This is a genomic window from Tritonibacter mobilis, assembly GCF_001681715.1.
GTDB lineage: Bacteria > Pseudomonadota > Alphaproteobacteria > Rhodobacterales > Rhodobacteraceae > Epibacterium > Epibacterium mobile.
Genome location: NZ_LNWY01000006.1, coordinates 1 through 57,671, shown reverse-complemented (window position 1 = coordinate 57,671; position 57,671 = coordinate 1). Strand labels below are relative to the sequence as shown.

The 57,671-nt window shown below is 59.0% G+C and carries 44 protein-coding genes and 1 tRNA gene; 25 read left to right on the top strand and 20 right to left on the bottom strand.

Annotated elements, in window-relative coordinates; genetic code table 11:
• Nucleotides 1-46 precede the first annotated feature (46 nt).
• From UB90_RS07195 to UB90_RS07160, 8 genes are all read left to right on the top strand, one after another.
• Nucleotides 47-1,513: a hypothetical protein gene (locus tag UB90_RS07195; RefSeq protein WP_065324271.1), complete on the top strand. Its 1,467-nt coding sequence runs from the start codon at nucleotides 47-49 to the stop codon at nucleotides 1,511-1,513.
• A 191-nt stretch (nucleotides 1,514-1,704) separates the two neighbouring features.
• The gene (locus tag UB90_RS07190) at nucleotides 1,705-8,151 is read left to right on the top strand and encodes a type I polyketide synthase (RefSeq protein ID WP_065324270.1); all 6,447 of its coding nucleotides are present in this window, start codon (nucleotides 1,705-1,707) and stop codon (nucleotides 8,149-8,151) included.
• A 3-nt stretch (nucleotides 8,152-8,154) separates the two neighbouring features.
• Nucleotides 8,155-9,177, top strand: a complete 1,023-nt coding sequence (locus UB90_RS07185) for a glycosyltransferase family 2 protein (RefSeq protein ID WP_065324269.1) — start codon at nucleotides 8,155-8,157, stop codon at nucleotides 9,175-9,177.
• Nucleotides 9,174-13,739, top strand: a complete 4,566-nt coding sequence (locus UB90_RS07180) for a MupA/Atu3671 family FMN-dependent luciferase-like monooxygenase (RefSeq protein ID WP_065324268.1) — start codon at nucleotides 9,174-9,176, stop codon at nucleotides 13,737-13,739. The genes UB90_RS07185 and UB90_RS07180 overlap by 4 nt, the downstream gene beginning before the upstream one ends.
• On the top strand, nucleotides 13,736-14,446 hold the full coding sequence (locus UB90_RS07175) for a 4'-phosphopantetheinyl transferase family protein (protein ID WP_065324267.1): 711 nt from the start codon (nucleotides 13,736-13,738) through the stop codon (nucleotides 14,444-14,446). The genes UB90_RS07180 and UB90_RS07175 overlap by 4 nt, the downstream gene beginning before the upstream one ends.
• Nucleotides 14,443-15,408: a hypothetical protein gene (locus tag UB90_RS07170; protein WP_065324266.1), complete on the top strand. Its 966-nt coding sequence runs from the start codon at nucleotides 14,443-14,445 to the stop codon at nucleotides 15,406-15,408. The genes UB90_RS07175 and UB90_RS07170 overlap by 4 nt, the downstream gene beginning before the upstream one ends.
• Nucleotides 15,405-17,942, top strand: coding sequence for a hypothetical protein (locus UB90_RS07165; RefSeq protein WP_065324265.1), 2,538 nt, complete (start codon nucleotides 15,405-15,407; stop codon nucleotides 17,940-17,942). The genes UB90_RS07170 and UB90_RS07165 overlap by 4 nt, the downstream gene beginning before the upstream one ends.
• Nucleotides 17,939-18,781, top strand: coding sequence for a glycosyltransferase family 2 protein (locus UB90_RS07160; RefSeq protein WP_065324264.1), 843 nt, complete (start codon nucleotides 17,939-17,941; stop codon nucleotides 18,779-18,781). Before UB90_RS07165 ends, UB90_RS07160 begins: the two co-directional genes overlap by 4 nt.
• 11 nt (nucleotides 18,782-18,792) lie before the next feature.
• Here UB90_RS07160 and UB90_RS07155 read toward each other — a convergent pair whose 3' ends face one another.
• Nucleotides 18,793-20,007 carry a glycosyltransferase family 4 protein gene (locus UB90_RS07155; protein WP_065331922.1) on the bottom strand — a complete coding sequence of 405 codons (1,215 nt, stop codon included), beginning with the start codon at nucleotides 20,005-20,007 and terminating at the stop codon, nucleotides 18,793-18,795.
• A gap of 209 nt (nucleotides 20,008-20,216) precedes the next feature.
• Here UB90_RS07155 and UB90_RS07150 point away from each other — a divergent pair, with 209 nt between their 5' ends.
• Entirely contained in the window at nucleotides 20,217-21,569 is a 1,353-nt protein-coding gene (locus tag UB90_RS07150) for an oligosaccharide flippase family protein (protein WP_009177559.1), read from the top strand.
• A gap of 75 nt (nucleotides 21,570-21,644) precedes the next feature.
• Here UB90_RS07150 and UB90_RS07145 read toward each other — a convergent pair whose 3' ends face one another.
• From UB90_RS07145 to UB90_RS07130, 4 genes are all read right to left on the bottom strand, one after another.
• Complete coding sequence (locus tag UB90_RS07145) at nucleotides 21,645-22,919, bottom strand: Wzz/FepE/Etk N-terminal domain-containing protein (protein ID WP_065324262.1); 1,275 nt, start codon at nucleotides 22,917-22,919, stop codon at nucleotides 21,645-21,647.
• A 34-nt stretch (nucleotides 22,920-22,953) separates the two neighbouring features.
• The gene (locus UB90_RS07140; RefSeq protein ID WP_227512230.1) at nucleotides 22,954-23,766 is read right to left on the bottom strand and encodes a CpsD/CapB family tyrosine-protein kinase; all 813 of its coding nucleotides are present in this window, start codon (nucleotides 23,764-23,766) and stop codon (nucleotides 22,954-22,956) included.
• A 463-nt stretch (nucleotides 23,767-24,229) separates the two neighbouring features.
• The gene (locus UB90_RS07135) at nucleotides 24,230-24,943 is read right to left on the bottom strand and encodes a sugar transferase (protein ID WP_065324260.1); all 714 of its coding nucleotides are present in this window, start codon (nucleotides 24,941-24,943) and stop codon (nucleotides 24,230-24,232) included.
• Nucleotides 24,944-25,315: 372 nt separating this feature from the next.
• The gene (locus tag UB90_RS07130) at nucleotides 25,316-26,344 is read right to left on the bottom strand and encodes an AraC family transcriptional regulator (RefSeq protein WP_009178118.1); all 1,029 of its coding nucleotides are present in this window, start codon (nucleotides 26,342-26,344) and stop codon (nucleotides 25,316-25,318) included.
• Nucleotides 26,345-26,804: 460 nt separating this feature from the next.
• On the opposite strand from UB90_RS07130, the gene UB90_RS07125 reads away from it, so the two are divergent.
• The gene (locus tag UB90_RS07125; RefSeq protein WP_065324259.1) at nucleotides 26,805-27,611 is read left to right on the top strand and encodes a 2-dehydro-3-deoxygalactonokinase; all 807 of its coding nucleotides are present in this window, start codon (nucleotides 26,805-26,807) and stop codon (nucleotides 27,609-27,611) included.
• A gap of 28 nt (nucleotides 27,612-27,639) precedes the next feature.
• Here UB90_RS07125 and UB90_RS07120 read toward each other — a convergent pair whose 3' ends face one another.
• Together UB90_RS07120 and UB90_RS07115 are read right to left on the bottom strand one after the other, a co-directional pair.
• On the bottom strand, nucleotides 27,640-28,440 hold the full coding sequence (locus UB90_RS07120) for a TIGR03084 family metal-binding protein (protein WP_065324258.1): 801 nt from the start codon (nucleotides 28,438-28,440) through the stop codon (nucleotides 27,640-27,642).
• 124 nt (nucleotides 28,441-28,564) lie between these two features.
• Entirely contained in the window at nucleotides 28,565-29,686 is a 1,122-nt protein-coding gene (locus UB90_RS07115; RefSeq protein WP_065324257.1) for a THUMP domain-containing class I SAM-dependent RNA methyltransferase, read from the bottom strand.
• A 273-nt stretch (nucleotides 29,687-29,959) separates the two neighbouring features.
• Between UB90_RS07115 and UB90_RS07110 the strand changes: the two genes are divergently transcribed.
• The 9 genes from UB90_RS07110 (at nucleotide 29,960) to UB90_RS07070 (ending at nucleotide 38,124) form a co-directional block, all read left to right on the top strand.
• Nucleotides 29,960-31,693 carry an ABC transporter substrate-binding protein gene (locus UB90_RS07110; protein ID WP_065324256.1) on the top strand — a complete coding sequence of 578 codons (1,734 nt, stop codon included), beginning with the start codon at nucleotides 29,960-29,962 and terminating at the stop codon, nucleotides 31,691-31,693.
• Nucleotides 31,694-31,888: 195 nt separating this feature from the next.
• The gene (locus tag UB90_RS07105) at nucleotides 31,889-32,965 is read left to right on the top strand and encodes an ABC transporter ATP-binding protein (RefSeq protein WP_065324255.1); all 1,077 of its coding nucleotides are present in this window, start codon (nucleotides 31,889-31,891) and stop codon (nucleotides 32,963-32,965) included.
• A 9-nt stretch (nucleotides 32,966-32,974) separates the two neighbouring features.
• Nucleotides 32,975-34,048: an ABC transporter ATP-binding protein gene (locus UB90_RS07100; RefSeq protein ID WP_065324254.1), complete on the top strand. Its 1,074-nt coding sequence runs from the start codon at nucleotides 32,975-32,977 to the stop codon at nucleotides 34,046-34,048.
• Between the two features lie 6 nt (nucleotides 34,049-34,054).
• Nucleotides 34,055-34,918, top strand: a complete 864-nt coding sequence (locus UB90_RS07095; protein WP_005619837.1) for a carbohydrate ABC transporter permease — start codon at nucleotides 34,055-34,057, stop codon at nucleotides 34,916-34,918.
• Between the two features lie 14 nt (nucleotides 34,919-34,932).
• Complete coding sequence (locus UB90_RS07090) at nucleotides 34,933-35,730, top strand: carbohydrate ABC transporter permease (RefSeq protein WP_009178005.1); 798 nt, start codon at nucleotides 34,933-34,935, stop codon at nucleotides 35,728-35,730.
• 1 nt (nucleotide 35,731) lies between these two features.
• A complete protein-coding gene (locus tag UB90_RS07085) occupies nucleotides 35,732-36,010 on the top strand; it encodes a DUF2160 domain-containing protein (protein ID WP_065320991.1) in 279 nt (92 codons plus the stop codon).
• A 358-nt stretch (nucleotides 36,011-36,368) separates the two neighbouring features.
• Entirely contained in the window at nucleotides 36,369-36,764 is a 396-nt protein-coding gene (locus UB90_RS07080; protein WP_005619846.1) for a BlaI/MecI/CopY family transcriptional regulator, read from the top strand.
• Complete coding sequence (locus UB90_RS07075) at nucleotides 36,754-37,896, top strand: M56 family metallopeptidase (RefSeq protein ID WP_065324253.1); 1,143 nt, start codon at nucleotides 36,754-36,756, stop codon at nucleotides 37,894-37,896. Before UB90_RS07080 ends, UB90_RS07075 begins: the two co-directional genes overlap by 11 nt.
• Before the next feature lie 138 nt (nucleotides 37,897-38,034).
• Nucleotides 38,035-38,124 (top strand) — tRNA-Ser (locus tag UB90_RS07070).
• 376 nt (nucleotides 38,125-38,500) lie between these two features.
• Here UB90_RS07070 and UB90_RS07065 read toward each other — a convergent pair.
• The 7 genes from UB90_RS07065 to UB90_RS07035 are packed head-to-tail and all read right to left on the bottom strand — an operon-like array spanning nucleotide 38,501 to nucleotide 43,934.
• On the bottom strand, nucleotides 38,501-39,400 hold the full coding sequence (locus UB90_RS07065) for a lysophospholipid acyltransferase family protein (RefSeq protein ID WP_204161345.1): 900 nt from the start codon (nucleotides 39,398-39,400) through the stop codon (nucleotides 38,501-38,503).
• A 37-nt stretch (nucleotides 39,401-39,437) separates the two neighbouring features.
• Nucleotides 39,438-39,707 carry an HPr family phosphocarrier protein gene (locus UB90_RS07060; RefSeq protein ID WP_005619863.1) on the bottom strand — a complete coding sequence of 90 codons (270 nt, stop codon included), beginning with the start codon at nucleotides 39,705-39,707 and terminating at the stop codon, nucleotides 39,438-39,440.
• Between the two features lie 3 nt (nucleotides 39,708-39,710).
• On the bottom strand, nucleotides 39,711-40,115 hold the full coding sequence (locus UB90_RS07055) for a PTS sugar transporter subunit IIA (RefSeq protein WP_009177872.1): 405 nt from the start codon (nucleotides 40,113-40,115) through the stop codon (nucleotides 39,711-39,713).
• Between the two features lie 10 nt (nucleotides 40,116-40,125).
• Nucleotides 40,126-41,028: an RNase adapter RapZ gene (gene rapZ / locus UB90_RS07050; protein WP_065324251.1), complete on the bottom strand. Its 903-nt coding sequence runs from the start codon at nucleotides 41,026-41,028 to the stop codon at nucleotides 40,126-40,128.
• Nucleotides 40,997-41,455, bottom strand: a complete 459-nt coding sequence (locus tag UB90_RS07045) for an HPr kinase/phosphorylase (protein WP_065324250.1) — start codon at nucleotides 41,453-41,455, stop codon at nucleotides 40,997-40,999. The genes rapZ and UB90_RS07045 overlap by 32 nt, the downstream gene beginning before the upstream one ends.
• Before the next feature lie 4 nt (nucleotides 41,456-41,459).
• Nucleotides 41,460-43,193 carry a sensor histidine kinase gene (locus tag UB90_RS07040; RefSeq protein WP_065324249.1) on the bottom strand — a complete coding sequence of 578 codons (1,734 nt, stop codon included), beginning with the start codon at nucleotides 43,191-43,193 and terminating at the stop codon, nucleotides 41,460-41,462.
• 39 nt (nucleotides 43,194-43,232) lie between these two features.
• Nucleotides 43,233-43,934, bottom strand: a complete 702-nt coding sequence (locus UB90_RS07035) for a response regulator transcription factor (protein WP_009177577.1) — start codon at nucleotides 43,932-43,934, stop codon at nucleotides 43,233-43,235.
• 398 nt (nucleotides 43,935-44,332) lie between these two features.
• Between UB90_RS07035 and UB90_RS07030 the strand changes: the two genes are divergently transcribed.
• Nucleotides 44,333-45,931, top strand: coding sequence for a phosphoenolpyruvate carboxykinase (locus UB90_RS07030; RefSeq protein ID WP_065331921.1), 1,599 nt, complete (start codon nucleotides 44,333-44,335; stop codon nucleotides 45,929-45,931).
• A 92-nt stretch (nucleotides 45,932-46,023) separates the two neighbouring features.
• On the opposite strand, the gene UB90_RS07025 is transcribed toward UB90_RS07030, so the two are convergent.
• Together UB90_RS07025 and UB90_RS07020 are read right to left on the bottom strand one after the other, a co-directional pair.
• Nucleotides 46,024-46,707, bottom strand: coding sequence for an SGNH/GDSL hydrolase family protein (locus UB90_RS07025; RefSeq protein ID WP_065324247.1), 684 nt, complete (start codon nucleotides 46,705-46,707; stop codon nucleotides 46,024-46,026).
• Nucleotides 46,708-46,823: 116 nt separating this feature from the next.
• On the bottom strand, nucleotides 46,824-48,521 hold the full coding sequence (locus tag UB90_RS07020) for an acyl-CoA dehydrogenase family protein (protein WP_065331920.1): 1,698 nt from the start codon (nucleotides 48,519-48,521) through the stop codon (nucleotides 46,824-46,826).
• 148 nt (nucleotides 48,522-48,669) lie between these two features.
• On the opposite strand from UB90_RS07020, the gene UB90_RS07015 reads away from it, so the two are divergent.
• Both UB90_RS07015 and UB90_RS07010 read left to right on the top strand, forming a co-directional pair.
• Nucleotides 48,670-49,437: a sulfite exporter TauE/SafE family protein gene (locus UB90_RS07015; protein WP_009178247.1), complete on the top strand. Its 768-nt coding sequence runs from the start codon at nucleotides 48,670-48,672 to the stop codon at nucleotides 49,435-49,437.
• A 4-nt stretch (nucleotides 49,438-49,441) separates the two neighbouring features.
• A complete protein-coding gene (locus UB90_RS07010; RefSeq protein WP_065324245.1) occupies nucleotides 49,442-50,356 on the top strand; it encodes a cation diffusion facilitator family transporter in 915 nt (304 codons plus the stop codon).
• A gap of 45 nt (nucleotides 50,357-50,401) precedes the next feature.
• Here UB90_RS07010 and UB90_RS07005 read toward each other — a convergent pair whose 3' ends face one another.
• From UB90_RS07005 to UB90_RS06990, 4 genes are all read right to left on the bottom strand, one after another.
• Nucleotides 50,402-50,947, bottom strand: coding sequence for an NADPH-dependent FMN reductase (locus UB90_RS07005; protein WP_065324492.1), 546 nt, complete (start codon nucleotides 50,945-50,947; stop codon nucleotides 50,402-50,404).
• A 170-nt stretch (nucleotides 50,948-51,117) separates the two neighbouring features.
• The gene (locus UB90_RS07000) at nucleotides 51,118-51,783 is read right to left on the bottom strand and encodes an OmpA family protein (RefSeq protein WP_005619881.1); all 666 of its coding nucleotides are present in this window, start codon (nucleotides 51,781-51,783) and stop codon (nucleotides 51,118-51,120) included.
• A gap of 169 nt (nucleotides 51,784-51,952) precedes the next feature.
• Nucleotides 51,953-52,642, bottom strand: a complete 690-nt coding sequence (locus UB90_RS06995; protein ID WP_065324491.1) for a helix-turn-helix transcriptional regulator — start codon at nucleotides 52,640-52,642, stop codon at nucleotides 51,953-51,955.
• Nucleotides 52,643-52,972: 330 nt separating this feature from the next.
• A complete protein-coding gene (locus tag UB90_RS06990; protein WP_065324244.1) occupies nucleotides 52,973-53,824 on the bottom strand; it encodes a methylated-DNA--[protein]-cysteine S-methyltransferase in 852 nt (283 codons plus the stop codon).
• Between the two features lie 199 nt (nucleotides 53,825-54,023).
• On the opposite strand from UB90_RS06990, the gene nth reads away from it, so the two are divergent.
• From nth to UB90_RS06975, 3 genes are all read left to right on the top strand, one after another.
• Nucleotides 54,024-54,668 (top strand): endonuclease III, encoded by a 645-nt coding sequence (nth, locus tag UB90_RS06985; protein ID WP_005622967.1) that lies wholly within the window; start codon nucleotides 54,024-54,026, stop codon nucleotides 54,666-54,668.
• Complete coding sequence (locus UB90_RS06980) at nucleotides 54,665-55,657, top strand: adenosine kinase (RefSeq protein WP_065324243.1); 993 nt, start codon at nucleotides 54,665-54,667, stop codon at nucleotides 55,655-55,657. Before nth ends, UB90_RS06980 begins: the two co-directional genes overlap by 4 nt.
• Before the next feature lie 349 nt (nucleotides 55,658-56,006).
• Nucleotides 56,007-57,671: PDC sensor domain-containing protein (locus UB90_RS06975; RefSeq protein WP_065331919.1), on the top strand; the 1,665-nt coding region annotated here is incomplete at its 3' end.

The window sequence follows — 57,671 nt, the reverse complement described above, 5'->3', positions numbered from 1 at the left end:
GCGTATACCGTAGTAGTGAATTTGGGTCGAAGTGAGGCGAGCTCTGGTGCCTAACGCGATTGCGAACTTGATGTTGCTGGTGTGGCCGGTGGCGGCGCTGGTATTCTTTCAGCGGCTGCCCTTGCGGCGTGCGATCTTGCTCTGCCTCATCGGAGGGTATCTGATCCTGCCTCCGGTGGCCGCATTCGATCTGCCACTGGTGCCCGATCTCGACAAATTCTCGATCAGTTCCATCATGGCCTTGGTCGGATGTCTCTTTGTGGCGAAGGTTCCTGTTCCGATCCTGCCACGTCCGTTGATCCTGCGCATTTTGATGATCATCTTCGTCCTCAGCGCGATCCCGACGGTCCTTACAAATACAGACCGTGTTTTGTTCGAGACCGTCCCAAACGCCGCACCGATCATCTTCTATCACTCCGAACTTCCCGGTTTGCGTTGGCGCGATATGGGCTCAGTGGTGATCGGGCAAGTTATTGTTTTAATACCATTCGTCATCGCACGCCGGCATCTTTCCACGCCTGACGCTCATCGGGATTTGCTGCTGGCGTTCTGTATTGCGGGTCTGTTTTACTCCATCCCTTCGCTCATCGAAATCCGTCTCAGCCCGCAGATGAACGTCTGGATCTACGGCTTTTTCCAACACGACTTCGCCCAGATGATCCGCCAAGGGGGCTATCGGCCCATTGTGTTCCTGCCGCATGCGCTATGGCTTGCGCTCTTTATGTTCAGCGCCATGATCGCCGCAGTATCTCTGGCCCGCGTCGCAAAAGAGAACAACCGCATCCGCTTGTGCCTCGCGGCGTTTTATCTCTTCGGCATGCTGGTCCTATGCAAAAGCATGGCGTCGCTCTCTTATGGGTTGGCTTTTACACCAATCGTCGCGCTGGCCTCCTACCGTTTGCAGGTTAAATTGGCCTTGGTTATTGCGTTGATCGGCTGCGTCTACCCGATGCTACGAAACGCGCATGTCATTCCGCTCGACGCGATTCTGACACAAGTAGAGGATTTCAGTCCGGAGCGGGCACAATCGCTGGGCTACCGATTTGATAATGAGGAGGTATTGTTAGAACGCGCCGCCGAAAAACCAGTTTTCGGCTGGGGGGCTTGGGGTAGAAACCTGATCCGGGATCCACAAGATGGTCGTATCCTGTCCATCCCTGATGGGCGGTGGATTATCACCTTCGGCAGTTTTGGATGGGTTGGCTACCTTGCTGAGATGGGGCTGTTGGCAGGCACGCTTGCGTTGCTATACTTGGCACTGCGCAGGATGCCAGAGGGGGAAATTTCTCCTTATGTTTCTTGTATATCGCTCATATTGGGCGCAACAATGATCGACATGTTGCTAAACGACACGCTGGTCCCAATTACTTGGATGTGTGCGGGGGCAATTCTGGGGTACGCGGAGCGTCAGCTCTACCCTCGGGATTTTGAGCCACGCAAAGCTTTGTTCGAAGGTCGGCAAGCACTCGATATGCCGCTGAGCAAAGAGCGTTCTCATCCGGTGATGGACTAGCGCTGCGCCATATAATCCACAGCGCAGATCCTCAGTTTGACCACAATCACACCTCAGCGCTGCCCAAGATGTTTCGTAATTCATACATACAAAAGCCAACGCAGAACCGCCACATTACCTAAGCGAATATCATTGAGCGCCGCACACTTATGGGCACGACCGCCGACGCAACGTGAGACAGGGCGATATAGATGGATAAGATGACAAAACTCGATCACCACAGCCCCGACGATATCGCAGTGGTCGGCATGTCTGTCACTTTACCCGGTGCGGCTTCAATTCACGAGTATTGGACCAATCTGCGTGATGGCATCGAGTCGATTGAGGTCGTTGACGAAGACAGCCTGCTTGCTGCTGGCGAACGCGCCGAGACCTTGCGCGATCCCAACTACGTGCCCTCTTCCGCCCGGCTACAAGGATTTGATGAGTTTGACGCGGAGTTCTTTGGATTTTCGCCCAAAGAGGCCGCGATCCTCGACCCGCAACATCGCAAGTTCCTCGAGGTCGCATGGGGCGCGATGGAGGATGCCGGTCACACACCCGAAAGCCTGAAAGGCCAGGTCGGTGTCTATGCGGGCTGCGGCATGGGCAGCTATTTTTACTTCAACATCTGCTCGAACCCGGATCTGGTCGATGACGTGGGCATGTTCCTCTTGCGCCATACCGGCAACGACAAGGATTTTCTGACCACGCGCGTCAGCCATGTCTTTGATCTCAAGGGACCATCGGTCAACGTGCAGACCGCCTGCTCCACCTCGCTCGTGGCGATCCACTACGCCGCCGAGGCATTGCGCAAGGGCGAATGCGATATGGCGCTGGCCGGTGGTGTAACAATCGAACTGCCGCAGGGGCGCGGCTACCTCTACAAGGAAAACGAAATCCTGTCGCCCGACGGCCACTGCCACGCCTTTGACCACCGCGCGCAGGGCACCGTGTTCGGTTCTGGCGCGGGGGCCGTGGCGCTCCGGCGTCTCAGCGATGCGGTGGCCGATGGCGACCACATCTGGGCCGTCATCAAAGGTTCAGCGATCAACAACGACGGCGCGGCCAAGGCGGGATATCTGGCCCCTTCGGTGGATGGGCAATCCGCGGCGGTGCGCAAGGCGCTGACGGCTGCACGGGTGAACCCTGAAACCATCGATTACGTCGAATGCCACGGCACCGGCACCTATATCGGCGATCCCATTGAGGTTGCCGCCCTCACCGATGCCTACCGCGATGGCACCGATGCAAAGGGCTATTGCCGGATCGGATCGGTCAAAACCAACATCGGCCATCTGGACACGGCAGCCGGCGTGGCCGGGTTTGTGAAAACCGCCCTCGCGCTGGAGAACAAATCGCTGCCGCCTTCGCTGGGGTATGAAAAACCCAATCCGACCATCGACTTTGAAACCTCGCCCTTCCGAGTGAACGATACGATGTGCCCGTGGATTTCGCACAAGGGCCCCCGGCGCGCTGCTGTGAATGCCCTTGGCGTCGGCGGTACCAATGCCCATGCGATCCTCGAAGAGGCCCCGGTGCGTGCGCCTTCCGAGGAAAGCGATTTCCCGTTTCAGGTGCTTTGTATTTCCGGCCAGACCAAGGCCGCACTGGAGGCAAACACGCAGAACCTCACGACCTACCTGCGCGCCCACCCCGATGTGGAGCTGGCGGATGTGGCCTACACCCTCAAGGAAGGCCGCCGCGGCTTTGCCAAACGTCGCGTGGTGGTGGCCGAAACCGCGACGGACGCCGCCGACATGCTGGAAGCCGCGAACCCGCGTGAGGTCTTCACCCACGACCATCTCGGTGCGCATCCCGAGGTGGTGTTTATGTTCCCCGGCGGGGGGGCACAATTTGCGGGCATGGCGCGCGACCTCTATGAGACGGAGCCGGTGTTTGCCGACTGGATGGATCAGGGGCTGGACCATCTGGAAAAGAGCCTCGATTTCGACATCCGCGCCCTGTGGTTGCCGGACCCCGGCGCGGAGGCAGGCGCTGATGCGGCGCTGCTGAAACCCTCGGTACAATTGCCGCTCATCATGATCGTGGAATATGCGCTGGCGCAGCTCTGGATCAGCTGGGGCGTCCGGCCTGCGGCCATGGTGGGCCATTCCATGGGGGAAAACACTGCCGCCTGTCTGGCCGGTGTCATGAGTTTTGAGGATTGCATCGACCTGGTGCAACTGCGGGGGCGGCTGTTTGACACGGTTGAGCCGGGCGGCATGTTGTCGATCTCGCTGCCGCTCTCTGAGGTCGAGACGCTTGTGGGTGCGGATCTCGACATCGCTAGCGTCAACGCGCCGGAACTAACCGCTGTATCCGGTCCGGATGATCGCTTGGATGCGCTGGCCGAGACGCTGCGCGCCCGCGATGTGGAGTTCCAGCGTATTCCCATCGACATCGCCGCCCATAGCCGCATGCTGGAGCCGATTCTCGCGGCCTATGGCGATTTCCTGCGCCGTCTCGATCTGCAACCGCCAAACCTGCCGGTGATGTCCAACCGCACCGGCCAGCCGCTGACGCCGGAACAGGCGACCAGCGCCGACTACTGGGTTGAACAACTGCGCAATACCGTGCGTTTTGCCGATTGCATCGAAACGCTCGCAACCACCAAAGGCCGCGTCTACCTGGAGGTCGGTCCCGGCAAGGCCCTCAGCGCCTTGGCTCAAATGTCGCCTCAGGTCGCGTCCGGTCAGGTGCTCAGCTCTCTGCGTCACCCGGAGCAGGATATCGCGGATGATGCCTATTTCTTTGGCATCATCGGCCGTCTCTGGGCCTGCGGGGTCGAGGCCGACTGGCCTCAGATCTGGGGCGATGCCCGCCGCAACCGCCTGAGCCTGCCCACCTACGCGTTCCAGCGTAGCCGCTACTTCATCGAACCCGGAAAATCAGTGCAAGCGCCCGAGATTGCCTTGCCCGCACGGCACGCGGACATTGCCGATTGGGGCTACCGCCCGGTTTGGCGACCCCGTCTGGCCGATTGCGCGCTGGATGTAGAAAACGAACTCACGCTGGAGCCGCACACCTGGCTAATCTTTGAAGACACCGCCGGACAGGCCGCCGCCTGCGCCGAGACTCTTCTTGCCGCCGGTCATCGGGTGGCCCGCGTGCGGGCTGGGGATACCTATGCGCAGCTTGCGCCCGATGTCTATCAACTGGCCCCGGAAGAAGGCCGGTTCGGTACCGAGGCCCTTCTGGCGGATCTGGCCGAGGCGGATCTTCTGCCGCAGCGGATCGCGCATTTCTGGCTGGTCACCGACACCGAGGATTACCGCCCCGGCTCCTCCTTCTTTGATCGCAATATCGAAATGGGGCTGATGTCGCTTACCGCCTTAGGACAAGCGCTGGCGCAGGCAGAGCTGCCGCATCCGGTGCATCTGAGCGTGCTGACCACCGGTGCCGCGCAGGTACGTGGCGAGCCCCTGCCCTATCCGGAAAAAGCAATGATCTCCGGCCCCGCGGGTGTGATCCCGCGCGAGATCCCCGGTGTCACCGTCGCAACCTGTGACATTGAGCTGCCGCAAACCCCTGCGGGCCTTTCTGCCCTCATATCCGGCACAAAACCCGCCCCAATCACCTCGCGCCTGCTCGAAGAGCTGCTGGCCGCACCCGGCAACCACGCCGCTGCTTGGCGTGGCGAAAAACGTCTGGAGCTTGACTATCGCCCGGTGCCCCTCGCGGCACCAACGGCAAGCGACCTGCCGCTGCAAACCGGGGGGCACTATCTCGTCACTGGCGGCTACGGCGGCATCGGGCTGACGATCGCGGAGCACCTGATGCAGACGTATGAAGCGCGCATCACGCTCCTGTCCCGTGACGCCCTGCCACCGCGTGCCGAATGGGACCGCTACCTGCGCCGCCACAGCCCGGCTGACCGGATCGCAACCCGCATTCGCGCCGTTCAAAAACTGGAGGCGACCGGACGCGGCGAAGTGCTCACGCTCAGCGCCGATGTCTGCAACCTCCAGGACATGCGCAACGCGGCAGAGGCCGCACGCGCCGCATTTGGCCCCATCACCGGGCTGTTCCACGGCGCAGGCTACATTGCCGACGCCCCCCTTCTGGCCAAGACAGATCGCCAAATCGCCGAGGTACTCGCGCCCAAAGTGAACGGCCTGCGTGTGCTGGATCAGGTCTTCCCGGATGGCACCCTCGACCTGATGGTGCTGTTTTCCTCCTCCTCCACCGTGACGCGCCCTGCCGGGCAGGTGGATTACGTGGCCGCCAACGAATACCTCAACGCTTGGGCGAAATCCCGTCAGGGCGGGCAAACCCGCGTGATGGCCCTCGACTGGGGGATCTGGGCGGATGCCGGCATGGCAGCGGACGCTATGGCCGCTCGGCGCGGCAGCGCTGCCCCCTCGGAACCACTGCCGTCAGAGGCCGCGCTTTGGCAGACACAAGGCTTTGATCGCTCCGGCGCGCCGGTGTTCCGCAGTCGTTTTGACGCGCGCAGCGACTGGCTGCTGGATGATCACCGCACCCATGATGGCACCGCCCTGATCCCCGGCACCGGCAATATCGAGTTCATTGCCGAAGGGCTGGATGCGCTCGGCAGCACCGCGCCCTACGAAATCCGGGACCTCTATTTCCTGCAACCCTTTGTGGTCGAGGATCATATGCCGCGCGAGGCGGTGATGCATCTAAGGCCCGGTGCAGCAGGCTATGAGGTGCAAATCCACGCGGAAACGACAGAGGGATATGCACGCACGGCACAGGCTGAGGTGGTCACGCTGGACCACAGTACCGCCGCCCCCCTGGATCTGAATGCAATCTCCGCGCGCTGCACGCCGCAAGAGGCAGATGTCGCGGGCGCACGCATCAGGTCCCCGCAAGAAGCCAACCTGCGGTTTGGTCCGCGCTGGCATGTGCTGCAATCAGTGGCGCTTGGTCGGGACGAAGGGCTCGCCCAACTGTCCTTGCCTGATGTTGCAGCAAGTGACGGCGCGTTGTTGCATCCGGGGCTTATGGATCTTGCCACCGGCTGGGCCATCGAACTTGCGCCGGGGTACGAGTCCAGCACGCTCTGGGTGCCGGTCTCCTACGGCACGATCAGGGTGCTCGCCCCATTGACCAAGGACATCTACAGCCATGTGCGGCTTGCGGACGGGCAGGCCGAGCAGGGCGCGGTGCTGTTTGACATCACCCTGTCCGACCCGGCAGGGACCGTTTTGGTGGAAATCTCGCATTTCCGCATGCAGCAACTGAGCGGCGGCTTCAACCTTCTGCCCACCCGCACCGACACCACAGCCGCCGCGCTTGGCCTGACCCCTGATGCGGAGACGCAGCCCCTGTCGCCGGACGAGCGGCGCCTGCTCGCCAATCTGGAGAATGGCATCCACACCAGCGAGGGCGGCATCGCGCTGGAACGCGCGCTCGCTGCGAGTCTGCCACAGGTTGTTGTCTCCTCGCTGGACTTGGACGCCTTGCGCCAGCAGGCGGACACCAGCGGGCAAACAGCTCCCGAAGGTGAAGGGCAGAGCTTTGACCGCCCCGATCTGGATACCGACTATGTTGCGCCCCGCACGGCAACCGAAGAGGCCCTCGCCGGTCATTTCGCCACACTGCTGGGCTTATCGCAGATCGGTGTAGAGGACAGTTTCTTTGATCTGGGCGGTCATTCTCTGATCGCCGTGCGGCTCTTTGCGCAGATCAAACGCAGCTTCGGGGTCGAATTGCCAATGTCCGTGTTATTTGATGCCCCGACCGTCGCCGCGCTGGCGGCCCGGGTCGAGGCTGAGACCGGGCCGCTGGAGGCCCAGGGCAATGCCGCGGACGACCAAGAGGCCGCACCGCAGAGCTTCAGCCACCTCGTGCGCCTTGCCCCCGGCAAGGACAGCCAAGCCGCACCGATGTTCATCGTGGCGGGCATGTTTGGCAACGTGTTGAACCTGCGGCATCTGGCACGGATCCTTGGCGAGGATCGTCCGGTCTATGGGCTACAGGCGCGTGGCCTGATCGGCACGGATGAACCGCACGAGCGGATCGAGGACGCCGCCCGCGACTATATCGCCGAGATGCGACAGGTGCAGCCCGAAGGGCCCTATCTGATCGGTGGGTTTTCTGGCGGCGGCATCACCGCATATGAAATTGCCCAGCAGCTCAAGGCCTCTGGCGAGGCGGTGGATGCGCTGGTGCTGCTGGATACGCCGCTGCCGGTGCGCCCAGACCTCAAACCCATTGACAAGGCGCTGATCAAGCTCGCAGAGATCCGCAGCAAAGGGCCGGGCTACCTCGGTGAATGGCTGCGCAACCGCATTGCCTGGGAAATTCGCAAGCGTCAGGACCGCCCGGCGGAAACCGGCGAGAGCACCGGTTTCAACAATCGCAAGATCGAACTGGCCTTCCTGCGCGCGGTGGTCGGGTATGAGGTTCAGCCCTGGACGGGTCCGGTGACACTCTATCGACCTGTGCTGGACCGGCATTGGAAAGTCTCTGGTGGGCAATGTGTGAGCCGAGATCGTGAATATGTCTACGCGGATAACGACTGGACCCGATTTGCGCCGTCACTGGTCGTACGCGAGGTTCCCGGCGACCACGACGGTATGGTTCTGGTGCCCAACGTCAGCGTACTGGGGAACGAAATTCGCGATCTCCTAGGGAAAAATACACGCCAAATCATCTGCCCGCGCGGTGTCGCAAAGGCGGCAGAGTAACCCATGGCCGCCAACTCTATCCTCACGATCATCCTGAACTTTCGCACGCCTGCCATGACGCTGCGCTCCGCAGAAGCGGCCTTGGAGGAAATGGAAGATCTGCCCGGCGAAGTGCTGATTATCGACAATGGATCGGGTGATGGATCTTTTGAAGCCCTGCGGGCCGGGGCGACAGCGCGCGGCTGGCTCGACAGTGGTCACCTGCGGATTGAGGCCTCACCTGTCAATGGCGGCTTTGGTGCGGGCATGAACATCGGATTTTGCGCGCGGCTTTCGGATGGATCGCGCCCCGATTTCTATTATCTCCTGAACTCTGACGCCTTTCCCGAACAGGACTGCATTCGCAGATTGCGGGATTTTCTACTGAGTGCTCCGGGTGCGGGGCTCGCGGGGTCGTATGTGCATGGCGAAGACGGCACGCCCCATTGCACGCTGTTTCGCTTTCCGACCATCGCGAGCGAATTTGAAGGTGCGGCGCGCACCGGTGTGATCTCCCGCCTGTTGAAACACGCTATCGTGCCACTGGAGATCCCGTATGACGCACAACAAGTGGATTGGACCGCCGGGGCCAGCATGATGATCCGCCGCGAGGTCATCGAGGCCATCGGCGGCTTTGACGAGACGTTTTTTCTATACTTCGAGGAAACCGAACTCTGCCACCGCGCCGCACGTGCGGGCTGGCGGACGCATTACATCCCACACAGCACCGTTGCCCATGTGGGGTCGGCCTCAACCGGCATGAAGACATGGGCGCGCACACCTGAGTTCTGGCTGGACTCGCGGTTGCATTATTTCACGCAAACCCACGGTCCGATCTATGCGATTGGCGCAACCCTTGCACGGCTGTTGGGCGGTGCAGTCTATGGTCTGCGCCGGCTGACCTCTGGTAAGCCCCGCGCCGATGCGCCCCATTTTCATCGCGACCTGCTGCGTCATCATTTCAAACGATTGCTGCGCCCCTTGCCCGCGCCAAACCCGGCGCGGCCATTTGCGTCCGATCCCGTTCTGGAGGAACACAAGTCATGACATTTTCAACCGTCGTCATTGGCAATGAATCCCTGCTGATCGGGTGTAGCGAGGCATTGCTGACACGTGGTCACGAGATCCGGGCTGTGGTCAGCGAAAATGCAGAGATCACCTCCTGGGCCGCATCCAAAGGGCTGCAGGTTCTTGCTGCTCCGCGTGGCATCGAGGGCGACTTTGATTGGCTCTTGTCGATTGCCAACCTGCGGGTATTGCCCGAAGCAGTGATTGCCAAGGCCCGCCGCGGGGCGGTGAATTTCCACGATGGCCCGCTGCCCGAACGCGCAGGTCTGAACACGCCCAACTGGGCCATTCTCGAAGGTGCCGCGGAACACGGCATCACATGGCACATGATTGAGGGCGGTGTGGACGAAGGCGATATCCTCGCCCAGCGCCGTTTCGCGGTCTCTGAGGATGAAACCGCCTTTAGCCTCAACTCGAAATGTTATGGCGCAGCGCTTGATAGCTTTGCCGAAGTGCTCGACCAATTAGAGAGCGGCACCCTCAACCGCCAGCCACAGGATCTGAGCCAGCGCCGCTATCACGCCCGCGCGGATCGCCCGGAGGCCGCCGGGGTCTTACGCTTTGACCGCCCGGTTGCGGAGTTGCTGCGCGTTGTCCGTGGTCTGGATATGGGCGGCTATTGGAACCCGCTCACCACTGCAAAGATCCGCTTGGCCGATCAGTTCGTTGCGGTGGGTCAGGCGCATCCTGCCGAGGGAACAGGCCCAGCGGGAGAGATCCTCGCCGTCACGGGTGACGACGTCACCATTGCCTGCGCCGATGGGGCCATTCGGCTCGGGACGCTGACTTCCTTGTCTGGCACGCCCCTGAGCCTGCGTGATCTTCTGCGCGCTGGCGATTTACTCCCCGCTCTTGCCGAGGGTGAGATCAACGCGCTGGAAAATGCTGCGCAAACCAGCCAGACGCCCGAGACCTACTGGCGGCGCGCGTTGTCAAACATGCTGCCCCTGCCGGTCCCGTTGCACGCTGCTGAAAAAGGCGACGCGCAAACCGCCGACATCACACTGCCTGCACAGTGCCCGCCCGCAACATTGGCTGCGGCTGCGCTTGCATGGTTGTTGCGCAGTCTGGGCGAGACCGAGGGGTCAATCGCGCTCAGCCTGCCCACGCTACAGTCTGCGGCAAAGTCCGGGCTGATGGCCGATTGGGTGCCCCTCAATGCCCAAACGCATGAAGCATTCTCGACCCTTGTGACCCGTGCTGAGGCGGTTCTGACCCGAGCGGGAGATCAGGGTGGTTTTGCAACGGATCTGATCCTGCGCGCGCCAGAGATTTCTGTGCAGGCCCCTCCGGCGGTTGTCTTGTGTATAGGTACCGACAGCGTGCCGGACCACGCTCAACTGGCCCTGATCCAGTCCGAGGACCGCGTGCAGCTACAGTCCCGGCATCTGTCCCAACAGGCGCTGTCCGTGCTGGCGGCACGCCTCGAATGCCTGCTGGCGGCACTGCCATCGCAGGCAGACACTGCACTTTCAGCCCTGCCCTTGCTGCCCGACACTGAACGCCAGCAGATGCTGGAGCAATGGAATGCAACCGACGCGGACTATCCGGCAGATCAGACCATTCACGCCGCGTTTGAGGCTCAGGTGGCGCGAACACCGAATGCAACGGCCCTCGTTTTTGAAGATCAACACCTAAGTTATGCTGCGCTGAACCAGCGCGCCAATGCGCTGGCAAGGCATCTGCAAGAGCAAGGTGTGAAACCCGGCAGCCATGTCGGCGTCTATTTGCGCCGCTCGATGGATCTGGTCGTGGCAACGCTTGGTATTCTGAAGGCAGGCGCGGCCTATGTCCCGCTTGATCCGGCCTATCCGGGTGATCGTATCGCGCATTATATCACCGACAGTCAGGCCTCGGTCATTGTCACCCATGCCGCACTGGCGCCGGACCTGCCCGACAGCAGCGCGCACTCGCTGCATCTCGACACGCTCGATCCCACATCGTCTGCCGAACCCGTCAGCGAAGGCACCGGCGAGGATCTGGCCTATCTGATCTATACCTCCGGTTCGACCGGCCTGCCCAAGGGCGTGATGGTGCGGCACCGCAATGTCGCCAATTTCTTCACCGCCATGGATGCACGTATCCCGCATCAGGTCGGCGACACATGGCTCGCAGTCACCAGCCTGTCGTTCGACATTTCCGTGCTGGAGCTGTTCTGGACGCTGGCGCGTGGCTTCAAACTGGTGCTCTCTAGCGATGAAAGCCGTCTGCAACTCTCAAATGGCCCCATCGCGCTCAGCGATCGCAAGATGGACTTCAACCTCTATTATTGGGGCAACGACGACGGCGCGGGCGAGAAGAAATACGAGCTGCTCCTTGAGGGCGCGAAATTTGCCGACGCCCATGGCTTTAACGCGGTCTGGACGCCGGAGCGGCATTTCCACGCTTTTGGTGGCCCCTATCCGAACCCGTCGGTCACCGGTGCCGCCGTCGCCGCCGTGACTCGCAACATCGGTGTGCGCGCAGGCTCTTGTGTGGCCCCGCTCCACCACCCGGCCCGCATTGCCGAAGAATGGGCGGTGATCGACAACCTCACCGGTGGGCGCGCGGGCATCGGGTTTGCCTCGGGCTGGCAGCCGGATGACTTTATCTTGCGGCCAGAGAACACGCCGCCGGCCAACAAACCCGCGTTGTTCGAAGCGCTTGAGATCGTGCGCAAACTCTGGCGCGGCGAAGAGGTGGGTTTTCCGCGCAAGGATGGCGGCCTCCATTCGGTGGTAACACAGCCGCGCCCGGTTTCGGACGAGCTTGCCGTCTGGGTCACCACGGCGGGCAACCCGGAAACATGGCGCGAGGCGGGGCGTGTGGGGGCCAATGTGCTCACGCATCTGTTGGGACAAAGCATTGATGAGGTGGGCGACAAAATCGCGCTCTATCACGCCGCATTGCGCGAGGCGGGGCATGATCCGGCCGATTTCACAGTCACGCTCATGCTGCACACCTATCTGGCTGACACCCGCGAGGCCGCCCGCGAGGTGGCGCGCGAGCCAATGAAAGACTACCTGCGCTCTGCTGCGGGGCTCATCAAGCAATACGCCTGGGCCTTCCCGGCGTTCAAGAAACCCAAGGGCGTCGACAACCCGTTCGAGATGGATCTGGGCAGCCTCAGCACCGAGGAACTTGAAGCGATCCTGGATTTTGCCTTTGAACGCTATTTCGAGGACTCCGGCCTGTTTGGCACCGTTGAGGACGCCGTGACGCGGGTCGAAGACCTCAAACGTATTGGCGTGGATGAGGTGGCCTGTCTGATCGACTACGGCATCGAGCCACACGTGGTGCTGGAGGGTCTGAAACCCCTCGCCGAAGTGCTGCGCCGCGCCAATCGCGTACAGGAACTGGCAGCGGATGACTTCTCGCTCGCGGCCCAGATCGTGCGCCACGGCGTCACGCATATGCAATGCACCCCCTCGATGGCGCGGATGATCGCCACCGATGCAGATGCGGGCCCGGTGCTGGCGCGATTGCAGCATCTGCTGGTGGGCGGTGAGGCCCTGCCCGGCGATTTGGTGAACGCCCTGCGCAATCAGACTCGCGCGACGCTTCACAACATGTACGGCCCGACCGAGACGACGATCTGGTCCACGGTCGAAACCCTTGACGGGACGCCGCAGGGGATCGCGCCCATCGGCACGCCTGTTGCCAATACCACCGTCTATGTCCTCGACGGCACGGACCAGCCGGTGCCGATCGGGGCCGCGGGTGAGCTGTGCATCGGCGGCGCGGGTGTGACCGCTGGCTACTGGCAGCGCGCGGATCTCACAGCGGAGCGCTTCCCGGCTGACCCGTTCAGGACCGGTCAGCAAATGTATCGCACCGGTGATCTCGTGCGCTGGCGCGCGGATGGCACGCTGGAGTTCCTCGGTCGTACCGACCATCAGGTCAAGATCCGGGGCCAACGGATTGAACTCGGTGAAATCGAGGCCGCCCTGTCCGCGATTGATGGCGTGACAGCCGCCGTGGTCATCCCGCGCAAGATCGGCACGGACGAGCGTTTGGTCGGCTATGTAGCCGCCTCTGCGCCGTTTTCCGAAGCACAAGCCAAGGCCCATCTGGCGCGCCACCTCTCAGAGGTCATGGTGCCTGCACATATCGTGACGCTTGAGGCTTTCCCGCTAACACCTAACAAGAAGATTGACCGTAAAGCCCTGCCCGACCCGCAACCGACGCGTCGCGAAGCATCTGCGGTGGCGGCAGTGTCGCAATCGCTCACGCAGCAAAAGATCGCCGAGGTTTGGCAAAAACTGCTCGGTGTGAGTATTGTGGGGCAGAGCGACAACTTCTTCGCCCTTGGCGGGCATTCGCTGCTAGCGGTTCAGGCCCATCGCGATATTCGCAGCCTGTTGGGCATAGAGCGGTTGTCGATTACGGATATCTTCCGTTTCCCGACGCTCGATGGTCTGGCGACACATGTGGAACAGCTCCATAGCGGTGGTGAAGCACCAACAGAAACCGCCTCGTCCACCGCAAATACCGCTGGCCGTGCAGATACCATGTCCAAACGCCGTGCAATGCGCGCCAACCGCAAGGCCCGCTCAGGATGATAGAGGCCCCAAGCGTTTCAAGAGAACTTGCTGGAGCACGGCGACGTTTGCTGCGCCCATTGCTGTCGGAAGCAATCGCCATTGCATCCTGCGATCCTCTGAGAACGCCCCCGGCACCTTTGCCAGAGGAAAGCGCCTGCCTGTCACCCAATGCGGTTGAGAAACGCATCCGCGAGTTTGCCGCCGGTCGCGCCGCAGCCCATCAGGCGATGCGCGCGTTGAATCTACGGCCTGCGCCTATCCTTGTTGGCCCGAAACGCGCGCCTCTTTGGCCAGCAGGATTGACGGGCAGTATCTCTCATTGCGACAGCTGTGCGTTGGCAGCCGTCGCAATGACTGAGACATTTGCTGGTATCGGTATTGACATTGAGAAAGACACACCTCTTTCTGGCGACTTATGGGACAGCATCGCAAACGCCACTGAACAGGGTTGGATGGCCGCGCAGCCAGACCCCGGCCGAGCAGGCAAGCTGCTGTTTTCAGCCAAAGAGGCCGCTTATAAGGCGCAATACGCCATTTCTGGCCGCTTTTTTGGTTTCAGCGGTATGGAACTCACCTTCGAAATGAGCGCAGGCCGCTTCACTGCATGTTTCACCTCTGATCAGCCTCCATTTTCAGGCGGCGACAGCCTCAAGGGTCGATTTGCCATCGGCTCTGAGGTAATCATCACAGCGGTCGAGATCCCCAGAAGCGAGCTGCACCCATGATGAACCGTCTCCGCCGCCTGCCCCGTCGCGCAATCCTCATGGCTTGCGCCGCATTGCCGGTCGGTGCTCTGGGAGTTTGGGCCCTTGGGCAGCGCAACAGCACGCCCAGAGAGGTCGCAACCCTCCCCCCTCCACGCGGTCCCTTGAGAGTATATCATCTCGGCCATTCACTGGTCGGTGCAGAAATTCCGTATCTGCTGGCGCAATTTGCGGGCGAGGGTCATCGCTACAACGTGCAACGCGGCTCAGGCACGTCTCTGCGCGCGCATTGGGAAGAGGGTGAACCGATCCTCGACTTCGAGAAAGTCAACGCGGCACCAATCTGGCGCGCGCCCAAAGACGCCTTGGCGACGCTGGGCTATGACGCTGTTATCTTTACCGAAATGGTGGAGTTGCGCGATGCGATTAAATATTTTAACGCGGCGCATTACCTAAACCTTTGGGCTGATCTGGCCCGCAAAGGCAACCCGAATGCGCGGCTCTATCTATATGAGACATGGCACCGTCTCGATGATCCGGATGGTTGGCTTGCTCGGATAGACAAGGATCTGGACGCGCTTTGGCTCGGGCAACTCACATCCAAGGATGACCGCACCGCAAACGATCAACCGCTGTATCTGATCCCCGGCGGGCAGGTGCTCGCGGCGATCACCCGCGCGGCAGAGGCCGGAGGCATTCCGGGCCTTACAGACCGGAATGCGTTGTTTGATCTTCTGCCAGATGGGACAAGGGATCAGATCCACCTGAGCCCGCTTGGTGCTTATATCGTTGCGTTGACCCATTACGCGGTGCTCTATCACCGCAGTCCCGAGGGTCTGCCACATCAGGTTACACTCTCAGATGGCACCGCCTATACCGCGCTTGACGCAGAGGGCGCGGGCATCCTGCAATCCCTTGTCTGGCAGGTGGTAACCGCCCTGCCCCGCACTGGTCTTGCCAGCGCTGCAGTGGAGGTCACATGACACCGGAAACGCTCCTCACGGCGCTTGTCATGATCGGTCATTCGCTGATCGGTCCCGAAAATCCGCGCATGTTACAGCAGTTGCTCGCAGCCGGGCAGGACAACCGGCCTGTGGTCGAGTATCAGGTGATCAACGGCGCGCCCCTGCGGTACAACTGGGAACACGCCGACAAGGCCCAAGGCATCAACGCCCGCGAACGTCTCGCCAAAGGACCCGTTGATGCGGTGATCGTCACCGAGGCCATTCCGCTCGCCAATCATCTGCGCTGGAGTGACACCGAAGGCTCTGTCGAGAACTTCTACACGCTCGCCGCTCAATCAAATCCCAATGTGACGCTTTACCTGCAAGAAGGCTGGCATAGCCTGCTGAGCGGCACCGGCGTTGAAGTGCCGTTTGATAATGGTGGCGATGTGGCATGGCGCGAGAGGCTCGACAACGATCTGCCCCGCTGGCAGGGTGTTGTGGACAAAGTGCGCGCCAATACCGGCGGAGACATTCGTTTGCTGCCGACAGGACAGGCTCTGGGCTGTTTAGCCGATGCCATCCAGACCGGCACCGTGCCGGGTTTGCAGGATATCAGAGACGTGTTCTCAGACGATATTCACCCCAATGACATCGGATTTTATTATCTCGCTTTGGTGCAATATGCGGTGCTCACTGGCAACTCCCCCGAAGGGTTGCCGCGTGTTCTGAAAACCGAGTGGGGCACCGCCTATAAGGCCCCTTCTGCCGAACTCGCCCAGCGCTTGCAGGAAATCGCTGCGGGCGCTGCCAGCGGGTCACAGGCACGTATGACCTTGCCACCAGACCCGGTGGACCTGCCCGCGGACCCGGCACCTGCCATCCTTAACGCCAATATTACTGTCCCTTCGCTGCCGACCGGCAGGCCAGATGTGCGCAGGCAACCGATTGCCATGAATCTGGCTTCTGTGCGCGATTGGAGCCCGCAGGCGCCGTTTCTTGACCATTTCAAAACCGCGCGCGCCTGGATCGGTCATTTGCCCGGCCGTTGGGGCGGTGTTACCGAAGACGAATTGCGTGACGCAGGATACCTTGATCCGGATGGCTGGCCCTTGGCCCTGCCGCCCGAGCTTGGCTCGATTGGAACTGTGATCCTGAACGATTTGCCTGAAAGCGCGACTAGCCTCTCCGGGCGCTATGTGCTGCGGTTTGAAGGACAAGGCATCGTCGAGACCGGGGGCCGGGCGAAAAATGTTCGATACGGCCGCAATCAAGTGTCCTTTGACTTTGAACCCGGACCCGGTGCTGTGGACATCCGTATTCAGCGCACCGACCGCGAAGGCACCGGAGATTACGTGCGCAATATCACCGTGGTGCGCGAACGTGACCTGCAAGCCTATGATCAGGGCGCTCTGTTCAACCCTGATTGGCTTGACCGGATTGAGGGCTTTGCCGCCCTGCGTTTTATGGATTGGATGGACACCAACAACTCCAAACAGATCGGTTGGGAGGACCGCCCGCGTTACAGCGATTACACATGGACCACCAATGGTATACCCGCCGAAGTGCTGGTGACACTTGCCAATCGCGTTGGCGCAGATTCGTGGTTCACCCTGCCGCATATGGCCGACGACACCTATGTGCGCAACCTTGCGACATTGGTGCGCGACGGTCTGGACGAAGACCTGAAAACATACGTCGAATATTCCAATGAAGTGTGGAATTGGCAGTTTCAGCAGGCACAATGGGCCGACAAACAGGCACGAGAGACTTGGGGCAAGGACGGTCTCTGGCTTCAGTATTACGGCGGACGCGCTGCCGAGGTTGCAGGCATCTGGACAGAAGTGTTCTCGGAAGGTGCGGGCCAAACTGACCTATCGGATCGACTGGTGCGGGTGATTTCGACCCAGACCGGGTGGCTCGGTCTCGAAGAGCAAATCCTGAACGCACCGCTTTGGACCGCAGCACAAGCGGGTCGTGAAGCGCCCTATCGCAGCTTTGATGCTTATGCCGTGACCGGCTATTTTGGCGCGTCCCTTGGTATGCAGGAGCAGGCCCCAATGGTTCGGGCATGGATTGCCGACAGTCAGGATCGCGCGCGCGCTGCGGCCTCCGCGCAGGGACTGAGTGGCGACGCCGCAAGCGATTACATCCGCGATCACCGCTTTGACGTGGCCGCAGCGCAGGCTGCAGTGGAGTTGCAGGATGGGCTAAACACCGGATCTCAAGAAGGATCACTGAACGACCTGTTGACCCGTGTGCTGCCGTACCACGCGGAGGTTGCGCAAAAACACGAGCTTGAACTGATTATGTACGAGGGCGGAACCCATGTGGTCGGCCATGGCGCATCGGTCGATGATGACGACCTCACCGCGTTTTTTACCTACCTGAATTACACGCCAGAAATGGCGGAACTTTACCGCAAGCTCCTGAACACTTGGCCCGACATTGGTGGCACGCTGTTTGGTGCCTATTCCGATGTATCCGTGCCCGGGCGTTGGGGCAGCTGGGGGGCGCTCCGGACCTTGTCGGATGACAACCCGCGCTGGGATGTGCTGGAGGCCGCTCGGTGACAGGCTCCCCTCCGCGCAGGATCTCGGTTCTCATCCCGGCCCATAACGAAGCCGACTATATCACGGGCTGCCTGACCGCGCTCTATGCCTCAGCCATCAGCGGGCACGGGATCGAGGTACTGGTGCTGGCCAATGGCTGCACAGATGACACAGTGGCGCGCGCCCGCAGTGTATCCGTTCCAGATGGTTGGGAGATGAGAGTCCTGGAGCGCGCAGAAGGCGGCAAGCTCGCCGCGCTCACCGAGGGCGATAAGGCTGCGAACGGTGACATACTGGTTTATCTGGATGCGGATGTGCAGGTCGAGCCGGAATTGCTGTCGCAAATCGCCCACGCGCTCTGCCCCGAGCGCGCGCTTTATGCGAGCGGCAGCCCCTGCGTCACTCCCGCACGAAACGCGTTCACCCGCGCCTATGCGAGCGCATGGGTCCGTCTGCCGTTTGTTCGTAAAGGTGCGCCGGGATTTGGGATCTTTGCCATGACACGCGCAGGCCGAGAGCGCTGGGGTCAGTGGCCTGCAATTATCTCTGACGACACCTATGCGCGGCTGCATTTCTCACCAGAGGAACGTATCCGCCTACCCGGTCGCTATCACTGGCCCATGGTGGAGGGGTTTCGCAACTTGGTCCGGGTGCGCAGACGGCAAGATCGCGGCGTCGCTGAGATCAAAACGCTTTTCCCACAGTTGTTGCAAAACGATGACCCGCGCCCATCTGGCATGCGTGCTATGGCCCGGATCGCGCTCAATAACCCCATTGGCGCGGCAGTCTACGTCGCTGTTTCACTGGCGGTAAAGACGCGACTGTTCTCTTCCAACGTCGTCTGGGCACGGGGACGCTGATCGCCTCCCCTTCAGCGCTCGCCTGCAGCGATTGCTTCGGCGAAATGGCCTGCGAGCTTTTCGGCCTCCTGATCTATGTCGTGGCGCTCCAGCACTCTCTCACGCGCCTGTTGGCCCATCTGAGTCAGCCGGGCCTGCGGCACCGCGGCGACCCGCACCATGAGATCCGCCAGCGCCTGCACATCACCTGCAGGCACCATCCAGCCTGTCTCTTCTGGCACCACCAGCTCCGGCGTGCCCGCGACATATGTCGCCAATACCGGACGGCCCGAAGCCATGGCCTCCATAACAACCATCGGCAACCCTTCGGCAAACGAAGGGATCACCAGAGCATGCGCATTGGCCAGTTCATCGCGAACGCCCGCCTCTGACAGCCAGCCGGTCAGCGTGACATTCTCACTCAATCCATGCGCTGCGATTGCCGCCTCAAGATCCGCACGCATCTCGCCGTCCCCAACCAAAGAGACATGAATATCCGGTACATCCCTGACCGCATCTGCAAGCGCGTGGATCAGAACCATCAGTCCCTTTTGCTCAACAAAGCGCCCTATGGCCACCAGACGCAGAGGCCCTTGCGGCACCGCTCGCGGCTCGGCAAAGCGCGCAGGCTCAATGCCGCAATGCACAACCTTGATCCGTGCCCAGGACCCAAAAGACGCCCAGCGGCTCAGCTGACTGCGGCCAAAACTCGATATCGCAACGGCAAATCGGGCGCGATCCACCTTCTGCCCCAACGACAATGTATGCGGGGCATCAAATTCTTCTGGTCCGTGGGTCGTAAAACTATATCCCGGAGCGCCCAAAGCCTCTGCCAATAAGGCAACCGTAGCCGCATTGGTGCCAAAATGCGCGTGGATATGCTGGCAGTTTTCGCGCCGGGTGACGCGCGCCACATAGGCGGCTTCCATCAGGTAGATCAGATGCCGCAGACGCGCTGCATTTGCGCCACCCAACCGCATCGCCAGCCAGAAGGTACGCCAGCCGCGATGCGGCGCGCGGACAACGCAGACCAAAAACGCCAACGCGAAACGCGCCGCTCCTGCCGCCAAAACATAGTGACAGCACTCTGACTCGGTCTGATCACCGGGATCAACAAGCCGCTGTTCTGAGGGGCGCATCGGCAGTCGCAGCACATCAACACCGCGCCGTTCCAACGCTTGGATTTCGCGGCGGATGAAACTCTGCGAGGGTTGCGGATAAGTATTCAGCACATATGCAATCTTCACGCCGGTTCATCCCTTCCTGCGGTCCGGCTTGCAACCTAGCGGGATCACAGAGTTTTGCCCAGTATCAACCACAGCGCATCTACTCTCTAATGGAGAGGAATTTGGTCCAAAAGGTCACCATCGGCACGCTTGAGCCCGTGCTGTGATTGACCTTGCTGCAGTGCGGCCATAGCCTGCGGCTGATCTGAAACGGCGCGATCTGGACTTCAATGAAACTTGCGATCAACGATCAGAGCCTCATGGCGCGCGTCGTACGCTCTACCTCTTGGATTATTCTCGGATTTGGCACCGGGCAAATCTTGCGGCTGGGGTCAAACCTGCTGCTGACCCGCATCCTTTTTCCCGAAGCCTTCGGGCTGATGGCATTGGTCACAGTCATTATCATCGGCCTATCGCTGTTTTCGGATATGGGCATCTCCAATGCCATTGCCCAAAATCCGCGAGGAGATGAGCCGGACTTTCTCGACTCTGCCTGGACTGTTCAAATCATCCGAGGCGGCTTGTTGTGGCTTTTGACCTGTGCGCTCGCTCTGCCCGCCGCCACATTTTATGACGCCCCCGAATTGGCTTACTGCCTGCCTCTTGCCGGGTTCAGTCTGGTCATTCAGGGGCTTCAGCCGACGCGGGTGGAGACCGCCTATCGTCACCTACTGGTTGGGCGCGTCACCGCAATCAACCTGATGGCGCAGGTTTGCGGGATCGTCAGCATGGTCACTCTCGCTATCTGGACTCAATCCGTCATCGCGCTTGCCATCGGCAGCGTGCTGCAAGAAGCTGCCAAACTGGCGCTTGCCCATTGGGCCTTGCCGGGGCGGCGTAACGCCCTGCGTTGGGAGCCGGCAGCCACCCATGAATTGATCGGCATGGGCAAATGGATTTTTCTCTCTACCGCATGTTTCTTTTTGACCACGCAGGGTGATCGGGCGATCCTTGGTAAATATCTCTCGCTCGAAGCGATGGGGATCTACAACATCGCATTTTTTCTGGCGAATTTCCCAGTGCAACTGGGGCAAGACGTCAACCAGCGCCTGATGATACCAGTTTATCGCGACAAACCTGCCCTGCACAGCGACGAAAACCGGCGCAAGCAACGTCAATTGCGCTACGCGCTCACCGGAGGGATCTTGTCGATCCTATGGCTTATGGCATGGATCGGCCCATGGCTCGTGGACCTGCTCTATGATCACCGCTACGCCTCTGCAGGACCGGTCATTGTCCTGCTGGCAAGCAGTCTGGCCCCCTCAATCATTGTATTAACCTATGATCGCGCCTCATTGGCGGCGGGCAACACCAAAGGGTTCTTTTTCTACACTGCGACTCGCGCATTTGTGCAAACGGCGCTGTTTCTAGCCGGGGTGGCGAACTTCGGACTGGTTGGAGGTATCGCCGCCATGGGGCTTGCGGTTTTTCTATCTTATCCGACACTCATGCGGCAGACGCGACCTTACCGCGCCGAAGACCCAAGACATGATCTGGTTTTTCTGGCGGCAAGTGCGATCTTATGCGGCGGTGCGTTGTGGTATCACTGGCCCAAAATCAGCAGCAGTTTAGGGCTGATGTGATCGGCAAGATGTAAGACGCTGAATGATGCGCCGCGCCCTTCCTGTCTTCTGCTTCAGGTAATCAGGGACGGGACTTTAACCGTGCATTTCGCCAGTTGTCGGACGCGCTCCGCCCCCAAACAGGCGCCCAAACAGCCCCTTTTTGCGCGGGGTCAGAACCGGAATTGTGACCACAGGCGACAAGCCCGTTTCACGTTTCATTTGTCCGCTGGTCCGCAAAACAGGATGACGTAAATCCAGCGCAAAGGCCGCAAGAACCCCTAGCACAAAGCTCGCAAGCCCGCCCTTGATTGCCAGAGCCTTGCGACCGCCCCCCATGGCATAATCTGGCAGAGGAGCAGGCTCGATCACCGTCAGGCGTTCACCCTGACTTGCAGTCTCCAGGCGAAAGCCCACTTCCGCTTCTGCACGGCGCGCCGTGATCACTTCGAGTTCAGACTGCATCTGTCGATGCCGCCGCTCATAGCTTGCCAATTGGCGATCGACCTCGGGCGTCAACTCAAGCGAGGCTTCCAACTCCGCGCGTCGGTCCAGCAACAATTGACGTTGCGCCGTAAGCGTCTCTAACTGGCTTTCAAACTCCTCACGAACGCGGCGTGCATAGGCTTCACGCTGGGTCGCCTCAGCCTCTTCTGCACCCTTGCGCAATTCGATTTCTTGCCGCGCAAGTTCGAGCAAGCTCTCATTGATGGCGGCGATCTCGGCCCCGCGCATCTCGATGGCGCCGGGCAGAGTCACCTCATTCTGGTAGCGGAAATTGGCAATTTCTTCCTCAAGAGCCGAGATGTCGCGCACCAAAGCCTTTTCTTTTTGGTCAAAGAACAGCAACGTCTCGCGCGCTTGATCCAGCCGCGTGCTCTGGCTCAAGGCAATCGTACGCTTGGAAAATTCCCGCGCAACCGCCTGAGCCTGTTCTCGCGTGGGCATATTGGCGGTGATCGTCAGCACCGAAATCGCCCCATCATCCGAAGACCCTTCTCGCACGGCTGCGGTCCCCATCAACGACACCGAAGTCCGCATCATTGGGACAATTTCAGAATCGAGCAAACCCGGACGATCTGCAAATAGGTTGAGCTGATCCACGATCTCAAGAATGGTGCCACGCGCCATCAAACGCTGCTCAATCAACTGGATGCGCCGCGCTGATGATCCGTCGGCGGTGGACCGCGCCAATTCGCCCGCGATCTTGGGACGGGTGATCTGAATCACTTCCGTGCTCGAATAGACCGGTTGCTGCTGCAGCGCCATCCACACGGAGGCCACACAACCCAGAATCGTCACCACAAGGATCAACCACATGCGGCGGCGCAGCATATCGATGAAATCTGCAACTGAGTAAATCGAAGCCATGGTGAATTCCGTTTTCCTCTCCTGCGCTGCCGGTTCAGGCACCGCCGGAGAATTCATCCTCACTGCGGGCGCGGTTCAGCACCACCCCGAGAAGCTGTGTGTGTCCTGCAAGCATTTTCTCGCAGGCTTTCAAGTGACGTGCGGTTGTTTGACTGCCATCAGACACCAACAGCACCCCGTCAACTTGTGGTAAAAAAGCTGCCACATCATCATTGTGCAACACCGGCGGCAGGTCAAAAAGCGCAACATCTGCGCGGGTGCGCGCAACCACATCGTCGATGATCGCGGCACAGCGGGTTTCGTGCAGAACTTCGGCCGCGTTGTGAAACGTCGAGGAACTCAGCCCCAATGCCAGCCGGTCGGAAGCCGCCACCAAATGCTCTTCCAGACGGGTTTCGCCCCGTAAGAATCCAAGCATATCGCCGTTATAAAGCGCAGAGCGTTCCAGCCCCAATGCGCGGGCGATGCCGGGGTTGCGCAGGTTCATATCCATCAGAACCGTACGGCTGTTCGGTACTCGAGCAAGGCTCAGTGCGAGATTGGCGGCGGTAAAGCTCGCCCCACACCCCGGTGTCGGACCACAGATCGCCACACGCTTCCAGCCATGGGCGCGCAGGCTATGCAGCATCCGGGTGCGCAGCAAATCAAAAGCCCGCGCAGTGGGTGAGCTGCGGAAAAAATCGACCAATGGCAGACGGCTGCGGCGTTCATTCAGGCCGGTGACTTCAACCTGTCTCATCACATGCCACGGATCGGGGAGCGCGGCGGGCAGGGCCACAGAGTCGTGCGACCGCGGCGCGGCTATGTCCTCAATCGCAGGTGTCTCAACGCTGGGCACGTGTCGCATTTCACCACGCGTTGGCTGTAGCTGCTCGGTCTCCGTTGCAACCTGTGCACCGTTCAGTGGCTTTGCGCCCGTGTGACGGGGCTGCGCCGTTTGAGGCGCGCGCTCAGGCCGCGACGGGCGCTCTGATTGCGGCGGGCGCGCAGACTGCGCGGGACGTACGGGGCGTGACGGGCGCACAGGTTTGGCAGGCTCGGGCTGGTCTACGACATCAGAGCTTGGCGCCTTATCAGATGGGTTAGGATGCACGGCATCTTTCGCAGGCGCTTCATCACGCTTGCGGCGTCGCCGAAATTTCCTGAACCCATGGTCCGTCATCAGTGTCTCACCACCTTCTTCCAAGCATAGAATGGACGCTATGTTTTCGCCATTATGATCTACGTAGTCTTTCACGTCACACCTATCAAAACTCTGCGATCCATCGGCACATATCCGCACGCAATGGCGTGCGTCTTTAAACCCGCGCTTAGTATCCGGTGCTGCGCAATATGACCCCAACAGTTCTGAACAAGATGTTCAAATCCTCGCGGAAAGAGAGATTTCGGCAATAGGCCTCGTCAATTTTGGCGCGCTCGGCAAAGCTGGTTTCATTGCGATCCCCCACTTGCCACGGCCCGGTGATCCCCGGGCGCAGCATGAAGTATGCATCCGCCTTACCGTAAATCGACAGTTGATCCACCATCATCGGGCGTGCGCCAACAATGCTCATGTCACCGATCAGCACATTCCAAAGCTGAGGCAACTCATCAAGTGATGTGGTCCGCATCATCCGGCCAAAGCGCGTGATTCTTGGGTCATCCTTGAGTTTCTGATCCCGCTCCCACTCCTGACGCAGCTTCGGGTCTTGAGCGAGATGCCACTCCAATAGCTCATCGGCGTTGGGGACCATCGTGCGCAGTTTCAACATCTGAAACACGCGCCCATCCTTGCCCAATCGCTTTTGGCGATAAAAAGGTGATCCGCTCTCAAACCACAGAGCCAGAACACAAAGCAGCATCAACGGCAGTGCAATAGGCAGCGCAAACAGCACCAGGACAATATCCAGCATCCGCTTTCCATAGGCCGCATAACTGCCATGCCCGTAGTCGGTCCCAGCCTCGCGAAACGCAGCAGCCAGCGTCAACTCTGGGAAGTCGCGAACTGCAGAACCAGTCATCGCCCCGTGATTGAGTATTTTCATTGTTACCCCCAAAAAACCACGCACCACTCAGGCCTCTTGCGAGGCAACACAGCTTCTCCAATCCCCCGGAGATCCGTGCAATCGAAACGGCCAAAGTCCCCTAATGACGGTCGGTTCGATCCAGTGCAGTACGTCGGACACATTCTCCCGTGTCCTAACTTCCTTCTCAAAATACCGTATTTATAGAAAAATCGATGTAAATCTGACCAAATGGTTACTATCGCTACCCATCCGGGTTTTGAACCGCTCATTTGCGAAACATTCCGCTGTTAACACTACTATTGTATACGGTCCAGCCCAGCGCATGCCGGGACCGGACGGGAATCACATTCTTAGATGGGAATATCGGATCTTGATCGAACCTCGTTGATCCTACGATCTCACGACGCTCTCACGCAGTGCTTCACTACGATAGCTGCCGGGGCTTTGGTCATACCAACGGCGAAAGGCATCGTTAAAGCTGCTCAGGCTGGAGTAGCCCAGCGCGAAGGAAATCTCTGACAGAGATTTCTCATTCTGGTGCAGGTAACGCAGCGCAAGCGACTTTCTTACCCCCTCCAGTATTGCAAAGAAACTGGTGCCTTCGCCCGCCAATTTACGCGAGAGAGTCCGCTGACTCATATCGAGCAAGTCAGCCACCTGCGCGAGGCTCGCCTCTCCATCCGACATGCCATCCATAATGAGACGTTCGACCGTAATCGACAGATCATTGCTATTTCGATCCGGGCGGCGGCGCAGCAATTCGGCATGTTCAAGCAAGAGACGTAACAGCCCCGCATCGGCGCTGCGTAGAGGTTGCGCCAGATCTTGCTCTCGAAATGTCAGACGGTTCACCCGGCCACGGTATCCCGGCCTTAGCCCAAACGCCAAAACTGCGGGTTCAGAGGCCGCCTGCGGCGCGTGGGTGAATTCGACGGCGACCGGAGTAGCTGTTCCTGTGCTGAGCGTTTTAAGACTGCGCACCAGCAGTGCCGCAATAAACTCGCTCCAGTGTCGCAGATCCAGCTTACCTTGTGACCCATAATCCCAACGCAGATCCACCTGCCCGTTTTCGACCGATGTAGATACGACATCAAAGATGCTGCTAAGTCGGGTTAACGTTTGAAGCGCTTCTCCCAACGTCTCGGAGGCGCTTATCGCATATCCAACAAGACCTGCGTCGCGCAATGTACATTGATGCGCCAGAGAGTAGCCGATCGACGCATCATTACAGACCCGTTCTGCCAGTCCAAACACCAAAGAGTGCTCGTATACAGGAAGCACCTGATTGCTGTCACTGAGTTGGCCAGGGATGGTAATTTTATTGTTGATCAGACTTGAAAAATCATGGCCCTTACCAGACACATACTCTACCAACCGATTGACAAATACCCCACCGTTCGGGGCAAAAACATCCTTCACAACACGCCTCCCGCACGCTGCGCAGATCTATTGGAACACGCGTGGGTAGAAGGGTTCGAAAACATATTATATCCTGTCGCCACCATCCCGTCGCTGAGCATTCCGAAGACCTCGCAGATACGCATACTTCAAATGTCTGCATGCGTTAACAGATTTCAAAATTTTACATAGTCAGCCGACAGGATGCGACACAAAAGATCCTGACTGTTGCCCGGAAGGCAACGTTTCAACCAGCAAATTCCGCAACACAACCCTGCCTAGAACGCGACTTCTCTACGCACCCTGACCTTGTCCAGTATTGTAGAGATGTATAAAATTCTCATCATAGCATCCGCTTAATTCGCCAAACCAAAAGTATAGCGCCCCTATCCAGAGTGGGAGCGCAGCCGGGTGATTGAGTTTTGCTTAAATTCAAGGCATCAGTGGCACAAACGATCCAAACACTGAATGGGGCCACAATATGTCACAGCCTTCCGATACTTGGTTCGCCGTCGATGACAGCCACCGCCCCGCCCGCATCTGGCGAATGGTAAGAACCACGCCCGACGGCCCTGCAGAAGTCGTTGCCGGATTTGATGAAGCCCGCAAGGTCGCATTGGGACACCCGTTGGTGACACATGCGCACGCAGCCACCCCGGCCTTGCCGCTACCTGCCGCACCCGCAGACCTGAACCTTCACGCGGACGGCGATACCTTGCGCCTTGGGGCCCTAACGCAGGCTCAGCCACACACCCGGCTATGTGCCGCGGTGTCAAAAATCCGGGGGTTCTTGCAGGTCAACAAGGACTGGGATGGTGTGCTGTGTTTGCCGGGGTTTGCAACAACGGTTTGGGCCCTGATAAGCGCAAATGAAGTGGTAAGTGTGCTCTCCTTTACCACAGCCCCCTTGGTCGAAGCGCTATCACCTATTGCTGTTTCGGCATCAATCGACTCGGACGCTCTGATCTCCCCACTGCAGGATGTGATTTCCAAACCCGAAACCCTGGGATTGCGCCTTGCGGAGAGCCGATCGCTTTGGGCTGCGGGCGAGCTGAACGATGCGGCGGTACTGTCGCAAACATGGGGGGCTGCACTGGGGGCTGAACTGGCGGCAGCCCGCGCCTATTGGCTGGGGCAGAACCTTGCCCTGATCGCCCCTTCGGCGCTGGCCGCACCCTATAAGGCAGCGCTCTCCAGCCAGTATGTCCCATTTACCGAGGTCGACGAAGCGCAGATGACGATCAAAGGACTGGCCAGCGCCTACGCCTACTATAAGACTAAAACCTGACGCCGCGCAGGCCCCCAAATAGCGCCACTCAAAGTGGACGGCGAAAGCGCGTTCCCGGCTCCGGCGGCTTGTTGGGAGGCCCCGCAAAACACTGCGCCTGCTGCATCCAGCGCTGCGCCACCTCAGAAGATGCGGCAACACTTGTGTCTTTCCAATTGCGTGTCTGAGTGACGATCTGTGCAAACTCTACCGCAGTTCCAGTGACCTTATTGTTGTCTTGCGGCGTGTTCCACATCCAGACTTCGCCAGATGGGGCGATCAGCTCCACATAGGGGGCAGGCTCTGGCACCGTCTGCCCCCATACGCGAAAGCTCCAGCCATACGTCGCAACACCGAGATGCACGATGTTGCGGATACGGTCGCTTTCGGGGCGTTCCTGGCCCAAGAGGTCGAAAATCGCCTGCCCATGCGCCCATGTTTCCATTTGCCGGGCGGTGATTGCGCTCAGCGCACTCATCTCAGGTCCGACCCATTTCACACGCTTTTTGGGATCTGCGGTGCTGTAGGCGTCTGCAAGACGTGTCGCACCATCGCGCCACGCAACAAACAGTTCTCTCCCAGAAAGCCCGGCAAGCCACGGAAACTGCAACGCCAAGATACTGCCACCAGCGGCAAGTTCGGCCATCGCTGGTGCCATCATACGATCGAATGCTTTTGGACCAGCCAGCGCGGCCTCAGCAGCGGCATTAAAGAAATGCAAATGCCCCAGAATATCCTCGACGGTCCAATCCTTGAACTGTGTGGTCGCAGCAAAGATCGTGTCAGGAGCCGCTTCAAGACAGCGCGCGAGAATCCGGCTCTCCTCCTGAAAGTCATTGGCCTGCTGCATAGCATCTCACCTCGAATTACGACGATGTATTGATGCGAGTTTGAGGCGGTTGCGCAGGCTTTGGCAACCGGTGATCAAAAGGCTGACGCAACGAACTATGCGCCAGAGATTTGCACATTGGGCCTCAGGCCAGGGGAGCAGTGCGGAACAAGCGAACCTTTAGGCCACCATGCGCGATTGGCGCGCCAAGCGGCAGGAACGGCAGCCCCGTTGCCCGCGCCAGCGCCGTATCGCTGGTGACGATACCGACGCGCCAACCCGAAAAGCGGGATTTCAGCACCTCGCCCAAAGCACCGTAGACCGCAAATAGCTGCTTCTTATTGCCGATCCGCGCCCCATACGGTGGGTTGACCATCACAAGGCCCGGAAGTCCGTCTGGGCGTTGCAGGTCGCTGACAGCCGCATGGGTAAAGCGGCACAAGTCCCCAACCCCAGCCCGCGCGGCATTCTGACCGGCCATTTCTACTGCCCCGGTGTTGCGATCTGAGCCGAAGAACTGCAGATCCGGGGATTTCGCAGTTGGCAGCGCCTGCCGTTCGTCGTTCCAGGCTAGGGCGTCATGATTGGCGAGCCGTTCAAACGCGAACTCTCGACTGCGCCCTGCGGCAAGCCCTGCGGCGATCTCTGCCGCCTCAATCACAAAGGTACCGGAGCCGCACATCGGGTCTACGACAGGCTCTTGCCCGTCATAGTCACAGGCACGCAGCAGCAGCGCCGCCAGCGTTTCGCGCATCGGCGCTTTGCCGACTGCAACTTTGTGACCGCGTTTATGCAGCCCTTCGCCTGAGGTATCGACGCTGAAGATACAAGTATTGTCGTCGATCCGCACCTTGAGCGTCACTGGCGCATCCGCAGCAATCGGCGCGCCGAGTTCCTCGGAAATTGCAGTCTCGATCCGCTGCGTCGCCGCACCGGCATGATAAATCTTGGATTTCTTGTTGGTGACAACCTCGACTTTCACCGGCACGTCTTTGCGCAACACCTCACCCCATGGGAATTTGCGCGCGCGCTTATCAAGCTGCGCAAGGTGAAATGCCCTAAACGAGCCAATCCGCGCCAACACACGAGTGGCGCCACGAAGATAGAGGTTCGCACGCCGCACATCCTCCCATGTGCCATCAAAGCTGACACCGCCCGCGACCTGTCGCGCAGCGGCAAAACCCACACGACGGGCCTCATCGCAAAGGATGTGTTCCAGCCCCGGTGGGGCCACGAGAAAGATCTCAAAGGTGCTATCTGCTGTCATGAGGCATCTCTTAACCGGAATCACTGACCTCCGGTATCCCCAAACGTTCGGCGTAAAACCGCTCGCTGCCGTGGTAGGTCAACACCAGATTTAGGCGTAAGGTCGGTTTCTGGACCCAAGGTAAGCAGCATCGTAGCCAATACATAATTGTTTACTTTCTGATAGATACACGATTACTAAATAATTAGTTTGACATCATCGCTGGCTCGGTGAAATCCTTTAGGCCAGTTGGATGGGCAAACATCCGACCTTGCAGACTTTAGGGAGGAAAAGATGCGGAAGTATCTTTTGACCGCAGTTGCAGCCGGGGCTGTGATTGCGGCAACGGGTTCGTATGCCGATGAGGCAGCAGCCCAGAAATGGATCGACGAGGAGTTTCAACCCTCGGCTCTGACCAAAGACGAACAACTTGCAGAGATGCAGTGGTTCATCAACGCCGCCGAGCCTTACAAGGGCATGGAGATCAACGTTCTGTCCGAGGGCATCCCCACGCACAGCTACGAATCCGAGGTGCTGACCAAGGCGTTCGAGGAAATCACCGGCATCAAGGTGAACCACCAAATTCTGGGCGAAGGAGAGGTCGTACAGGCCGTTCAGACCCAGATGCAGACCAAGCGGAATCTCTATGACGCCTACGTCAATGACTCCGACCTGATCGGCACCCACTCGCGCCTGCAACTCGCCTACAACCTCAGCGACATGATGGAAGGTGACTTCAAGGATGTGACCAACCCCGGTCTCGACCTAGATGACTTCATGGGCACGCAGTTCACCACCGGCCCGGATGGCGATCTCTACCAGCTGCCAAGCCAGCAGTTCGTGAACCTCTACTGGTTCCGCAAAGACTGGTTTGACCGCGAAGATTTGAAAGCAGCCTTTAAGGAGAAATACGGCTACGAGCTGGGCGTTCCGGTCAACTGGTCCGCCTATGAGGACATCGCCGAGTTCTTCTCTGAGGATGTCAAAGAAATCGACGGCACCGCCATTTACGGCCATATGGATTACGGCAAACGCGCGCCGGACCTTGGCTGGCGGATGACCGATGCGTGGCTCTCCATGGCGGGTGCGGGTTCCAAAGGTAAACCCAACGGCGTTCCAATCGACGAATGGGGCATCCGGATGGAAGAAGGCACCTGTAACCCGGTGGGCGCAAGCGTCACCCGCGGTGGTGCTGCAAACGGCCCGGCGGCGGTCTACGCGATCCGCAAATGGGACGAATGGCTGCGTAAATACGCGCCTCCAGGTGCGGCGTCTTATGACTTCTACCAGTCGCTGCCCGCACTGGCACAAGGCAATGTGGCACAGCAGATCTTCTGGTACAGCGCCTTTACTGCCGACATGGTGAAGCCGAAATCCGAAGGCAACAACACTGTAGACGACAGCGGCACCCCGCTGTGGCGCATGGCACCCAGCCCGCATGGCCCTTACTGGGAAGAAGGCCAGAAGGTCGGCTATCAGGACGTGGGTTCTTGGACCTTCCTCAACTCCACGCCGCTTGATCGTGCGCAGGCTGCATGGCTCTATGCACAGTTTGTCGTATCCAAGACCGTGGACGTGAAGAAATCTCACGTCGGTCTGACCTTCATCCGCGACAGCTCTGTGCGCCATGAGAGCTTCACCGAACGCGCCCCGAAACTGGGTGGTCTGGTTGAATTCTACCGCTCGCCCGATCGGACTGCTTGGTCACCGACTGGCGTAAACGTGCCCGACTACCCCAAGCTGGCCCAGATCTGGTGGCAGCAAATTGGGGACGTGAACTCCGGTGCCTTCACCCCGCAAGAAGCGATGGATCGTCTGGCGCAGGAAATGGACATCACCATGGGTCGGATGCAGCGTGCAGACGAGCAGGCGAATGTCTACGGCGGCTGTGGCCCACGCCTCAACGAGGAGAAGGATGCGGAATGGTGGTACTCCAATGGCGGCGCCAAGCCGAAGCTGGAGAACGAAAAGCCCCAAGGCCAGACGGTCAACTATGACGAGCTGGTCGCTCGCTGGGCCGAGAACTGATCTCAACCTGATCTCCCCGGGGATCTTCCCCTGACGTGCCGGGCCTGACCCCTTATGGGTCTGGGCCCGGCCCCACCTGCCCCGGCTGATTGATCTGCCTCTGTGCGGCTTGTTAGCCGGGGTTTTTCCCTCGACACCACGATTGTCCCGAGCACGCATCAATGCGGGCGCAGGACCGGAAAGTTCCAAACCACCATGGCACTCGAACTCAGATCCGTGACCAAACGCGTGGGCGGTGATCTCCATATTAAGGAGACGTCGCTGACGTTAGAACCCGGTCACTTTAACGTCCTTCTGGGCGCCACCGGGTCAGGAAAGACCTCTCTTATCAAGATGATGGCCGGGCTTGACCCGATTGCCTCCGGCACGGTCCTGATGGACGGGCAGGATGTGACTCGCCTCAGCACGCAAAAGCGCAATATCAGCCTCGTGCATCAGTTTTTCATCAACTATCCGCATATGACGGTCTACGACAACATCGCCTCACCGCTGAAGGTCGCGGGCATGGCCAAGTCGGAACTGGACGACCGCGTGCAGGAAGCCGCGAAGATCCTGCAACTGACCCCGATGCTGCACCGCCGCCCGCATGAGCTTTCTGGTGGCCAGCAGCAGCGCACCGCGCTGGCGCGCGCCATCGCCAAGGAAAGCCGGGCGGTGTTCCTGGATGAACCGCTGGCGAACCTCGACTACAAACTGCGTGAAGAGCTGCGCGACCAGCTGCCCGAACTCTTTGCAGGTCGCGGCGCGGTGGTGGTCTATGCCACCTCCGAACCCGAAGAGGCGCTGCTCTTGGGTGGCAAGACCGCCCTGATGCGGGATGGGCGCGTCACCCAATTCGGCCCCACCGCCGAGATCTACCGCAACCCAGAAAACGTAGAGGCCGCGCGGGTCTTCTCAGACCCGCCAATCAACACTGCCACGATCACCAAGCAAGGCTTTGAAGCACGCCTCGGCGATGACGTTCGTTGGACCCTCGACGGTGCGGCCGCAAGCCTGCAGGACGGTACCTACACCATCGCCATTCGCCCGCACCACGTGGTGCCGGTGGCCGAGGCCGCCGGTCTGGTCAAGCTCAACGGCCGGGTGCAAGTGACCGAGCTTTCGGGTTCTGAGAGCTCCGCGCATTTCGACCTTGCCGCCTCCGGGCAGGAGACCTCCTGGGTGTCGCTCAGCCATGGCGTGCACCCCTACAAGGTCGGTGAACTGCATGATTTCTATATGGACCCCCGGGCGGCTTATGTCTTTGCCCCCGACGGCTCCCGCGTGGCGTGAGGCGAAAAGATGGCCAAGATTACCCTGTCCAAACTGCGGCACAGCTACCTGTCCAACCCCAAATCCGACAGCGACTACGCGCTGAAGGAGATCGACCTCGACTGGAACGACGGTGGTGCTTATGCGCTGCTCGGCCCCTCCGGTTGTGGCAAGTCCACCCTCTTGAACATCATCTCCGGCCTGCTGGTGCCTTCTGAGGGCCAGATCCTGTTTGATGGCAAGGACGTCACCAAACTGCCCCCCGACCAGCGCAATATCGCGCAGGTGTTCCAGTTTCCGGTGATCTACGACACGATGACGGTCTACGACAACCTCGCCTTCCCGCTGCGCAATCGCGGCCGCGACGAGGCCACGGTGGAGCGCCGCGTCATGGCGATTGCCGAGATGCTGGAAGTCACCGAGATGCTGGGCCAAAAGGCCGCCGGCCTCAGCCCCGACAACAAGCAGAAGATCTCCATGGGGCGCGGCCTCGTGCGCGAGGACGTCAATGTGGTGATGTTCGACGAACCGCTCACCGTGATCGACCCGCATCTGAAATGGAAGCTGCGCTCCAAACTCAAGGAGCTGCACCAGCGCGTCAAGGCGACGATGATCTACGTCACTCACGACCAGACCGAGGCGCTGACCTTTGCCGATCAAGTGGTGGTGATGCAGCTGGGCGAAGTGGTGCAGATCGGCACCCCGGTCGAGCTGTTCGAACGTCCCGCACACACATTCGTCGGCCATTTCATCGGCTCGCCGGGCATGAACATCATCCCCTGCTCCTACGATGGCAGCGCCAGGATCGAGGGCCAGCCCGTCGCCTTGGAAGGTCCCGTGCGCGGCACGCCCACCGGCCAGACCGAAATCGGCATCCGCCCGGAGTTTGTCTCGCTGTCTGACAGCGGCCTGCCCGCCACGGTCACCAAGGTTTCCGATGTGGGCCGCCATACGGTCGTCGAATGCGACTGCCTCGGCCACAAGGTGAACGCCGTGATCGAGGAAGGCGCCGCGCCGCAAAAGGGCGACAGCACCCACCTCGCCTTCCGCCAAGACCAGACCCGGCTTTATGTCGACGGCTGGCTCGCCACTGATCCGGAGTAACAGCAAATGAAAACCGAAAACCAAAAAGCATGGTTCTTTGTGCTGCCGGTCCTGCTGCTGGTGGCCTTCAACGCCCTGATCCCGATGATGACCGTCGTCAACTACTCCGTGCAGGAGACCTTTGGCGACAACGTCTTCTTCTGGCAAGGACTGGACTGGTTCGAACAGATCCTGCGCTCGGATCGCTTCCACGCAGCCCTTGGTCGGCAGTTCCTGTTCACCTTCCTGATCCTCATCATCGAAGTGCCGCTCGGTATCGCGATTGCCCTGTCGATGCCGCGCAAAGGGTTCTGGGTACCCGTATGCCTTGTGCTCATGGCGCTGCCGATGCTGATCCCTTGGAACGTCGTCGGCGCGATGTGGAACATCTTCACCCTGCCCGACATCGGCCTTCTGGGGTACTTCCTGAACCACACGCTGGGCATCAACTATGATATGACGCAGGACCCGATTGCGGCTTGGGTGACCATTATCACCATGGATGTATGGCACTGGACCTCGCTTGTGGTGCTCCTGTCCTACGCCGGTCTCGTATCGATCCCTGACGCCTATTATCAGGCGGCCAAGATCGACGGCGCATCCAACTGGTCGGTGTTCCGCTATATCCAGCTGCCGAAGATGAAGACCGTCCTCACCATCGCCATCCTTTTGCGGTTCATGGACAGTTTCAACATCTACACCGAGCCGTTTGTGCTCACCGGCGGTGGCCCCGGCAACTCCACCACGCTCTTGTCGATCGACTTGGTGAAAATCGCCCTTGGTCAGTTCGACCTCGGCCCCGCCGCGGCGATGTCGCTCATCTACTTTGCAATCACGCTTCTGGTCAGCTGGCTGTTCTACACGCTGATGACCAAAGACGATCAGAACTAAGGGAGGGACCTGATATGCAGAAAAGATCTATCGTCCCCATCGTCTATATCCTGTTCCTCATGCTGCCGATCTACTGGCTGGTGGCGATGAGCTTCAAGACAACCAATGAAATCCTCTCTGGCTTCTCGCTGTTTCCGCAAACCTTCACGCTGGAAAACTACCAAGTCATCTTCACCGATCCGACTTGGTACTGGGGCTATATCAACTCGATCCTCTATGTGTCGGTGAACACGGTAATCTCTGTGGCGGTGGCGCTGCCTGCAGCCTATGCCTTCTCGCGCTACCGCTTTCTGGGCGACAAGCAGCTGTTCTTCTGGCTGCTCACCAACCGGATGGCGCCTGCAGCGGTCTTCGCCCTGCCCTTCTTCCAGCTCTATTCCGCTGTGGGTCTCTTTGACACCCATCTCGCGGTGGCGCTGGCGCATTGCCTCTTTAATATTCCGCTGGCGGTTTGGATCCTTGAGGGCTTCATGGGCGGCGTGCCCAAGGAGCTGGATGAAACCGCCTATGTGGACGGCTACTCCTTCCCGCGCTTCTTCGTGTCGATCTTCCTGCCTGCCATCAAGGCCGGCGTCGGCGTCGCGGCCTTCTTCTGCTTCATGTTCTCCTGGGTCGAGCTCTTGCTGGCCAAGACCCTGACGGCAGTTGCGGCAAAACCCATCGCCGCCACGATGACCAAGACCGCATCCTCCGCAGGCTACGAGTTGGGCCTGCTGGCGGCGGCGGGTACACTGACCATCATTCCGGGCGCGATCGTGATCTATTTCGTCCGCAACTACATCGCGAAGGGCTTCGCGATGGGGAGGGTTTGATATGCTGAGCTGGATGGCCTGGACCTGGCCCACCGCCCTTGTCTTCATCGGGATCTTCTCCGCCATCGGTGTGTTGATCCTGCTGGAAATCCGCACCCCCGGTGGAGACGCCCGCAAGGGTATCCTCGGCCTTACAACCACACGTGGCGACCGGTTGTTCATCAGCCTCCTCGGCACGTCCTACATCTTTCTCGCGTGGCTGGGGCTGGTCGGCATGCCGCTCTGGACCCCTCTCGGCCTCGCAATCGCGTGGGGGATCTTCTGCTTCTGGAAGGTGTAGACCACCCGCGGGTCAAGGGGGCCGCAGGCCCCGCCCACCGGGCGGCTTGCCCTTGACGCGCCACACACGAACAAACTCAAAAACGGTCCTGAGGGCAAACCTGCCCCTCAGGGCTATCGCAGCAAGCCAAATCAAAGGTCTGCGCCAGTTACGTCCGCTGCAACAAGGCCATCACCTCTCTTCCTGCGAGAAATAGGCGCGCGGAAGCGCACAATTTAACAACCCTGAGGGCACGCCTCGCGCATCTTCTAAAAAAATAGTTTTCGAATTCCCGGAAATCCCCTACCCTCGCCCTTGATCGCAAACAGATCACCGTGGCTTCTCCCCGGTCGCGGCCCGAACAGCAAAGCTTGGACATATGCGCAAGAAACAGCACCACTCTCTTTTGACCGAGGTCGAACTCGAATTCATGACCGTGGTCTGGGAGCTGGAACAAGGCTCCGTGCGTGACATCCTTGCCGAACTGAACACAGTACAAGAGCGCGCCTATACTTCTGTCGCTACGGTGCTTAAGATCATGGAGCAAAAGGGCTTTTTGACCAGCGAACGGGTTGATCGTTCTCTCGTCTACCGTCCTGCGATTCCTAAGGCCGAGTATCAGAAAACGTCGCTCAAGAACTTGTCGAGCAAGCTCTTCAACGGTGCACCCGCCGCCCTCGTGGCGCGGTTGGTCGATGACGAGGACATCACCGATGCCATGCTCGAGGAAATGAGGGCCTTGCTGAACGAAAGGCTGGGGGACAATGAAAGCTGATGCGCTTCTGAACGCTTATATCGATCTGAACCTTCTGGTTTGCGCAGGCGCGCTGCTCTGGCTCGCCGCACGTTACCTGATGCGACGAACGTCCCTTGCGACGTCCTATGGACCGCAACTGTATTTGCTGAATGGGATGACGGTGCTGCTGGCCGCGACACCGATTTTGGTTCTGGCCCTCAACGCCAGCGGCATTGGCAATCCCCCCACTCTCTCCGATGTACTTGTCGCGCAGTACCTGCAAGGCAATGTCAGCATGTCCGCAGTACAGTTTGAGACCATGATCGGGATGCGTGAGGATTTGGTCCGTGATCTCAGCACTGGCACAGCGCTGTGGAGCCAGCTCGTAAGCGCATTTATCCTCGTCGGCACCACGATCTCAGTGCTTCTGCTTGGCACCGCCATCCTGCGCCTGCGCCACGCACTTGCATCAGCGTATCGGTGGAAGCGCATCGGTCGCGTGGACCTTCTTCTCAGTGACGATACAGCGGTTGCCTACTCTACCCGCGGCCTGTTTCGTCGCTATGTCGTTCTGCCGACCTCGCTTTTGAATGATTCACGCGATTTGCGCCTTACACTTGCGCATGAGCTGCAACATTTTCGCCAGCGTGATGTTGAGACTGCCTTTTTGATGGAATGCCTGCGACCGCTCCTGTTCTGGAACCCTGCCTATTACCTGTGGCGCCGCGATATGCGGGCGGTACGGGAATACGCCTGTGATCAGGCGCTCAGCAGCAGAGGGCGCTTTGACTTGCGGAGCTATTGCGAATGCCTGATCCGCGCGACCGAACGCGCCCGCAAGTCTCCGGTGTTTCTCAGTTCCCGCAGCCCCTCTGTTGCCCTGCTGGAGCGTCGGGAAATCCGTCACACGCCCATTCTCGCGCGCAGGATTATTGCCGTAACCGAACAGCGCCCTCACGAACACCAAGGCCTAGTCTGGGGCGGCGTGTCTGCGGCCATTGCTTGCGCCGTAATTGCGACCGCGTTTTTGATCCAGCGTCCCGGAGATTGGAGTCACGATCGCCTCATGCTGTCGACCGTTGTTAATCTGGAACGCATGGCCCATCGCAACACTGGTCAGACGGGCGTATCGGCCTGGAGCAGTTCCGTCTTTGTACCTCTGGATCGCTGAGTTTCGCATCTCGCCTCGTGCCCATTCCAAAGCAAGCCAACGGACACCGCCCCATACCAAGCCGTTGATTTAACAACCGTCGCAGAAATTTCAAAAAACGCCTTGTCTCTCCGCGCACTGCCACATATACGGATCAGCGGAGACGTGGCCGAGTGGTCGAAGGCGCTCCCCTGCTAAGGGAGTAGGCGGGAAACCGTCTCGAGGGTTCGAATCCCTTCGTCTCCGCCAGATCACCCGAATTTTTCCGGGTCGGGCATCCAATTCACTACATATTCTGAGTTTGACAGATTGTCATAACATTTGCCCCGACGCTCTCACTGAACGTGTGGAATAGAATGAGAGTTGAGATATGGACAGTTCATCTTTTCCTGAAACAGCGCGGCGCGTGAAGGCCGGACCGCACGTTGAGTAGAGCTGAACGCGGCGTTTGTTCCAAGGCTGGTCGCGGTCGGCACGCCGATGGAGGCGGCCCATAAGCAACAAGCCTTCGAAATGCATTTCCTTCGAAAAAAACTGAGGCGTCGCTTAAGCGCTTTCGATTGTGTCCGCGAAGTTCTGAATGTCTACGCTACAGGAGCGTTCCGCTCCCCCGCTGCCTCAGATCTCAGTCTTTGCGGCCAAGGTTCAGTGTGTGCTCGCGCAGCCACGCCATAAAGCCGCGAGGATCACTGTGTAGTCGCTCCATCTCCTGATCCGTCAATGGCTCCCCCACAACAGGCGCTTGCGGTTTATTACAGGAGCGCACGATCTCATGCAGGAGAAGGCCCTGGCGCAGGATTGGCGAGACTTGACACGCAATCTGATAGGCTCGGGAATTTCGCCCCGGAAAGAACATCGGAACGACCTTTGCACCTGAACGTCGGATGAGCTGTGCCGTGAAGACATTCCATTCGCGCTCTACAGCGGGGCCCCACCAGCTGTCGGATGACATCACGACGCCTGACGGGAACAACGCCACAACACCGCCCTCTTTCAGGTGGGCCATTGCCTTGGCGCGCATCTCGACCATTTTGCGTTGGGCGTCAGGGTCATGAGGAAAGGGCACCGGGATCATGAAGGAGGTCGCCGCCTCATCCAATCCGGTCAGAACAGAGCGTGTCAAAATGCGGTAATCCTGACGCCGCCGGCCGATCAAATCAGCAAATATCATGCCATCGACCATCCCGTGCGGGTGGTTGGCCACAACCACAACAGGCCCTGTCTCGGGAATATTGTTAATCTGCTCTTGCGGGGTCTTCAGTTCAATGCCCATCACATTGAGCGCACCGCGCCAGAATTTGTTCCCGCGATAGTCAGCATTGCGAGATTCAAACTTTGACACCATCCGAAGAATGGTGAATTTCCCTGTCAGCCATTCCAGCGTACGGATCGCCAGAGACGTCCAGCGATCATCGAAGGAATTCGCATAGGTCAGCGTGCGCCGGTCATAGACTTCAACCGTAGACGCCCCTTTAGGCTCCTGCGGCGTGATGCCGGAATCATTATCGTGCGCGGTGTCAGCCACTTTCACCTGTCCCGTCTTTTTGGACCGTTCCGCCAGATTAGTAGCCTTCGCCAAACTTGTCAGCCACCAAGGCCTCTACGGCAGAAGCCAGCGCATCAGCATCCGGTCCCGAGGTTTCGACGTCAATAGTCGTTCCCTTCGACGCTGCCAACATCAAAAGCCCCATGATACTGTCTCCGGAGGCCGACATTCCGTCTTTGATCACCTCAGCGGAGGCATCAAAGCCTTCGACGACCTCAACCAATTTGGCCGACGCGCGCGCATGCAGACCCTTTTCATTCACAATCTTGAGCGTTTTTCGAGCCATTGATTATGCCACGCCCCCTTCAGGGTTCACATTTTGAGAATTGATATATTTACGTCCGGCTTCCATCGCATGACGCACCGCATCCGCCACCGGCAAATGACGTGACTTCGCCAGCTTAATCAGCATGGGAAGATTGGCCCCGTAGAGGATGCGCCGGTTCGCAGGGGCGCAGGCACGCAGGCTAAGGTTCGAGGGACTGCCGCCAAAAAGATCGGTCACCACCACAACGCCATCGCCAATGTCGACAGAGTTGGCGGCGGCGCAGATTTCATCTTGCTTGGCATCGCGGTCGTCTTCCGGGCCGATGGCGATTGCCATCAGCGCAGGCTGACGCCCAACTACATGTTCTACGGCGGCCAGATATTCCTTGGCCAATCCGCCGTGTGCGACGATCACGATCCCGATCAAGGGCATTCTCTCACTTCAATTGCTGGCCAAGCAGCTCGCGGTGCCTAATTGACACCTGCTGCCCCTCGCGTGCAAGGGCCTTTGCCAAGGTTTCCGCCAAAGTGACGGAACGGTGTTGCCCGCCTGTGCAGCCAAAGGCAATCGAAAAATGCGATTTACCTTCTTCACGATAGGCTGGCAGCAACATCAGGGTCAAATCGAGCACGCGGTCGAAAAAGCCCTGATATCGCGCATCCTTCATGACGTAATCCTGCACTTCCTTATCTTGCCCGTTATGCGCACGCAGTTCCGGCTCCCAGTAAGGGTTTGCGAGAAAGCGGCAATCAAACACCATATCGACACTGCGCGGAATGCCGCGTTTGTAGGAAAAACTGTGCAGGGCTACAGCAAGAGTGCGCCCTTTGGGCGCAAAGAGGCGCTCTACCTCTGCACGCAGCTGGTGCACATTCAGGTCGGAAGTATCGATCACAACATCAGAACGCTCCCGGATCATTCGCATCAAATCCAGTTCACGGGTTACGCCCAGCTCTGGGCTTTCTGCGGGGGACAACGGGTGACGGCGGCGTGTCTCTGAGAAGCGACGCAACAGAACATCTGCCTGTGCATCGAGATAGAGAACCGTGGTTTTAATCCCCTGCCGCGCCTTGAGCATGTCGATCATATCGACCATCGCCTCGGTAGAAAAATCCCGATTGCGTGGATCAAGCCCCAGAACAAGCGGTCGGTCGGCGCCACCGGCATTCACCAAGGCAGGCACAAGGCGCAGGGGCAAATTGTCGATCGCCTCGAAATCGAGATCCTCCAGCACGTTAATAGCCGTGGTGCGCCCGGCACCCGATGGGCCGGTCACCAGCACCAGTGGCGGCTGGAGCGCAATGGCGCTAACGGAGTTTTGGCTCTCCTTCGGGGTCAATTGCTCCACCTTTCAGGTATTGAATCAGGGCTGCCGGAAAGTAATCGCCATCCACGCGGTTCAATCTTGGCAGCGCAATGTCGAGTATCTGCCCCTCTAGGTGGCGTGGAAGCCGCACGGTTTCAAGCTGCCCCATATCGACGATGACGTGGAGTTGTACCTCCGTCACAACATCCGCGCGCAGAATACCAACACCGCGCGCCTCAATAAGGCCGCAGATCGCGGCAGGTGCACCTGCCAGCAGGCGTTTTCCCACGCGGCGTACCTCTGTTCGGTCGTCTGCGACCAAGCTCGCCCCGCGCGCCATCAACTCCAGTGCCAATGCCGATTTCCCACTGCCTGCGGGGCCGCAAATGAGAACGCCGCGCCCATCGAGCGCGACGCAACTGGCATGTAGGGTTGTATTCTCAAGAGTGGAAGGAACCACCGGATCAGACCGGCAGCCCGACTACGAAACGCGCACCAAGAGGTTCTGACGTCAGATCGGCCTCTGTGGGGCGAATGTTTTCGGCCCAAATCACGCCACCGTGCGCTTCTACGATTTGCTTGGAAATCGCCAGACCGAGACCCGAGTTGTTGCCGAAATGCTCATCCGGGCGCTGGGAATAGAATCGCTTGAACACTTTGGACAGCGCCTGTTCTGGAATACCGGGTCCCGTGTCTTCGACCACCACCAAAACGCGATTGTCGCGACGCCGCGCCCAGACGCGAATGGCGTCACCCTCTTCGCAGAAGGAAATCGCATTGGTGATCAGGTTGACAAAGACCTGCGCCAACCGCGCCTCGAGACCGCGGATCAGGATTGGCTCATTGGGCAGTTCGGCAATATAGTCGATGCCCTTGCTACGCGCATCTTCGCCCAGATACTGGTTCAAGTTGCCGAGCATGTTGAGGAGGTCAAAGTCCTCTTCGTCTTCCTTCACCAGTTCCGCATCCAGTCGCGACGCGTTGGAGATATCACTCACCAACCGGTCAAGACGACGCACATCATGTTCAATCACTTCCATCAGCTTCTCCCGCTGGTCCTCTCGATGAACCATGCGCAGCGTGCCGACCGCAGACTGCAAACTGGCCAGAGGATTCTTGATCTCATGTGCCACATCAGCTGCAAATTGTTCGTTACTATCGATACGATTATATAGCGCTTTTACCATACCACGCAGCGCGCGGCTCAATCGTCCGATTTCATCAGGGCGCGCCGAAAGGTCCGGGATGCGAATGCGACCGGGTTTTACCTTGTCATCGTCGCGGTCCTTACCGAGCTCTGCCGCCTCAGCCAAATCGGCAAGAGGATTAGCGATTGTCGATGCCAAAACGAGGCTGAGGCCGATAGACACCATCAAAGCCACAATAAACATCTGCAACACGCGCTCGCGCTCGATACGCACCAAACGGTCGATCTCGCCGGTGGCGGAGGTCATCAATAACACGCCAGCCGCCTGACCTTGCTGCAGGATCGGCGTGGCTGCTGCATAAACTGTACCGCCTGCGCTATCCGGTACGGCCCCCACTTGCGTGCCATCTGTTAGCGAACGCTGGATGAGATCCTTTAGCTGAGGTTCCGACAGTTCGATCTCGGCCGCGGTGTGCTCCGGCGCACTCTGGCCACCAACTGCTGACCAAATGGCCTTGAGCGTATCGGTAATGAGAGTGCGCCCACCTTCATTGTCGTTCAGGCGGTTCAGCGCATCTGCCCGCATGATACCTTTTTGCTGATCAAGCAAGGTGAGAGAGGTATCAAAAACAAAAATCTCCACGCCACCGCGCAACGAGATGTTGTCGAGCATGCGCGAGATGCCGTCTTGGCTTACGGTGACGCCAACTGAACCGCCCTCAGGCAGTTGGGCCTCCAGCACATCAGTCGCCAGCATCGCCTCAGACACGAGTGTACCCAATCGCTGATACACAAGACTCTGTCGCGCGGAGTTCAGATAGAGAATTCCGGAAACCAGAATGATCAGAGCGATCAAATTGAACGTAATGATCTTACGGGTCAACGGGGAGCCGCGTAGCGAAAACCAGCCACGCCGCGCCCGTTTGGCCCGCATTTCACGCCCAACGGTTTGTTCTGGCGCAACCCAGTCGTCGCCCAGAACCAGCTCTCCGTCCCGGCCTGCATTCCGGCCCGTCTGCCGGTGAGTGTCGGTCATGCTATTGTCGCGCATGCGCGCATGCCTCCGCCAAAGTCCCCGAAAATCGGGAACTTATTCTTCATTATAGCGGTAGCCGATCCCATAAAGGGTCTCGATCGCCGCGAAATCTGCATCAGCACTGCGCATTTTCTTGCGCAGACGCTTGATATGACTGTCGATGGTCCGGTCATCCACATAGACCTGATCATCGTAGGCCACATCCATCAGCTGGTCACGGCTTTTGACAAATCCGGGGCGTTGGGCCAGCGCCTGCAGCAGCAAGAATTCGGTCACGGTCAGGGATACATCCTGCCCTTTCCAGCTGACCGCATGGCGCAACGGATCCATTCGCAGGTGCCCGCGCTCCATCACCTTAGTTTCTGGCGCAGTGCCGACCTCATCCGTGGCGACCGCCTCCTGCCGACGCAAGAGCGCGCGGATGCGTTCCACCAGAAGACGTTGGGAAAACGGTTTCTTGACGTAGTCGTCCGCCCCCATGCGCAGGCCCAGAACCTCGTCGATCTCATCATCTTTTGAGGTGAGGAAGATCACCGGCATCTGGGTTTTCTGGCGCAGGCGCTGCAACAGATCCATGCCATCCATACGCGGCATCTTAATATCCAGCACCGCCATATCCGGCAGTCGTTTATTAAAGGCGTCTAGCGCCGCCTGTCCGTCATTATAAGTTTCGACTTCGAACCCTTCGGCCTCCAGTGTCATAGACACCGAGGTCAGGATGTTCCTGTCGTCATCGACCAAAGCAATCTTTGACATCGAACTTGCCCTTATCTGCTCATTATTCGTTTGTTTTATGCCCTTTGTCGCTTGGAAGACGGCACGAATCAATCCCTGATTAACGAATCAGGCGAAACTTTGGCGTTCATTGACGCAAAAATACCTTATCAACTGTTAAAGACAGCCATGTGAAACACCGATGGCGGCGCTGTGAAACACCTCTGTTCACTATGGGAAACTTTTGGTGGCGCTAAAGGTTTGCATGGTTGCGCTAACTACCTGAAACCATCCTGTTCATTCTGCAAAGCCTCATGTTAAGACCGCCTGCATGAGTGCTAATGTTGCGCTCCGGTGCCCTATGGCGCAGCCTTTGATCTATGCGGTCCCTGTCACAGCTACAGCGCAATCAGCAGGGCCGACACCAGGAGAGACACAAGATGACATCTGGACGGGTAAACCCGAACTTCCGCCTCGAGGATCAGGGAATAGAGGGTCTGGGCAATGTCTATTACAACCTCATGGAACCGGCCCTTGTGCAGGAAGCACTGAGCCGCGGCGAAGGCAGCCTCGGCAAGGGCGGCGCCTTCCTCGTGACCACCGGGAAATGTACCGGTCGCTCCCCGAAGGACAAACATGTTGTAAAGACCGCCTCTGTTGCCGACACCATCTGGTGGGAAAACAACGCCGAGATGAGCGCAGAGGGCTTTGATGCGCTCTATGCCGATATGGTCGAGCATATGAAGGGTCGCGACTACTTCGTTCAGGATCTCGTCGGTGGTGCGGACCCGGTCCACGCGATCAACGTGCGCATGGTAACCGAGCTGGCATGGCACAGCCTGTTCATCCGCCATCTGCTGCGTCGCCCCGACCGCGAAGATCTGGATGATTTCACTTCTGATTTCACCATCATCAACTGCCCGTCCTTTCAGGCAGACCCCAAAAAGCATAATTGCCGGTCCGAAACCGTAATCGCACTGAACTTCGACCGTAAGCTGATCCTGATCGGTGGCACAGAATATGCGGGCGAGAACAAGAAATCCGTCTTCACCCTGCTGAATTACCTGCTGCCGGAAAAAGGCATCATGCCGATGCACTGTTCTGCCAACCACGCCAAGGGCAACCCGGTCGACACCGCTGTGTTCTTCGGCCTCTCCGGCACCGGCAAGACCACCCTGTCAGCAGACCCCGACCGCGTGCTGATCGGCGATGACGAGCACGGCTGGGCCTCTAACGGCACCTTCAACTTCGAGGGCGGTTGCTACGCCAAGACCATCAACCTCAACCCCGAGGCGGAGCCCGAGATCTACGCCACCACCGAGAAATTCGGCACCGTGATCGAGAATATGACTTTCGATCCGGAAAGCTTCGATCTCAACTTTGATGATGACAGCCTGACCGCCAACATGCGCTGTGCCTACCCGCTGCATTACATCTCCAATGCCTCCGAGTCGGCGCGTGGCGGCCATCCGAAGAATATCATCATGCTGACCTGTGATGCCTTTAGCGTGCTGCCTCCGATTGCGCGGCTGACTCCTGCGCAGGCGATGTATCACTTCCTGTCCGGCTTCACTTCCAAGGTGGCCGGGACCGAGCGTGGTGTGACCGAACCGGAGCCGACCTTCTCCACCTGCTTTGGTGCGCCCTTCATGCCGCGCCGCCCAGAGGTTTATGGCAACCTGCTACGCGAGAAGATCGCTGCCCACGGCGCGACCTGCTGGCTGGTGAATACTGGTTGGACCGGCGGCGCCTATGGCACCGGCTCGCGGATGCCGATCAAAGCCACCCGTGCCCTGCTGACCGCAGCGCTGGACGGCTCGCTCGCCAATGCGGAGTTCCGCAAGGATCCGAATTTCGGCTTTGATGTGCCGGTGGCTGCGCCGGGCGTGGCCGAAGTGCTTCTCGATCCGCGCCGCACTTGGGATGACAAGGCCGCCTATGACACCCAGGCTGAAAAACTGGTTCAGATGTTCTCTGACAATTTTGAACAGTACCTGCCCTACATCGACGAAGATGTAAAAGCGGCTGCGATCTCCTAATCCAACTTCGACCTTGAGATTAAAAAGCCCTCGCCTCTGCGAGGGCTTTTTCGTTCCCGCGCATAAAAAGGTCAGGCGGCGATTTCTGTCTCTTAGCGGCTGGCAGGTACCGATTGAATGACCTCCGCCACCCTGCCCCCGATGATCCGGCTGGCTTTTGGCGAGGGATGGATACGATCCACGGCGTGAAAGCTCAGATCGCCATAGGGTACCAGGTCAGCAGCGGGCAGGAAGGTCACGCCAAGATCGCCCTCTGCCAGCCTCATAAGGCGTGCATCCAGCTCATCGCCTTCGTCACGGCAGTTCTCGATCGGGGAGGACCGGCCCGGCGTGCGCAAATACCCCAGCAGGATCACACGCGCGCCGTCCTGCCGGATGCGTGTGACAAGTTCGGGGAAAACCCCTGTCTGAGTATCTTCGGAAATCAGCTTATCCATCTTTCGGTCGCACTGCCCGCAGCCGCACCCCAACCACAAATCGTTGCCGCCGCCATTCAGGATCACCCAGTCCCAATTGCCAGCGCGATATTGTTTCGGGATCGACAGACCCGCTGCCCCGCTGACCGGCAGGCGATATATCATGCGCGCGCCCGATACAGAGCGATCTACAACCGGCTCCCCGAGCACATCAGAGACAACATCCGGGATCGACTGCCCGCCAAGGCTGTTCCACGCCATCATGGAATCGCCCATGGCAAGAATGCGAGCCTCGCGCCCAACGGGGCTGTCGCCGCAGGCGGTTAGAAAAAACAGGCTGAGGAGAAGGAAGCGCATCATACCGGAGCGATATCACAGATCTCGCCAGATGCGCCGGGCAATTTGGCGAAAATTCTCGCCCTCCCCACGGGAGGGCGCTTCCTCCCGAGGTCGGGCGCAGTCCTGTATGCCGTTTCCTAGGCCAACAGCCGTCGCGCGATCACCTGCGCTTGGATCTCTGCCGCACCTTCAAAGATATTCAGAATGCGCGCATCACACAGCACCCGCGAGATCTTATACTCAAGCGCAAAGCCATTGCCGCCGTGGATCTGCAAACCGTTGTCTGCAGCGGCCCATGCCACGCGCGCACCAAGGAGCTTTGCCATACCGGCCTCAAGGTCGCAGCGGTGGCCATTGTCTTTCTCCCAAGCCGAAAAATACGTGAGCTGCCGCGCCACCATGACCTCGACCGCCATCATCGCCAGCTTCGACGACACCCGAGGGAAGTTGATCAGCGCCTTGCCGAATTGTTTGCGATCCTGAGCGTATTGCATGGCAATATCGAGCGCCGATTGCGCCACACCAATGGCCCGCGCCGCAGTCTGAATGCGCGCGCTCTCAAAGGTCTCCATCAGTTGTTTGAAGCCCTTGCCTTCCTCGCCCCCCAACAGGTTTTCACCCTTCACATGGAATCCGTCAAAGCCCAGCTCGTATTCTTTCATGCCGCGATAGCCGAGCACCTTGATCTCTCCACCCGTCATCCCGTCGGTCGGGAACGGATTATCCTCTGTTCCCGGCGTTTTCTCAGCGAGGAACATGCTAAGACCGCGATGGTCGGCTGTCTCCGGATCGGTCCGCGCCAAGAGTGTCATCACATGGGTCCGCGCCGCATGGGTGATCCATGTTTTATTGCCGGTGATTTTATAGTCGCCATTGTCATCCTTGACCGCGCGGGTGCGCAAAGAGCCGAGGTCAGACCCCGTGTTTGGCTCGGTGAAAACAGCGGTCGGCAGGATCTCCGCGCTGGCAATTTTGGGCAGCCAGTTCGCTTTTTGGGCATCGGTGCCACCGGCGAGGATCAACTCGGCGGCAATCTCAGAACGGGTACCAAGGCTGCCGACTCCGATATAGCCGCGTGAAAGCTCCTCGGAGACCACGCACATCGAGGCCTTGGATAGACCAAAACCGCCGAATTCCTCTGGTATAGTCAGGCCAAAGACGCCCATCTCCGCCAGTTCTTCGATCACCTCGATCGGGATCAGCTCGTCCTTGAGGTGCCAGTCATGTGCAAAAGGTTCGACCTTTTCCTGAGCATAGCGGCGGAATTGATCTCGGATCATCTCCAGCTCGTCGTCCAGACCTGATGCTCCGAACATGGTGCTACCAGATTGCTGCTCCATCAGTTCGACCAGACGCACACGCGCTGCCTGCGTATTGCCGGACTGCGTCAGCGTCATCACCGCAGGTGCCATCATCGCGCGCTGGTCGTCCTGGCTGAGGCCCAGATCCCGCAGGCGCAGAACTTCGCCCTGGTTCATCTGAATGCCACCGTAGATCTGCCAGAGGTATTCACCAAAGGCGATCTGGTGGATCAGCTGTTCCATCTCACCAAACTTACCCTCTCCTGAGAGCGTCTCGGCCCAGCGGTGCATCTGACGCAGAGAATAGACATACGTCGCCAACCACGCGAGGCCGTGGGCGGCGTATTGGTGCTGCTCCACCAACGCACCAGAAACACGGCCGCCATCGCTGACAGTTTCGCGAACCCGCGAGGTTGCGATCTCGAGCAGCTGATCCAGAGGCGCGAGTGCGCTTTGTGTCAAAGCCAGCAAATCCGGCAGCAGCGGCGTGGTAGGTTTCATATCCTGTCCGTCCAATTGTCCGTCGTGGGGCATGAGTGCCATCCTCCTCAGAGCTTGCCCTGTGATAGGCCACTTTGCACCTGCAGCGCAATATTAAATCTCAAATAGCACTCATATCGTTCAATAATTACCCTTTCGTTTTTGCGGTGCAGCACCCGTTGGTTGTGCTAAACGCAAGGATATGACTGATCTCATTCCCTTTCTCGCGCCCGCTGGATTCGTGTTGGCCTTTGTCGTGGCGTTGGTTGCTGGCACGATCAAAGGCCTCGTTGGCTTTGCCATGCCGATGATCATGGTCTCGGGCCTCAGCTCTATCATGGCGCCGGACCTGGCATTGGCGGGGCTGATTCTGCCCACATTGGTCACCAATGGGTTTCAGGCGCTCAAACAAGGACCGGGTGCGGCTTGGGAGTCGATCAAGCGATTTCGGGCCTTTTTGCTGGTGGGCGGGCTGTTCCTCATGATGAGCGCGCAGATGGTACGGGTATTGCCTGCGCAGGTGATGCTGTTGATTATTGGCGCACCGATCACGCTCTTTGCGGTGACGCAACTATTGGGCAAGCATCTGGTTTTGCATGAAGCCTCGCGCCGAGTGGAGATTGGCATCGGGGCGTTTGCAGGGTTTATCGGTGGCTTTTCTGGCATCTGGGGGCCGCCCACCGTTGCGTATCTGACTGCTCTTGGCACTGAAAAGAAAGAGCAGATGCGTATTCAAGGCGTCATCTACGGCCTTGGCGCAGTGGTGCTGTTTTTTGCCCATATCGGCTCTGGCGTGATGCGCAGCGAGACACTGCCATTTTCCGTTTTGATGATTGTGCCTGCGCTGATGGGCATGTGGATCGGTGGCAGGCTACAGGACCGCATTGATCAGAAAACCTTCCGCCGAGCCACATTGTTCGTTCTGCTGATTGCCGGCCTCAATCTGCTACGCCGCGCCTTGGTGGGTTGAGCGGATGCCCTTGGGTCTCAGTTCGCGCCTCAGTGCCAGTCAGATCGCAACCGGCACGATTGCGGTCTCTGTTTTGGTGCTGGCGCTAAAACTCGGCGCTTGGGCGCTGACCGGATCGGTCGCGCTTTTTTCCGACGCGATGGAAAGCCTTGTGAACGTGTCGGCGGCGGTGCTGGCATGGTTTGCAATCCGCTATGCAGAGCGCCCGGCCGATGATGGGCACCCGTTTGGGCACCACAAGGCCGAGTATTTCTCTGCAGTGATCGAGGGGATCATGATTATCCTCGCCGCCGTTTTGATCCTGCATCAGGCGGTTGTCGCTCTGGTCTCAGGGGCCTCTGCGAACCTCACACCTGTCGGATTGGCTGTGAACGCATTGGCGCTAATGGTAAACCTCGGCTGGGCTCAGGTGTTGCTGCGAGCAGGCGGGCGCCTGAAATCTCCGGCGTTTATCGCAGGTGGCCGACACCTGATGAGCGACGTCTGGACCTCCGCCGGTGTGATGGTCGGTCTGGTTTTGGTGCTGGCAACCGGTTGGCACATCCTAGATCCAATCCTTGCCTTGCTGGTTGCGGTAAACATCCTCCGCGAGGGGCTTCATGTGGTCTCTGACTCAGTGGATGGGCTGATGGACAAGGCCGCCTCCCCCGAAGAACAGGAGAAGATCGCCGCCGTCATCCTTGGCTCTGGCGGCGGTGCACTGCAAATCCACGACATTAAAACCCGGCGCGCAGGCAAGGCGATTTTTGTGGAGTTTCACATGGTTGTGGACGGCGACATGTCTGTGGCGGAAAGCCACGACATCTGCGACCGATTGGAAGAAGAGATCGAAGCCGCCCTGCCCGGTGTTCATGTGACAATACATGTCGAACCGGACAACAAACTGGAAGAAGATGGGATTGAACCCACCGCTTTGTAATAAAGCGCAAGGCGGGGCCATCAGCCCCGCCAAACATTCGCTATGTCATGACCGCGTGGCCAATGCGCGCAATTGTGTCATCAAATCCGCAAGCGTTTTGGTATAGAGATCGCTGGTGAGCGTGCCCGTCTCATCGAATTCCTTGCTGGACCCCGCCAGATGCACCTCCGGCCCCGGCAGAACATTTGCGCGAAAGGGCACCATGAAACCGCGCAGGATCATCTGAGCACGCTCCCCACCTGCACGCCCCGCTGCCGCAGACATCACCGCCACTGGCTTGTCGGCCCAGGGGTTGCCCTCGGTGCGGCTCACCCAATCCAGCGCGTTCTTCAACACACCTGACGGTCCCTTGTTATACTCCGGCGTCGAGATGACCACCGCATCAGCGCGCGCAATTTGGTCTGCCAGCGCTTGAACAGCGGTCGGTATACCATCGGCCTCTTCAGCGTCGCCATCATAAAGCGGCAGGTTCAGCTCGCCCTCGATGACCTCTGCGGGTCCAAAGAGCCGAGCGGCCTCTCTGGCCAGTTTACGGTTCGTCGCCTCCTTACGGAGAGAGCCGGAAATAATAAGCAACACAGGATCAGCCATCATTCGGTCCTTTCAAATTATCAATCTCGCTCACAAAGCTAGGGCGTGCCTGTCCGCGAACAAAGGCCGACCACCGCAGACGGGCTGTGCACCTTTACACAGGCGATGCGAAATAACGAAAAAAGGCCGCGCTCTGGGCGCGGCCTTGGGGTTTTGTTCGTGAGACTGGCTTAGCTCGCCTGCGGGATGATGACGATCTCCACCCGGCGGTTGCGCGCTTTTCCTTCTGCCGTCAGGTTGCTGGCGACAGGCTGATCTTCACCACGACCGATGATGCGCATACGGTTGTAAGAAACACCCCCGGCAGCTATTTCATCGGCGACCGCATTGGCCCGACGTTCAGACAGCGAATAGTTATAGGACGCAGCACCATCGCTGTCGGTGTGACCGATCACTTGAACCACACTGCCCGGATAGCGCTGCAAGCTGCCTGCAACCTTGCGCAGATCGCTCCGCACCACCGAGGAAATAGCAGAACTATCGGTGGCAAAGGTCAGATCATTGGGCAGCGAGACAATCAGACGATCACCGGTGTTCACAATGGAAATCGAGTCGTTATCGAGGCTTTGACGCAGCTCAGCCTCTTGCTTGTCCAACTCTCGCCCGATCAGGCCGCCAGCCAGTGCGCCGACAGCAGCGGTGCCGATGATGGTCTCGGCCTTGTCGTCATCCGAGGTCGCCGCACCGATGCCTGCGCCAATCAGGCCACCTATGATGGCCCCGTTCTGAGAGCGGTTGATACCGCCGGGCGCACCATAGGAGGCAGGATCGTCACAAGCGCTCAGCGCCACGGCAGCGGCCAGCACGCCAAGGGCGGGGATTTTTGCAAAAGACATACGTAGTTTACCTTTTCTTCCTCAAACCTGTCTTTTATCGCCCGCGTTTTCTGTTCGCGGGCGGAGACGTTGTGTGTAGATATTGTGCGCATCGCCGCGCGCAGCAAGCGTGCAGGCATCGCGTTCGGCGGATTGCCGCGCAACCCAACTCGCAAAGCGGCGGGCTAGGTTACGCCTTGTAAACAAACGTGTCGCGTTCTTGTTCCCGCCACAGCTTGCGCAACAGCGCGGCTTCGCGCGTAAAATGGGCCTCCAGCAAGTCAGCAGACATCATCCGGTCCGTGCGGAAATGCCGAAAGCCGCTGCGCAGCTCGCACCACGCCGCAAGCAGCGTGCAATCGATGTGATAGATCAACGCCAAGGGGCGCAGGATGCGCTCACTCTGCTCTCCGGCCTCATTCACATAGACCAGTTGCAGTTTCTGGGCGCTGCGGACCGCTTGGCGTAAGATCGCCTTGGACACACAGCCATTGTCGGGGTCATCAAGTGGCGCACCATAAGGGGCAACCTGCAACCACTCGGCGCTGGCGTGGACATCGCATATCTTGCGCCCAACCCTTGCCGCCGCCTGCTGTAGCGCGCCATCCCCCGTGCGCATCAACATCGCAAGCCCGACATGCAGCGCCTCGATTTCTTCTTCATCGAAGTTGAGCGGCGGCAGATCATACCCCTTGCGCAGCATATAGCCGATCCCCGCCTCTCCTTCGACGGGCGTGCGCATCGCCTGAAGCGCGGCAATATCGCGGTAGATCGTGCGCTTGGAGACCTCAAGCTGAGCGGCAAGATCCTCGGCCCGAACCGGCGCAGAGGCCGCGCGCAGGATCTGGATTAACTCAAACATCCGATTGCTGCGGGTCATGACACCTCCGGTGATGCAGATGGGCGGGCACATACCGTGACACCCTGCTGCCATCCTAGCATGCCCCACTGACAACAGGGTGTCAGCAGCGATTTGCTTTTCTCAGAGGGTCACATCACACCCAATGGAGTCTGCTCATGTCGTCTTATGATTGGATCGCTCTTGTCACCCTCGGCTTGGATCGCTGGAACGAGCCTGCCCCACCGCGCACCGCTTATGAAATTGAGCGCAAAGAGGCTTGGGACAAAGTCGAAGCACATCTGACTGCGAAACGCCGCGCACGCCGCAAAGCGCTTTTGCAGAGCATAAAAAGGGTGCTCACGCGCATGTTCACGCGGCGCTCTCCTGCGCGACCTCCGCGCGGGCGGCCTCAAAAGCCAGCATCGCGCGTTTGACCGGCACGCCCCAGTGGTAGCCGCCCATCTCGCCGCCCTTGCGCAACACCCGGTGACAGGGGATGAGCCAGCTCAGCGGGTTCTTCCCCACCGCCGTTCCCACGGCGCGCACAGCACGGGGGTTATCGATAGCTTCGGCAATCTCGCCATAGGTGGTGGCCTCGCCCTCGGGGATCTGCAGGAGCGCCTCCCAGACCTTGATCTGCAAAGGTGCTCCCATCAGATGCAGCGCAGTATCGCCTTTGCGGGCAAAGGCCGCTTCGACCTGTGGGCGCAACGCAGCTGCATCCTCGACAAACGCGGCCTTGGGCCAGCGGGCACGCATATCGCTCAAGGCCGTCTCGGCCCCGACCTCGGCCGCGAAGGCCAGACCACACAGGCCTTTTTCAGTGCCCATGGCGAGCGCCAGCCCGAAGGGGCTGTCAAACCAGCCCCAACGAACGGTCAACCCCTCACCCCGGCGGGCATATTCACCGGGACTCATGGCCTCCCAACGCACGAACAAATCATGTAAGCGGCCAGACCCGGAAAGCCCAACGGCATGGGCGGTCTCCAGCAAGGGCAAATCCTCACGCAACAGCGACTTTGCATGCCCCAAACGCAGGTATTGCTGGTAGCGTTTGGGCGAAACACCAACCCAGGCTGAAAATATACGCTGAAAATGTGCCGAGCTCATATCCATGCGGGCCGCCAACTCTTCGAGAGACAGATCCGCCCCATCCGCATCAATGACCTCGATCGCGCGGCGGATGACCCCATAGTGATAAGCCTGTTCGTCCCGCGGCATGGTACTCGTCCTCATTGGTATTCTCTCTACTTTGGCATTGAGACTAGCCACAGTAAGCACGCGGCGCGACCCGGAACCTGCGGTTTGTTTTGTTGCGCGACGCAAAAGCGCGACTTTTGCACCGCAACGCCTGAACCCTTGCGAATACCACGCGTTTTTAATTTGCGCCCTGTGTCCTCAGCGGGCAAAAGAACGCCCGATGGCCAAGCAACTCGATTATCATACGCTCCGCGAGATCTTTACGCGGTTCCAGGACGCCGAGGCCGAACCCAAGGGCGAACTCGACCATGTCAACGTCTACACGTTGGTCGTGGCCGTCGCCCTGTCCGCTCAGGCAACCGACGCAGGCGTGAACAAAGCCACCAAGGATTTGTTCAAAATCGCCGACACACCCCAGAAGATGCTCGCCCTTGGCGAAGAGGGTGTGATCGAACACATCAAGACGATTGGCCTTTATCGTAACAAGGCCAAGAACGTCATCAAGCTCTCCCGCATCCTTGTCGATCAATACGGTGGCGAGGTTCCCTGTTCTCGTGCAGCGCTGGAAAGCCTGCCCGGTGTGGGGCGCAAGACAGCCAATGTGGTTTTGAACATGTGGTGGCGCTACCCGGCACAGGCGGTGGACACGCATATCTTTCGCGTCGGCAACCGGTCTGGCATCTGCCCCGGCAAGGATGTGAACGCTGTTGAACGGGCGATCGAGGACAATATCCCGGTCGATTTCCAACTGCACGCGCATCACTGGCTGATCCTGCACGGCCGCTATCACTGCAAGGCGCGCAAACCCTTGTGCTCCACCTGCATCATCCGAGATCTCTGCCTCTACGAGGATAAAACACTATGACCAAAACCTATCAACTCGTCGGTATCGGCAATGCCGTTGTCGACGTGATTTCTCAATGCGACGACAGTTTTCTCGACCATATGGGGATCGAGAAGGGCATCATGCAGCTGATCGAGCGTGAGCGTGGAGAAGTGCTCTACGCCGCGATGAAAGAGCGGGTGCAGACGCCCGGTGGCTCTGTCGCCAATACCATTGCGGGTGCTGGTGCGCTGGGGCTTTCTTCGGCTTTCATCGGTCGCGTGCATGACGACGCTCTGGGGCGGTTTTACGCGCAAGCCATGCAGGACGATGGCGTTGATTTTGTGAACCCGCCCGTCGCGGGCGGCGAACTCCCCACCTCTCGTTCGATGATTTTTGTCTCGCCCGATGGCGAGCGCTCGATGAACACCTACCTGGGGATTTCATCTGAACTCAGTTCTGACGATGTACCAAACGAGGTCGCAGGTCAGGCGCAGATCATGTTCCTTGAGGGGTATCTCTTCGACAAGGACAAAGGCAAAACCGCCTTTATGGAAGCGGCGCGTGACTGCCGCGCAGGCGGCGGCAAACCCGGCATCGCAATCTCTGACCCGTTTTGCGTCGAACGTCACCGTGCCGATTTTCTAAAGCTGATCGAAACCGAACTGGAATTTGTGATCGGCAATGAGGACGAAATTCGCTCTCTGTTTGAAACCGATGATCTGGAAGAGGCCTTGGCGAAAACGGCAGCAATCTGTCCTTTGGTGATCTGCACTCGCTCGGGCGATGGCGTGACTGTGGTCAGCCCGGACGGTCGTATCGATATCTCCGTAACAAAGGTTGTCCCTGTGGATGCGACCGGGGCAGGCGATCAGTTTGCGGCAGGCTTCCTGTTTGGCCTCGCCCAAGGACGTGATCTGGAGACCTGCGCACGCATGGGCAACACCTGCGCCGCCGAAGTCATCAGCCACATCGGACCCCGCCCCAAAGCAGACATGCGCGTCTTGCTGCAAGAAGCGGGTCTTCTCTAACATCACGGATCATGGCACCGGGCCACGTGAGCTCGGTGCCAGCAGATGCGCGCATCCCAACACGCAATAGCGCCCTCATCGATACGCCCAAAATATTAGCATATCCAAATTTATGCGCAAATATTGGGCAATTACCCCCCGCCATCATTCCCCCGATTCGAATCGGACTTTCCCTGTGAGATCAAGGCGTTTCGCATTGAGGCCATAGCTGACCGGAATTCCGAACACTTCGACAGCGCGAAAGTATAGGTTCGCTCGAAAGATATACGATTATGGCTATATTTGCGAATTCTTAAACAGCGGCGACGACAGATACTCTGAAGGTCAAGCAACACCACAGGATCTCGTCATGTTTCGTACGAATACCATAAAAATCTCTCGCAAACTGCCCTTGTTCTTTGCGGGATTTTGCGCGGTAACCAGTTTCCTCCTGATCGCTGCGGCGCTGATTGCCTTCAACCGGTTCGCCGAACGATCCGTCAAAGACCAGATGGCATCGCTTTTGGCGGACCGGAGCTATTCTGTGCGCCAGATCATGTTCAATATTCGTAACGATCTGGTCTCACTGGCCCAGTCTCCCGCCACCTCAACTGCGCTGATCAGTTTTGAAGAAACATGGAACGCTCTTGGATCTGAGGCGGCAGCCAGTTTGCAAACCGCTTACATCACTGAAAACAGCTTCCCTACCGGTGAGAAGCATAAGCTACAGCGCGCCGAAGGGGGCGCGGCCTATCACGAGACGCACGCGGTCTATCATAACGGTTTGCGCACCTTGATTGAAAGCAAAGGCTATTACGACGCCTTCCTGATCAGTCCAGAGGGCAACATCATCTATTCCGTCTTTAAGGAGATGGATTACGCCACCAACCTCAGTGATGGCGCCTATGCGGACTCTGGATTGGGCAAGGCTTATCGCGCTGCAAGCTCTGCTGCTGAGGGTGAAGTGGTTTTTGCAGATATGGAGCCATACGCCCCAAGTTATGGCGCGGCGGCGGCGTTCCTCGCAACCCCTGTCATGGCAGCGGATGGCAGCCCGCTGGGGGTCGTCGCGGTACAGGTTCCGGTTGATATGTTCGGTGTCATTACAAACAATGATGACGGTCTTGGTGAGACCGCACAGGTCTATATCGTTGGCGCAGATTATAAAGCACGTACAACCTCCCGTTTTGACGACGGGTACAGCGTGCTCGACACGCTCCCAGAGGCAGATCATCTTGCAACGGCCCTGAAGGGAGAGATCCATTTCTCCAAGGGTGAAACGGGGTTGGACGGCCACCCAGTCATGGCGGCATCCCGTCCAGTCGGACTTGATCTTGCCAATTGGGCGCTGGTTGTCGAACAGGATGTCGCAGACGTCATGGCTCCACTGCGCCGCCAAGCATTGATACTGGCTCTCATCGGATTTGCGATCTGTGCGATGATGTCTTTTCTCGGCTGGCGGGTTGCTGCGTCGATTACCCGTCCGCTGCATAAAATTGCGAACGGTATGGCCCAAGTTGCCTCCGGAAATCTGGACACCAGCGTCGAAGAGGCCGAGCGTGGCGATGAAATCGGCGACATCGGCAAAGCGCTGCTCTCTTTTCAGGACGACCTGAAAATCGCCCGCAGCGCAGACGAAGAACGTGCTGAGCAACAGCGTGAACAGGCCATTGTCGTCGAAAACCTCAGCACCGGGCTGTTGCGTCTGTCGCAAGGAGACTTCTCCACAAAGATTGAGACGCCTTTCGCGGGTGAACACGAAAAACTGCGCGAGGATTTCAACAAAACCGTGACCACGCTCAATGAAACACTCGGGCATGTGGTGAGCGCGGTGAACCGCATCCGCAATGGTGCGGCGGAAATCAACCAATCATCAAATGACCTCTCCCACCGGACTGAAAGTCAGGCCGCGACACTGGAAGAAACAGCCGCCGCGCTAGAAGAGATGACGGTGAGCGTTAAGTCCGCTGCAGACAGTGCTCGCAGCGTCGAACAGATCACTGGCGAGGCGAAACAGGAGGCCGAAGTCAGCGGC

Bases quoted from the DNA above. Each gene is read 5' to 3' on its own strand.
- UB90_RS07190 (WP_065324270.1), top strand. From the start codon at position 1,705: ATGGATAAGATGACAAAACTCGATCACCACAGCCCCGACGATATCGCA.
- UB90_RS07185 (WP_065324269.1), top strand. From the start codon at position 8,155: ATGGCCGCCAACTCTATCCTCACGATCATCCTGAACTTTCGCACGCCT.
- UB90_RS07180 (WP_065324268.1), top strand. From the start codon at position 9,174: ATGACATTTTCAACCGTCGTCATTGGCAATGAATCCCTGCTGATCGGG.
- UB90_RS07175 (WP_065324267.1), top strand. From the start codon at position 13,736: ATGATAGAGGCCCCAAGCGTTTCAAGAGAACTTGCTGGAGCACGGCGA.
- UB90_RS07170 (WP_065324266.1), top strand. From the start codon at position 14,443: ATGATGAACCGTCTCCGCCGCCTGCCCCGTCGCGCAATCCTCATGGCT.
- UB90_RS07165 (WP_065324265.1), top strand. From the start codon at position 15,405: ATGACACCGGAAACGCTCCTCACGGCGCTTGTCATGATCGGTCATTCG.
- UB90_RS07150 (WP_009177559.1), top strand. From the start codon at position 20,217: ATGAAACTTGCGATCAACGATCAGAGCCTCATGGCGCGCGTCGTACGC.
- UB90_RS07145 (WP_065324262.1), bottom strand. From the start codon at position 22,919: ATGGCTTCGATTTACTCAGTTGCAGATTTCATCGATATGCTGCGCCGC.
- UB90_RS07140 (WP_227512230.1), bottom strand. From the start codon at position 23,766: ATGCGACACGTGCCCAGCGTTGAGACACCTGCGATTGAGGACATAGCC.
- UB90_RS07135 (WP_065324260.1), bottom strand. From the start codon at position 24,943: ATGAAAATACTCAATCACGGGGCGATGACTGGTTCTGCAGTTCGCGAC.
- UB90_RS07125 (WP_065324259.1), top strand. From the start codon at position 26,805: ATGTCACAGCCTTCCGATACTTGGTTCGCCGTCGATGACAGCCACCGC.
- UB90_RS07120 (WP_065324258.1), bottom strand. From the start codon at position 28,440: ATGCAGCAGGCCAATGACTTTCAGGAGGAGAGCCGGATTCTCGCGCGC.
- UB90_RS07115 (WP_065324257.1), bottom strand. From the start codon at position 29,686: ATGACAGCAGATAGCACCTTTGAGATCTTTCTCGTGGCCCCACCGGGG.
- UB90_RS07110 (WP_065324256.1), top strand. From the start codon at position 29,960: ATGCGGAAGTATCTTTTGACCGCAGTTGCAGCCGGGGCTGTGATTGCG.
- UB90_RS07105 (WP_065324255.1), top strand. From the start codon at position 31,889: ATGGCACTCGAACTCAGATCCGTGACCAAACGCGTGGGCGGTGATCTC.
- UB90_RS07100 (WP_065324254.1), top strand. From the start codon at position 32,975: ATGGCCAAGATTACCCTGTCCAAACTGCGGCACAGCTACCTGTCCAAC.
- UB90_RS07095 (WP_005619837.1), top strand. From the start codon at position 34,055: ATGAAAACCGAAAACCAAAAAGCATGGTTCTTTGTGCTGCCGGTCCTG.
- UB90_RS07090 (WP_009178005.1), top strand. From the start codon at position 34,933: ATGCAGAAAAGATCTATCGTCCCCATCGTCTATATCCTGTTCCTCATG.
- UB90_RS07085 (WP_065320991.1), top strand. From the start codon at position 35,732: ATGCTGAGCTGGATGGCCTGGACCTGGCCCACCGCCCTTGTCTTCATC.
- UB90_RS07080 (WP_005619846.1), top strand. From the start codon at position 36,369: ATGCGCAAGAAACAGCACCACTCTCTTTTGACCGAGGTCGAACTCGAA.
- UB90_RS07075 (WP_065324253.1), top strand. From the start codon at position 36,754: ATGAAAGCTGATGCGCTTCTGAACGCTTATATCGATCTGAACCTTCTG.
- UB90_RS07060 (WP_005619863.1), bottom strand. From the start codon at position 39,707: ATGGCTCGAAAAACGCTCAAGATTGTGAATGAAAAGGGTCTGCATGCG.
- UB90_RS07040 (WP_065324249.1), bottom strand. From the start codon at position 43,193: ATGCGCGACAATAGCATGACCGACACTCACCGGCAGACGGGCCGGAAT.
- UB90_RS07035 (WP_009177577.1), bottom strand. From the start codon at position 43,934: ATGTCAAAGATTGCTTTGGTCGATGACGACAGGAACATCCTGACCTCG.
- UB90_RS07030 (WP_065331921.1), top strand. From the start codon at position 44,333: ATGACATCTGGACGGGTAAACCCGAACTTCCGCCTCGAGGATCAGGGA.
- UB90_RS07025 (WP_065324247.1), bottom strand. From the start codon at position 46,707: ATGATGCGCTTCCTTCTCCTCAGCCTGTTTTTTCTAACCGCCTGCGGC.
- UB90_RS07020 (WP_065331920.1), bottom strand. From the start codon at position 48,521: ATGCCCCACGACGGACAATTGGACGGACAGGATATGAAACCTACCACG.
- UB90_RS07015 (WP_009178247.1), top strand. From the start codon at position 48,670: ATGACTGATCTCATTCCCTTTCTCGCGCCCGCTGGATTCGTGTTGGCC.
- UB90_RS07010 (WP_065324245.1), top strand. From the start codon at position 49,442: ATGCCCTTGGGTCTCAGTTCGCGCCTCAGTGCCAGTCAGATCGCAACC.
- UB90_RS07005 (WP_065324492.1), bottom strand. From the start codon at position 50,947: ATGGCTGATCCTGTGTTGCTTATTATTTCCGGCTCTCTCCGTAAGGAG.
- UB90_RS07000 (WP_005619881.1), bottom strand. From the start codon at position 51,783: ATGTCTTTTGCAAAAATCCCCGCCCTTGGCGTGCTGGCCGCTGCCGTG.
- UB90_RS06995 (WP_065324491.1), bottom strand. From the start codon at position 52,642: ATGACCCGCAGCAATCGGATGTTTGAGTTAATCCAGATCCTGCGCGCG.
- UB90_RS06990 (WP_065324244.1), bottom strand. From the start codon at position 53,824: ATGCCGCGGGACGAACAGGCTTATCACTATGGGGTCATCCGCCGCGCG.
- nth (WP_005622967.1), top strand. From the start codon at position 54,024: ATGGCCAAGCAACTCGATTATCATACGCTCCGCGAGATCTTTACGCGG.
- UB90_RS06980 (WP_065324243.1), top strand. From the start codon at position 54,665: ATGACCAAAACCTATCAACTCGTCGGTATCGGCAATGCCGTTGTCGAC.